The sequence below is a fragment of the Niabella aurantiaca DSM 17617 genome (genome assembly GCF_000374125.1).
Lineage (GTDB): Bacteria > Bacteroidota > Bacteroidia > Chitinophagales > Chitinophagaceae > Niabella > Niabella aurantiaca.
Genome location: NZ_KB893630.1, coordinates 1 through 57671 on the forward strand (window position 1 = coordinate 1; position 57671 = coordinate 57671).

General features: G+C 49.6%; 46 protein-coding genes, 1 tRNA gene and 1 pseudogene (1 of these 48 running past the window's edge). 32 read left to right on the top strand and 16 right to left on the bottom strand.

All coding sequences use genetic code 11. The features are described 5' to 3' along the window. The coding region (locus B160_RS0110730; RefSeq protein ID WP_018627911.1) for a transposase at positions 1 to 219 on the bottom strand (219 nt) is incomplete at its 3' end. Between the two features lie 235 nt (positions 220 to 454). Here B160_RS0110730 and B160_RS0110735 point away from each other — a divergent pair. From B160_RS0110735 to B160_RS0110745, 3 genes and pseudogenes are all read left to right on the top strand, one after another. Beyond that, positions 455 to 808, top strand: a pseudogene (locus B160_RS0110735) (TlpA family protein disulfide reductase); the annotation flags it as partial. A 34-nt stretch (positions 809 to 842) separates the two neighbouring features. Then, the gene (locus B160_RS0110740; RefSeq protein ID WP_018627913.1) at positions 843 to 1454 is read left to right on the top strand and encodes a phosphatase PAP2 family protein; all 612 of its coding nucleotides are present in this window, start codon (positions 843 to 845) and stop codon (positions 1452 to 1454) included. A 4-nt stretch (positions 1455 to 1458) separates the two neighbouring features. After that, positions 1459 to 2754 (top strand): hemolysin family protein, encoded by a 1296-nt coding sequence (locus B160_RS0110745; protein ID WP_026309692.1) that lies wholly within the window; start codon positions 1459 to 1461, stop codon positions 2752 to 2754. 76 nt (positions 2755 to 2830) lie between these two features. Here the strand turns inward: B160_RS0110745 and uvrC are convergent, their stop codons facing one another. The 3 genes from uvrC to gpmI form a co-directional block, all read right to left on the bottom strand. Then, the gene (gene uvrC, locus B160_RS0110750; protein ID WP_018627915.1) at positions 2831 to 4630 is read right to left on the bottom strand and encodes an excinuclease ABC subunit UvrC; all 1800 of its coding nucleotides are present in this window, start codon (positions 4628 to 4630) and stop codon (positions 2831 to 2833) included. Between the two features lie 234 nt (positions 4631 to 4864). Beyond that, a complete protein-coding gene (locus tag B160_RS0110755) occupies positions 4865 to 5359 on the bottom strand; it encodes a heme-binding domain-containing protein (protein ID WP_018627916.1) in 495 nt (164 codons plus the stop codon). A 12-nt stretch (positions 5360 to 5371) separates the two neighbouring features. Then, the gene (gpmI, locus tag B160_RS0110760; RefSeq protein WP_040679757.1) at positions 5372 to 6916 is read right to left on the bottom strand and encodes a 2,3-bisphosphoglycerate-independent phosphoglycerate mutase; all 1545 of its coding nucleotides are present in this window, start codon (positions 6914 to 6916) and stop codon (positions 5372 to 5374) included. Positions 6917 to 7143: 227 nt separating this feature from the next. Between gpmI and B160_RS0110765 the strand changes: the two genes are divergently transcribed. The 3 genes from B160_RS0110765 (at position 7144) to B160_RS0110775 (ending at position 8924) form a co-directional block, all read left to right on the top strand. After that, positions 7144 to 7536 carry a DUF4783 domain-containing protein gene (locus tag B160_RS0110765; RefSeq protein WP_083927692.1) on the top strand — a complete coding sequence of 131 codons (393 nt, stop codon included), beginning with the start codon at positions 7144 to 7146 and terminating at the stop codon, positions 7534 to 7536. A 65-nt stretch (positions 7537 to 7601) separates the two neighbouring features. Next, positions 7602 to 8459, top strand: a complete 858-nt coding sequence (nadC, locus tag B160_RS0110770; RefSeq protein WP_018627919.1) for a carboxylating nicotinate-nucleotide diphosphorylase — start codon at positions 7602 to 7604, stop codon at positions 8457 to 8459. A 120-nt stretch (positions 8460 to 8579) separates the two neighbouring features. Continuing rightward, positions 8580 to 8924 (top strand): translation initiation factor, encoded by a 345-nt coding sequence (locus B160_RS0110775; RefSeq protein WP_018627920.1) that lies wholly within the window; start codon positions 8580 to 8582, stop codon positions 8922 to 8924. A 214-nt stretch (positions 8925 to 9138) separates the two neighbouring features. Here the strand turns inward: B160_RS0110775 and B160_RS0110780 are convergent, their stop codons facing one another. The 3 genes from B160_RS0110780 to B160_RS0110790 form a co-directional block, all read right to left on the bottom strand. Continuing rightward, the gene (locus tag B160_RS0110780; RefSeq protein ID WP_018627921.1) at positions 9139 to 9582 is read right to left on the bottom strand and encodes a GNAT family N-acetyltransferase; all 444 of its coding nucleotides are present in this window, start codon (positions 9580 to 9582) and stop codon (positions 9139 to 9141) included. Positions 9583 to 9643: 61 nt separating this feature from the next. Then, positions 9644 to 10216 carry a GNAT family N-acetyltransferase gene (locus B160_RS0110785; RefSeq protein WP_018627922.1) on the bottom strand — a complete coding sequence of 191 codons (573 nt, stop codon included), beginning with the start codon at positions 10214 to 10216 and terminating at the stop codon, positions 9644 to 9646. 184 nt (positions 10217 to 10400) lie between these two features. Continuing rightward, a tRNA-Arg gene (locus tag B160_RS0110790) sits at positions 10401 to 10474 on the bottom strand. A gap of 407 nt (positions 10475 to 10881) precedes the next feature. On the opposite strand from B160_RS0110790, the gene B160_RS0110800 reads away from it, so the two are divergent. From B160_RS0110800 to B160_RS0110835, 8 genes are all read left to right on the top strand, one after another. Next, complete coding sequence (locus B160_RS0110800; protein ID WP_018627924.1) at positions 10882 to 12300, top strand: anthranilate synthase component I family protein; 1419 nt, start codon at positions 10882 to 10884, stop codon at positions 12298 to 12300. Positions 12301 to 12386: 86 nt separating this feature from the next. After that, on the top strand, positions 12387 to 12956 hold the full coding sequence (locus tag B160_RS0110805; protein ID WP_018627925.1) for an anthranilate synthase component II: 570 nt from the start codon (positions 12387 to 12389) through the stop codon (positions 12954 to 12956). 108 nt (positions 12957 to 13064) lie between these two features. After that, complete coding sequence (gene trpD / locus B160_RS0110810; protein WP_018627926.1) at positions 13065 to 14057, top strand: anthranilate phosphoribosyltransferase; 993 nt, start codon at positions 13065 to 13067, stop codon at positions 14055 to 14057. Between the two features lie 108 nt (positions 14058 to 14165). Further along, on the top strand, positions 14166 to 14954 hold the full coding sequence (gene trpC / locus B160_RS0110815; RefSeq protein WP_018627927.1) for an indole-3-glycerol phosphate synthase TrpC: 789 nt from the start codon (positions 14166 to 14168) through the stop codon (positions 14952 to 14954). Continuing rightward, entirely contained in the window at positions 14951 to 15586 is a 636-nt protein-coding gene (locus B160_RS0110820; protein ID WP_018627928.1) for a phosphoribosylanthranilate isomerase, read from the top strand. The genes trpC and B160_RS0110820 overlap by 4 nt, the downstream gene beginning before the upstream one ends. Positions 15587 to 16057: 471 nt before the next feature. After that, positions 16058 to 17890, top strand: coding sequence for an OmpA family protein (locus B160_RS0110825; protein WP_018627929.1), 1833 nt, complete (start codon positions 16058 to 16060; stop codon positions 17888 to 17890). Between the two features lie 59 nt (positions 17891 to 17949). After that, a complete protein-coding gene (locus tag B160_RS0110830; protein WP_018627930.1) occupies positions 17950 to 18828 on the top strand; it encodes a vWA domain-containing protein in 879 nt (292 codons plus the stop codon). 188 nt (positions 18829 to 19016) lie between these two features. Further along, on the top strand, positions 19017 to 19802 hold the full coding sequence (locus B160_RS0110835) for a lysophospholipid acyltransferase family protein (RefSeq protein WP_018627931.1): 786 nt from the start codon (positions 19017 to 19019) through the stop codon (positions 19800 to 19802). On the opposite strand, the gene B160_RS0110840 is transcribed toward B160_RS0110835, so the two are convergent. Then, positions 19799 to 22477, bottom strand: coding sequence for a 4-alpha-glucanotransferase (locus tag B160_RS0110840; protein WP_018627932.1), 2679 nt, complete (start codon positions 22475 to 22477; stop codon positions 19799 to 19801). The two genes, B160_RS0110835 and B160_RS0110840, sit on opposite strands and share 4 nt — an antisense overlap. Positions 22478 to 23324: 847 nt before the next feature. Here B160_RS0110840 and B160_RS0110860 point away from each other — a divergent pair. Further along, positions 23325 to 23519 carry a hypothetical protein gene (locus B160_RS0110860; protein WP_018627936.1) on the top strand — a complete coding sequence of 65 codons (195 nt, stop codon included), beginning with the start codon at positions 23325 to 23327 and terminating at the stop codon, positions 23517 to 23519. 5 nt (positions 23520 to 23524) lie between these two features. Here B160_RS0110860 and B160_RS0110865 read toward each other — a convergent pair whose 3' ends face one another. Continuing rightward, positions 23525 to 24169, bottom strand: a complete 645-nt coding sequence (locus B160_RS0110865; protein WP_018627937.1) for a hypothetical protein — start codon at positions 24167 to 24169, stop codon at positions 23525 to 23527. A gap of 93 nt (positions 24170 to 24262) precedes the next feature. Here B160_RS0110865 and B160_RS0110870 point away from each other — a divergent pair, with 93 nt between their 5' ends. Genes B160_RS0110870 through B160_RS0110880 form a run of 3 tightly spaced genes read left to right on the top strand, consistent with a single transcriptional unit; the run spans position 24263 to position 25513 of the window. Next, the gene (locus B160_RS0110870; protein WP_026309694.1) at positions 24263 to 24673 is read left to right on the top strand and encodes a DoxX family protein; all 411 of its coding nucleotides are present in this window, start codon (positions 24263 to 24265) and stop codon (positions 24671 to 24673) included. 6 nt (positions 24674 to 24679) lie between these two features. After that, on the top strand, positions 24680 to 25102 hold the full coding sequence (locus tag B160_RS0110875) for an acyl-CoA thioesterase (protein ID WP_018627939.1): 423 nt from the start codon (positions 24680 to 24682) through the stop codon (positions 25100 to 25102). Between the two features lie 33 nt (positions 25103 to 25135). Next, positions 25136 to 25513: a VOC family protein gene (locus B160_RS0110880; protein WP_018627940.1), complete on the top strand. Its 378-nt coding sequence runs from the start codon at positions 25136 to 25138 to the stop codon at positions 25511 to 25513. Between the two features lie 207 nt (positions 25514 to 25720). On the opposite strand, the gene B160_RS0110885 is transcribed toward B160_RS0110880, so the two are convergent. The 3 genes from B160_RS0110885 to B160_RS0110895 are packed head-to-tail and all read right to left on the bottom strand — an operon-like array spanning position 25721 to position 27891. Next, a complete protein-coding gene (locus B160_RS0110885; RefSeq protein ID WP_018627941.1) occupies positions 25721 to 26122 on the bottom strand; it encodes a thiol-disulfide oxidoreductase DCC family protein in 402 nt (133 codons plus the stop codon). 1 nt (position 26123) lies between these two features. After that, positions 26124 to 26543, bottom strand: a complete 420-nt coding sequence (locus tag B160_RS30590; RefSeq protein ID WP_018627942.1) for a hypothetical protein — start codon at positions 26541 to 26543, stop codon at positions 26124 to 26126. Between the two features lie 28 nt (positions 26544 to 26571). Further along, positions 26572 to 27891, bottom strand: a complete 1320-nt coding sequence (locus tag B160_RS0110895) for a Gfo/Idh/MocA family protein (RefSeq protein ID WP_018627943.1) — start codon at positions 27889 to 27891, stop codon at positions 26572 to 26574. Between the two features lie 142 nt (positions 27892 to 28033). Between B160_RS0110895 and B160_RS0110900 the strand changes: the two genes are divergently transcribed. Further along, positions 28034 to 29389, top strand: a complete 1356-nt coding sequence (locus B160_RS0110900; RefSeq protein WP_018627944.1) for a 3-keto-disaccharide hydrolase — start codon at positions 28034 to 28036, stop codon at positions 29387 to 29389. A gap of 415 nt (positions 29390 to 29804) precedes the next feature. After that, on the top strand, positions 29805 to 32075 hold the full coding sequence (locus B160_RS0110915) for a monovalent cation:proton antiporter family protein (protein ID WP_026309695.1): 2271 nt from the start codon (positions 29805 to 29807) through the stop codon (positions 32073 to 32075). A gap of 142 nt (positions 32076 to 32217) precedes the next feature. Here the strand turns inward: B160_RS0110915 and B160_RS0110920 are convergent, their stop codons facing one another. The 4 genes from B160_RS0110920 to B160_RS0110935 form a co-directional block, all read right to left on the bottom strand. After that, entirely contained in the window at positions 32218 to 32841 is a 624-nt protein-coding gene (locus B160_RS0110920; protein ID WP_018627949.1) for a SprT-like domain-containing protein, read from the bottom strand. Then, positions 32834 to 33253 carry a hypothetical protein gene (locus B160_RS0110925; RefSeq protein ID WP_018627950.1) on the bottom strand — a complete coding sequence of 140 codons (420 nt, stop codon included), beginning with the start codon at positions 33251 to 33253 and terminating at the stop codon, positions 32834 to 32836. The genes B160_RS0110920 and B160_RS0110925 overlap by 8 nt, the downstream gene beginning before the upstream one ends. Next, positions 33253 to 33456, bottom strand: a complete 204-nt coding sequence (locus B160_RS28910; protein ID WP_018627951.1) for an AtpZ/AtpI family protein — start codon at positions 33454 to 33456, stop codon at positions 33253 to 33255. The genes B160_RS0110925 and B160_RS28910 overlap by 1 nt, the downstream gene beginning before the upstream one ends. A 222-nt stretch (positions 33457 to 33678) precedes the next feature. Next, complete coding sequence (locus B160_RS0110935; protein WP_026309696.1) at positions 33679 to 37740, bottom strand: two-component regulator propeller domain-containing protein; 4062 nt, start codon at positions 37738 to 37740, stop codon at positions 33679 to 33681. 456 nt (positions 37741 to 38196) lie between these two features. On the opposite strand from B160_RS0110935, the gene B160_RS0110945 reads away from it, so the two are divergent. The 12 genes from B160_RS0110945 to B160_RS0111005 all read left to right on the top strand — a co-directional run. Continuing rightward, positions 38197 to 41163 (top strand): SusC/RagA family TonB-linked outer membrane protein, encoded by a 2967-nt coding sequence (locus B160_RS0110945; RefSeq protein WP_018627954.1) that lies wholly within the window; start codon positions 38197 to 38199, stop codon positions 41161 to 41163. A gap of 47 nt (positions 41164 to 41210) precedes the next feature. After that, positions 41211 to 42740 carry a RagB/SusD family nutrient uptake outer membrane protein gene (locus tag B160_RS0110950; protein WP_169540036.1) on the top strand — a complete coding sequence of 510 codons (1530 nt, stop codon included), beginning with the start codon at positions 41211 to 41213 and terminating at the stop codon, positions 42738 to 42740. A 37-nt stretch (positions 42741 to 42777) separates the two neighbouring features. Then, positions 42778 to 43446 carry a fasciclin domain-containing protein gene (locus B160_RS0110955; protein WP_018627956.1) on the top strand — a complete coding sequence of 223 codons (669 nt, stop codon included), beginning with the start codon at positions 42778 to 42780 and terminating at the stop codon, positions 43444 to 43446. 9 nt (positions 43447 to 43455) lie between these two features. After that, positions 43456 to 44478, top strand: a complete 1023-nt coding sequence (locus tag B160_RS0110960; RefSeq protein WP_018627957.1) for a DUF5007 domain-containing protein — start codon at positions 43456 to 43458, stop codon at positions 44476 to 44478. A 33-nt stretch (positions 44479 to 44511) separates the two neighbouring features. After that, positions 44512 to 47655 (top strand): SusC/RagA family TonB-linked outer membrane protein, encoded by a 3144-nt coding sequence (locus tag B160_RS0110965; protein WP_169540038.1) that lies wholly within the window; start codon positions 44512 to 44514, stop codon positions 47653 to 47655. Between the two features lie 13 nt (positions 47656 to 47668). After that, positions 47669 to 49204, top strand: a complete 1536-nt coding sequence (locus B160_RS0110970; protein ID WP_018627959.1) for a RagB/SusD family nutrient uptake outer membrane protein — start codon at positions 47669 to 47671, stop codon at positions 49202 to 49204. A gap of 6 nt (positions 49205 to 49210) precedes the next feature. Then, positions 49211 to 49951, top strand: a complete 741-nt coding sequence (locus B160_RS0110975) for a fasciclin domain-containing protein (RefSeq protein WP_018627960.1) — start codon at positions 49211 to 49213, stop codon at positions 49949 to 49951. Between the two features lie 15 nt (positions 49952 to 49966). Continuing rightward, on the top strand, positions 49967 to 51568 hold the full coding sequence (locus B160_RS0110980; protein WP_083927693.1) for a DUF5008 domain-containing protein: 1602 nt from the start codon (positions 49967 to 49969) through the stop codon (positions 51566 to 51568). Positions 51569 to 51617: 49 nt separating this feature from the next. Continuing rightward, on the top strand, positions 51618 to 53399 hold the full coding sequence (locus tag B160_RS0110985; protein WP_026309697.1) for a LamG-like jellyroll fold domain-containing protein: 1782 nt from the start codon (positions 51618 to 51620) through the stop codon (positions 53397 to 53399). A gap of 13 nt (positions 53400 to 53412) precedes the next feature. Beyond that, positions 53413 to 55434 (top strand): M60 family metallopeptidase, encoded by a 2022-nt coding sequence (locus B160_RS28915; RefSeq protein WP_169540040.1) that lies wholly within the window; start codon positions 53413 to 53415, stop codon positions 55432 to 55434. Positions 55435 to 55454: 20 nt separating this feature from the next. Continuing rightward, a complete protein-coding gene (locus B160_RS0110995; protein ID WP_018627964.1) occupies positions 55455 to 57206 on the top strand; it encodes a LamG-like jellyroll fold domain-containing protein in 1752 nt (583 codons plus the stop codon). A 315-nt stretch (positions 57207 to 57521) separates the two neighbouring features. Continuing rightward, positions 57522 to 57671 carry the 5' end (the start) of a glycoside hydrolase family 2 protein gene (locus B160_RS0111005; protein ID WP_018627966.1) on the top strand. Its footprint extends 1938 nt past the window's final position, so the window shows 150 of its 2088 coding nt (coding positions 1-150); it begins with the start codon at positions 57522 to 57524; its stop codon lies off the right edge, out of view.

Sequence of the window (57671 nt, forward strand, 5' to 3'; positions counted from 1 at the left end):
TTCCTGAAATCGGCGGTGGCAGGTTTGATAGGGAGGATAGCGGCCCGGGAGGTCTTTCCAGGGTGCTCCCGTCCGACAGATCCAAAGTATTCCATTCAGGATTTTCCGATCATCCTGACGTGGACGACCACTAACTATTTTGACTGGGGCTGCCTTTTTAATTACAGGCAAAACCTCTTCCCATTGCGTTACTGTTAAATCCATAACCGCAAGTTTCATACTCTTGACCCCTAATTCAAAGAACTATTTATTAACTATTCACATTATTCCTGACTTTTGAGATGACTTCTAGTCATGTTTAAGTGTGGTAACTCAAACTTAACTAATATGGGTGGTTCTTCATGAACTACCCTTTTTTTATCCCTCTTTTTCGACTACTTTAGTCGGACAATAGTGAAAAACAATACAGAAAGCCGCATTCATAAGCTGAGTAATGTAGAGGTTAGGAAAGTTCAAAGGAAAAGTGGTCTATCTTGATTTTTGGGCCACCTGGTGCGGCCTCTGTCGTAGCGGCATTAAGGAGATTGCATTGCTTAAAGATGAATTAAAGGGCAGGGATGTTGTGTTTGTTTATATAACGGATCCATCTTCGCCGGAAGCTACCTGGAAAAACATGATTCCTTCCATTAACGGGGAACATTTCCGGCTTAAAACGGATGAATGGAACTATCTTTCCTGCTTTTTTAATATCAGCGGCATACCCCATTATGCGCTTGTAAATAAGGAAGGGGAGATCGTGAGCCGCGACCTGGGGTATAAATCGAACGGAGAGCTGAGAACGCTGTTTGAAAAAATGATGAAACAGTAGGTGCATTTATCGTTTTGCAGTCTAAATTTGCTCCATGACCCGTTTTTTGTACATCCCGTTTCCCGACTGGCTGGTAAAGGCCGACCGCTGGTTATTTGAGCTTATCAATATTAAAAGCGCCGGCCCGGCCCCGGATATCGTGTTCCCGCTGTTCCGCAATCCCTATGTGTGGGGACCGCTGTACCTGTTTGTTGTGACTTTTGTGCTCATTAATTTCAAAAAACAGGGTGGGCTCTGGTTGTTGTTGTTTATTTGTACGGCCGCCAGCACGGACCTTGTAGGCGTGCACCTGTTTAAGAATGTTTTTGAGCGGCTGCGCCCGTGTAATGATCCGGAAATGGCCGGGCATGTACGCATGGTACTGGGTCGCTGCTCCGGCGGCTTTAGTTTTGTTTCCAACCATGCCATCAATCATTTCGGTATCAGCATGTTCTTCTTTGTTACTTTCCGCGGTTTTTTCAGATATGCCTGGGCACCATTGATCTGGGCCGGCATGGTCGGGCTTGCGCAGATATATGTAGGCGTGCATTACCCGGTGGATGTTTTGGCCGGAACCGGGCTGGGAATATTAATTGGCCTGTTTTGGGGCAACTTATTTAATAAAAGGATCGGATTTCATATCTTCGATAAGGAATCAACCAAATAGATTAATGGAAGTACTCATAATAGCCTTATTGATTTTACTCAATGGACTATTTTCAATGGCAGAAATAGCTCTTGTATCTGCCAGAAAAGCAAGATTGGAAGCTCAGGCGAACAAAGGGGACAAGCGCGCGGAAGCTGCACTTAAACTTGCAAATCATCCTGATGTTTTCTTATCTACTGTTCAAATAGGCATTACCCTTATCGGCATCTTAACCGGTATTTATTCAGGAAATAAAATTACAGGGCATATTGCGTCCTTCCTGGAGCAGTTTCCCGCAGTTGCTCCCTACAGCAAGGGCATTGCGACTACCACCGTAGTGATCATCATTACCTATTTTACCCTCATTTTCGGCGAGTTGGTGCCCAAGCGCATTGGCTTGTCGAGCCCGGAACGGATCGCAAAATTTGCAGCACAGCCCATGCGGTGGGTTTCTCTTATCACCTACCCCTTCATCTGGCTGCTTACAAAGTCGAGCGGGCTGATCGGAAAGGTCTTTAACATCAAAAGCGAGAACAGCCAGGTAACGGAGGAAGAGATCAAAGCGATCATCAGTGAAGGAACGGAACAGGGAACCCTGGAGGAAACGGAACAGGAGATCATTGAACGGGTCTTTCATCTGAGCGACCGGAATATTACCTCGCTGATGACCCACCGCAGCGATATTGTATGGTTCAAGGTGAATGATACGGAAGAAATGATCCGGGAGAAGATCCTGAAAGAGCCCCATTCCATTTACCCGATCTGTGAAGATGAGATTGACAATATCAAAGGCGTGATCTCCCTGAAAGATCTTTATACCAACAAAGATACCGTTCCTTTTAAAGACCTGATGCGCCCGGCGCTTTTTGTGCCGGAGAACAATACCGCCTTCCGGGTAATGGAAAAGTTTAAAGAATCACAGCTGCACTCCTGTTTTATTGTGGATGAATATGGAAGTGTTCTTGGTATGATCACACTGAATGATATCCTGGAGGCGATCATCGGCGATATGCCGGAGGAGAACGAGGACGACTACGAGATCACCCGGAGGGACGATCATTCATTCCTGATAGACGCACAGATCCCGTTCTATGATTTTCTTTCGTATTTTGATAAGGCGGAATGGATGAACGAGGGAGAGCAGGAGTTTGATACCCTGGCAGGGTTTATCCTGCACCGGCTGAAACAGATACCGGCTACCGGTGATACGCTCGACTGGAATGGGTTTGACTTTGAGATCGTTGACATGGACGGCCACCGGATCGATAAGGTGCTGGTCTATATCAGTGATGAATTGAAGGAAGAAATGGATGAGGATTAGAGAGATGAAGTTAACAAGCAGTATCTTCATTCGATATTTTAAATTCCCGGCGGAGAGTTCCCACATTAAAGATCATTTAAGACGCAAAATGATCAATCACCAGTTGTGCCTTTGACCTGCCGATAATGGCCGCCAGCTCATCCAGCGACCGCTCCCTGACATTTTTTACCGACCGGAATTGTTTGAGTAATTCATCTGCTGTGCTTTTTCCGATTCCCCTGATATCTTCCAGCTCGTTTTTGAAGGTACCCTTGCTCCTTTTCTGGCGGTGAAAGGTAATGCCAAAGCGATGCACCTGATCGCGGATGAACCGGATCAGCTTTAAACTGGGGCTGTTGTAGGGAAGCTTCAGTGCATCCTTGTCACCGGCAAAAAAGATCTCTTCTACATTTTTGGCAAGGCCCACCAGGGTAATGCTGCCCTGTAGTTCCAGCGCCTCTGTGGCCTCCAGGGCAGCGCTCAGTTGTCCCTTTCCGCCATCGATGATCACCAGTTGGGGCAGTGGGGCGCCTTCTTCGGTGAGGCGCTTATAACGGCGGTAAACCGCTTCCTTCATGCTGGCAAAGTCGTTGATGCCCTGCACGGTCTTTACATTAAAATGGCGGTAATCTTTTTTACTGGGAACACCATTCTTAAAACAGACCATGGCCGATACGGGGTAGCTGCCCTGGAAGTTGGAGTTATCAAAGCATTCGATATGAACAGGCAGCTCCTGCAGTTGCAGATCCATCTGCAATTGTTCCAGCACTTTTACGTGGTCCACATTCCGGTTGATCTTGATGCGTTCTTTGTTCCGGAGCTCCTCGATAAAGTAACCCGCATTCTTTTCAGAAAGTTCCAGCAGTTTCTTCCGGTCGCCTGCTTTTGGCACGATGACCGCTACACCGGCTTCGGGGTATTCGATCTCAAAAGGCACAATGATCTCCGGTACCTGGCTGTTGAAAGTCATGCGCAGCTGGCTGATGGCATATACCAATATCTCCTCCACCGGTTCGTCAAGATGGGTTTCGAGCTTATTGGTTTGGGTTTGTACCACCGTTCCGTTCCGGATCATAAGATAGTTCACGTATGCGACCGATTTATCCTTGATAATGGAAAAGACGTCCTTGTCGCCCCCTTTGATACCAGTGATCACCGACCTGGATTGGTAGTATTCTTCGAGGTATTCTATTTTCTTACGCACCTGGTCGGCCTTTTCAAATTCCAGCGCGCCGGCATATTGTTTCATCGCCTCTTTAAAATGGCGGATCACAGGCCCCAGGTTCCCCTTCAGCAGATCGCGGATCTGCCCGATATTGGCGTCGTAATCTTCTTTAGTCTGCAGCCCCTCGCAAGGGCCCTTGCAATTTCCCAGGTGATACTCCAGGCATACTTTGAACTTTCCCTTTTCGATGTTCCTGGCTGTCAGGTTCAGGCTGCAGGTACGCATGGGAATGGTGCGTTTAATGAACTCCAGCAATTCCCGTACTTTGAAAACCGAGGTATAAGGCCCCAGGTATTCCGACCCGTCGTCAACGGGTTGCCGCGTCAGATAAATGCGGGGAAAGGGCTCATTTTTGATAACAATATAAGGGTATGACTTACTGTCTTTAAGATTGATGTTGTATTTAGGCTGGAATTGTTTGATCAGCGAATTTTCCAGGAAGAATGCGTCGGGTTCGCTGTTGACAATGGTGAACTCCAGGTGATGGATGCGTTGGACCAGCTCATGCGTTTTATAATTGGTGAAGGTCTTATTGAAATAAGAGCTTACCCGCTTGCGCAGATCCTTTGCTTTTCCGACATACAGGATCTTCCCGGTTTCATCAAAGTATTTGTAGATGCCCGGCTGGTGCGGGACGGTAGCGGCGATATTTGAAAATTCTTCCTGTGTCAATGTGGGTGATCTCTTTTAAAAACAGAAGCGTTATCAGCATTCTATTTCGTTGCGAAGTGCACGAAGAAAGATTGCTTTTGCATCAAAAGGGTGCAACAGCTTCAAGCTGTAAATGTACTAAGTAAAAAATATGCGGAAAAAATCAATTGAAACGGGTACAAAAACAGCCCTGTCTTTGTACCCGGAGGCTTTTGATGCCGCACCCGCAACGCGACAACCATTTTTGACCCAGGTTTATTTTTTCCTGGGAGGGCGCACTAAGCTATCTTTAGGATATTGGCGCTGCATATCGGCTTTTGCGGTCTTTACCCAGGTCAGCAGCTGTTCTTTTTCAGCCTGGGTCAGCACTGCATCTTTATGGATCCAGGTATAGGAGGCCAGCGGCATTTCATTTTTGTCGATCATTTCCTGTATCTCTTCAAGTTTATGGTATTGGCTCCATGCAGGCCTGTTGGTGAATGCATCGAAATTCAAATGCCGTTTACCATCTTTGATATGCCCGTTCAGCCACCAGTAAACCGGCTGTATTTTGCTGTACCAGGGATAGTTTGTATGATTGCTGTGACAATCGTTACATGCTTTCTGAAGGATCCGCCTGACCGCAGTATCTGCCGGATACTTCGTGTTGATGCTCAATGCAGCGATAACCGGCTGTTCATTTTTTGCGGGGCGTATAAACTGGATCACTACCAGGATCGTCAACAGGGCCCAGCCTATTTTTTTAAACATAAGCAGTGTCAATTATTGGATGGTCGATTTATCCACCAGCAGCTCACCGGTCATTTCCGCGGGGACGGGTAACTTCATGAACGCAAGAATGGTGGGAGCAATATCTCCAAGCTTTCCTTCCTTTACGGTACCCTTCCAGTTGTTATCGATAATGAACAGGGGTACGGGATTCATACTGTGCGCTGTGTTGGGGCTGCCATCCTCGTTGATCAGGAAATCGGAGTTGCCGTGATCGGCAGTGAGGAAGATCACGTAGTCTTGTTTTAGCGCCTCGGTCACGATCTGCTCCACGCATTGGTCTACTGTTTCCACTGCTTTGATGGCGGCGGAAAAAACACCGGTATGCCCCACCATATCGGCATTTGCGAAGTTCAGGCAAATGAAGTCGGCCGTTTTGTTCCGGATCTCCGGCAAGATGGCTTCGGTAAGCTCACGGGCGCTCATTTCCGGTTGCAGGTCATACGTGGCCACTTTGGGGGAGGGTTTTAAAATACGGCTCTCCCCTTCAAACGGCTTTTCGCGTCCGCCGCTGAAGAAGAAGGTTACGTGCGGGTACTTTTCTGTTTCTGCTATGCGGATCTGCTTCAGATGATTGGCTTCGATCACCTCGCCGATGGTTTGGGTAAGATCCTCGTTATGAAACAAAACATGCACGTTTTTAAATGTATGATCATAAACGGTCATCGTTGTATAATCCAGGTCCAGGGTATGCATGTTTTGTTCCGGATGATCCTGCTGCGTCAGCACCTCGGTAATTTCCCGGCAACGGTCTGTGCGGAAATTGAAGCAAAGCACGGCATCGCCGTTTTGAATAGTTGCCACCGGCTGGTTGCTGGCATCCACGATCACGGCCGGTTTGATGAATTCATCGGTAATCCCCTGCGCATAACTGTTCTTTACTGCTTCAATGGCAGAGGTGGCGGTTGCTCCTTTTCCGTTTACCAGCGCATCATAGGCCAGTGCCACACGCTCCCAGCGTTTGTCCCGGTCCATGGCGTAGTACCGGCCATCCACGGTTGCAATTTTGCCCACGCCCGTCTGCTCGAGGTGCTGTTGCAGGTCTTCGATAAAACCGAGTCCGCTTTTTGGATCCGTATCCCGCCCATCGGTAAAAGCATGGATAAAAACATTCTGCAATCCGTTTTCCTTACAAATGTTTATTAGTGCTTTAAGATGGTTGATATGGGAATGCACGCCGCCATTGCTCACCAGGCCTAACAGGTGTAAGGGTTTCTTATTTTCTTTTACATAGGCAATTGTCCGCAGCAGTGCCTTATTGGCAGCCAGCTCGCCTATTTTGACGGCTACATTAATACGCTGAAGTTCCTGATACACAATACGCCCGGCGCCAAGGTTCAAGTGTCCCACCTCAGAATTCCCCATCTGCCCTTCCGGCAGCCCGACCAATTCTCCAAAAGTGGTAAGGGTAGTATGCGGATAGCGGTCATATAAAGACCTGGTAAAAGGCACATTAGCATTTTGGATGGCGTCTGCTGATGCAACTTTCCCGAGTCCCCAACCGTCCATTATTAGTAAAATCGCTCTTTTCTGTGACATGAACTATGTTATTTTAGTTAAAAATAAAAACGGCTTTGGCAACCATCGGGTAGAGCCGTTCTCTTGCCGAAGCGGTAAAATTAAAAATATTGTTTAAGAATAAATGACTTCAGCGGGTGCTATTTTCACACATTTTGATCTGATGATGAATATCCGTAGCAATCAGCACGATTTTTTAATATATTCGTGATACCCAATGAAAGAGTTATAACAAAAACGACGACACAATGAAACATTTATTACGATTGTCCTTAATTGCTTTTGCAACCAGCTTATTGGTCACCGGTCTGCATGCCCAAAGTGTGGATGGCGTGATCACCAGTCTTAAAACCGGAAATGCTGCGCAGCTTGTAGGAAATGTTGGTGAAAGTATGCAGTTAACGATCGCTGATAAAAGCAATAACTACAATAAGGCCCAGGCAGAAAAGGCTTTAAAGGACTTTTTTGGAAAGATTACGGTAAAAGGATTTGAGCTGAAACACAAGGGGAGCGCTCCCAATGGAAATTATGCGATCGGAACGCTGCAGGCGGCAGACGGCAATTACCGGGTGAATATCTTTATGCGGAAACAGAAGGGCGGGGAGGTGATCAAGGAATTGCGTTTTCAGCTGATCGAGTAAGAATTCTGTGAAAATTTAGTGATAAAACAGCCTCTCCTAATGGGAGGCTGTTTATTTTTACAATTATGGAATCATTTCAGGAAAAACTCGGACAACTGATCCGGGAGGCCCTCCGGGAAGACATCGGGCCGGGCGACCATTCTACTTTATGCTGTATAGAACCCACAACCCGGGGCCGGGCGGTATTAAAAGTGAAGCAGGAAGGCGTACTTGCCGGGGTAGCTGTGGCGCAGCAGATCCTGAAGTTTAAGGAGCCGGACAGTTCCGTTACGGTTCTGATGGAAGATGGAAGTCCCATGCAGAGCGGCGATGTGGCTTTTGAGGTAGCGGCGCTGGAACATACGATCCTGCAATGCGAGCGTTTGGTGCTGAACTGTATGCAGCGCATGAGCGGTATTGCAACGCTGACCAGGAAATATACCGACAAATTAAAGGGGTACCGGACTCGGTTGCTGGATACCCGCAAGACCACTCCTAATTTCCGGCTGCTGGAAAAAGAAGCCGTACGCATCGGTGGTGGCGTCAATCACCGGTTTGGCCTGTATGATATGATCATGTTAAAGGACAATCATATTGATTATGCCGGAGGGATCGAAAACGCCATTCATAAGGCCCATGACTATGTGCAGCGTAACCGCCTCCCGATACAGATTGAAATAGAAACGAGAACCCTCGAGGACGTGCGGAAAGTAATGACCGTGGGGAAGGGAAAAGTATTTCGGGTGATGCTGGATAATTTTATCCCGGAGCAGATCACTGAAGCCTTGCGGATCATCGGCGGCAGTTTTGAAACGGAGGCCAGCGGAGGCATCAACCTGGATACGATCGAGTCTTATGCAGCTACCGGAGTTGATTTTGTGAGTGTGGGTGGCCTCATCCACCAGGCGCAAAGCCTTGACCTGAGCCTGAAGGCAAAGATATAAGTTTAACGCTCCCGATTACCATCGCGGATAAAGCGTAAGGTTAGCCCCGGTTTGTTGATGCGGGTTGCCTGCACACCGGATGAACTTTAAACCTGGGATTTCATACATTAAACAAAAAACGTGGCAAAGAATAAATCAGATCAGCACGGATATGTGTACAGCACCAACCCGGAATTTAAGTTTGAAGCGGATGCCAGCCATCTGGCAACCCTGCCGCCCGCACAACAACGGCTGCGCATACAACTGGAAACCAAACACCGGGGCGGAAAAACAGCCAGTGTGATCCTGGGATTTACAGGAAGTGATGATGACCTGCAGGATCTGGCAAAAAAGCTGAAATCATTTTGTGGAACGGGAGGCAATGCCAAAGACGGGGAGATCATCATCCAGGGAGACCACCGCGATAAACTGCTGCAATGGTTTCAAAAGAACGGGTATATACAGGCAAAAAAAAGCGGGGGATAAAGGCTGGAATGTAAAACCGGAAATGCAAGCCCGTGGATGAACGCTACACCAACGGAGGAATAGTACAGGTCCTTTTTTGTCTTTTCAACGCATTATGGTCTGAAACTGTGTTGCAACAGCCTTTTTGAGCAAAATCCTTATGTTATAAATGGTCCGGGCAAAACAGGATACAGGGCGCCGGTTTCGTTGTTGCTGTTTAAGAGAATGAGGGTACCTAATTTTCGGTTGCATAAGAAAAATGTGTAACGGACTCCGGGTGGCCTCCGGTTGCGCGATAGAATGCCATTGCGTGAGCATCTGCATTGTCTGCCTGCACGAAGAACTCCTTAACGGAATGCTCTTTGCACCAATGCCCCAGCACGTTCAGCAATTGCTTGCCGATGCCCTGCCGCTGGAAATCTTTTTTTACGGCGAGGTCGTATAAGTATACTTCGCTGGCTTCAGAATACACGGAAGGAAGTACATGGGCTGTAAGTCCGCCGATGATGGTTCCGTTTGTTGCGATAAAGAAAAGTATATTTTCCTGCTGAAGCAGGTTGCTGAAATGGACGATCCCCGGTGGGGTGTATGGGGCTTCAAACACCTCAACGTAAAGATGAAAAAGGTCCTGCAGCAGCGCCTCATCCTCCTGCCGGAGTTGTCTGTACCGGATATTCATCCGTAAAAGATACAAAAAAGCCGGAACTGCAATAGATTGTTCTATTGGAAGCAGCTGTTATTCAGTGTACGGGTGGTTCCAGTGAGTGTTCCGGATCGGAGAGGAGCACCTCCTCCTGGTGCTGCAATTCAAAAAGACAGCATTCCATTTCGTCTCCAGGAAGATGGATCATGCCGGTTTGCTTCAGGCCCAGTTTTTTCAGGAGCCGCTGAGAGGAGGTATTGTCGGTTGTAGTGATCGCAAAGATCTGATCCAGGTTGCAGGTCTTCAGCCCCATCTCCAGCACTTTCCGGGCGGCTTCAAAAGCATAGCCTTTTTGTTCGAATCTTGGCAAAAAGGCAAAGCCGATATCCGGTGCCGGCAATCCCTCCCGGCGGTAGAGTCCGCAGGTTCCTATCTTTTTTTGATCCGCCTTACGGATCACGGTGAAGCTTCCCAAACCCTGCTGCCCCTGCTGTGGTTTGATCCTTTGCAGGATATAATTCCGCGCCTTTTCAAAAGAAGTGATTTCCCTGTTGCCGATGTATTTTAACCATTTGGGTGAATTCATCAAATAGAAAAGAAAGGGAGCATCCTCCTCCGATGTGGGTTTCAGAAGCAGTCTTTCCGTTTCCAATGAAATGCCGTTGCTCATACAGCTGTCTTTAATTGCCTGTCAAACCTACATAAAAAATTTCATCCGCGGAGGGTTCTTCTGGGCGGATGTATCGCATTTCCTGATTCGTGAGAATGGGAGCTATGTGTAGAACCGATATAGAATTTATTGATAGCCTGCGAATAAAGGTTGTATAAAATGCAGGACATAGGCAGCGTGTTTGTGACCCGGATTGGATTCGAACCAATGACCTACTGCTTAGAAGGCAGTTGCTCTATCCAGCTGAGCTACCGGGCCAATTATATTTTATAGTTTCGTCATTGATTATTGGCCGAACCAATGACCTTCCCGCCCAGAACGGGATGTTCTATCCAGATGAGCCGCCAACCCTCAAAAAATGCTCCTTTTTAATGCTTATGGGCTACTGCCTTCTAAGCAGTTGCTCCATTTCCGGAGCAAAGAATGGGCGCAAATATAGACTAAAATTACCTGTTTTTGAAAAACATTGGATGCAAATCCGGAAAAAATTTGCTGATATTGTTTTTCAAATTTATATTTGTCCCTCATGAATTATTTAAACAACAACAATTGGTGGTGGCACAGAAACTCTTCAGGGGCACGCTGATGCTATTGTCTTATTGTAAACAATATAAAAGTGAACCCCGGTACAGCCGGGGTTTTTCTTTGACAGAATCGAAAAAAATATGCAAAAAGTAAAGATCCAAACAGAAGTACAGTCGTTGTTGGCGGATATTTTTACGCCGGTTGGGATTTATCTGCGCCTGCGCGATCGCTTCCGGGATACGATCCTCCTGGAGAGTGGAGATAACAATGCCACCAATAACAGCTGGTCTTTTATTGGTGTAAATGCGATTGCCGGCATCGAGATGATCTCAGATGATACGATTGAGCTGAAACTGCCGGGGCAAACCGCTGAAAAAGTACCACGCTCCGGCGGACAGAAGATCACCGATGTCCTTGCCGGTTTCATGAGCCGGTTTGAGGCGGTGCCCGGTCCGGTGAAGGAAGCGCGCTATGCGCAGGGGCTTTATGGCTATACCTGCTATGATGCCATACAGTTTTTTGAAACCATACCCGGCAGCCGGTTTAAGAACAGCAGCAGTGATATCCCGCTGATGCGTTACCGCCTGTATCAATACATTATTGCCATCAACCATTTCAGGGACGAACTACTGATCCTTGAAAATAAAATAGACGGGATCCAAAGCGAGCTGGAAGCGTTGCGATCCCTGATCACGGGCAGGGATGTTCCGGTGTATCCTTTTCGCAAAGAAGGAGCCGAAGCGTCGAATATGTCGGATGAAGACCATCGCAATATGGTCCGCTCCGGTATCGCCCACTGCCACCGGGGCGATGTATTCCAGATCGTATTGAGCCGCCGTTTTACACAAAAGTTTACAGGGGATGAGTTTAACGTGTACCGGAGCCTGAGGAACATCAATCCCTCGCCCTACCTGTTCTTTTTTGATTATGGCGACTATAAGCTGATGGGCTCGTCGCCGGAATCGCAGCTGATCATCAACAAAGGCAAAGCCACGATACACCCCATTGCCGGGACCATCAGGCGTACAGGCGATGACAAAACGGACGCGGAACAGACCCGGATCCTGCAAGCCGATCCGAAAGAAAATGCCGAGCATGTAATGCTGGTAGATCTTGCACGGAATGATCTGAGCCGTGGTTGCGGTGATGTGCACGTGAGTCATTTTAAAGAACCGCATTATTACTCTCATGTCATACACCTGGTAAGCGAGGTCAACGGAACGGTATACCCGCAAACCAGCCCTTTTGACCTGTTTGGCAAAACCTTCCCCGCGGGCACATTGAGCGGTGCGCCCAAAATCAAAGCAATGGAGCTGATCAGCCTGCTGGAGCCAACAGCCCGTAGTTTTTATGGCGGGGCCATCGGTTTTATGGGTTTTGACGGAAGCTGTAACCAGGCCATCATGATCCGTAGCTTCCTGAGCCGGAACAATACCCTTACCTGCCAGGCCGGAGGTGGCATCGTTGCCGCCAGCAACCCGGAAGGAGAGCTGCAGGAAGTGAACAATAAACTGGGGGCGTTAAAAAAGGCCATCGTTGAGGCAGAAAAAATATTGTAACATGTATTGTTTTTAGTTTGTGGTTTCCTGTTGTAAAGAAGATCAGCAACATCGGGCCATAAACCATAAACACGAAACTATAAATAATGAAATTACTCGTTTTCGATAATTACGATTCATTTACCTATAACCTGGTGCATATGGTGGAAAAGATCCTGCATCAGAAAGTGGATGTGTTCCGGAATGACCAGCTTCCGCTTGAGGACGTAAAACAGTATGACAAGATCATTCTGTCGCCCGGACCGGGCATACCGGTTGAATCGGGACTGCTGCTGCCGTTGATCCGTGAATATGCTGCCTCCAAATCCATACTGGGCGTATGTTTGGGCCAGCAGGCCATCGGTGAGGTGTTTGGCGGCACCCTGTATAATCTTCCGAAAGTATATCATGGCGTGGCCACCAATTGCCACATCATCCGGCGCAACGGAAACCTGTTCAGGGGAATGCCGGATGTGTTTGAGATCGGTCGTTATCATTCCTGGGTGGTGTCGCATGAACAGTTCCCGGATGAGCTGGAGATCACAGCCGTGGATGATCAGGATATGATCATGGGGCTGCGGCATAAGAACTATGATGTGCAGGGCGTGCAATTCCATCCGGAAAGTGTGCTGACGCCATTGGGGGAAACGATCATACGAAACTGGCTGGGGAATTAATTTGAAGATCTGGGAATTTGAAGATTTGGAAATGGACCCAAAGCAAAGCTGTCTGGCAGCAGCGATTATTGAACGTATAAAGCCCGGTAAGGGTGTCATATTTATAAAATGAAAAAAACATTATCCCTTTTATTTGAGCACAAGACCCTGGACCGGGCTGCTGCAAAAGAAGTATTGGTAAACATCGGCAAAGGGGTTTACAATGAGCATGAAGTCACCGCTTTTATGACAGTGTATCTTATGCGCAGCATTAGCCTGCAGGAGCTTCAGGGCTTTCAGGATGCTTTGCTGGAGCTTTGTTTGCCCATGGATTTCGATGGCATGGACACTATTGACATTGTTGGCACCGGGGGCGATGGTAAGAACACCTTCAATATCTCCACCTTATCCTGTTTTATTGTGGCAGGTGCCGGTCATAAGGTAACCAAGCACGGTAATTATGGAGCTTCTACCATCAGCGGATCCTCCAATGTTGTGGAGGCCCTGGGATATAAATTTAAGAACGACAACGCAGCGCTCCGCCGCGAGCTGGAGGAAGCCCATATTTGTTTTTTACATGCTCCCCAGTTTCACCCCGCACTGAAAAATGTAGGACCTATACGAAAGAACCTGGGGATGCGAACGTTCTTTAATATGCTGGGACCACTGGTGAATCCTGCATTTCCGGCATTCAGCATCATTGGCGTATATAGCCTGGAGATGGCGCGCTTATACAATTACCTGATGCAGCGGCAGTCCCGGAATTTTGCGATCGTGCATGGCCTTGACGGATATGACGAGATCTCGCTTACGGGCGACTCCAAGATCATCCGGTTCGACGGAGAGCAAATCGTATCTGCCACGGCATTGGGTGGAATGGAGGTGAAACCCGAGTCTATCCGCGGGGGCGACTCGGTAGAAGCTGCAGCGAAGATCTTTTCCGACATCATTCAGGGAAGGGGAACCCCCGAACAGGAAGCCGTTGTGCTGGCCAATTCCGCGGTTGCCCTGCAGGTAACCGGCGCGCACCGCGGCTATGCAGATGCCTTTGAGGCGGCAAAGGAAAGCCTGCATTCCGGCAAAGCCTATCAAAGCCTGCAAAAACTGATCGCCCTGCAATAAGCTGTTAGCGGTCAGCCATCAGCAGTTCCGAAGCAATTTGAGAGACTAAGCCGTCGCATCGAGTATAAAACAGGACCAAACCTGAAATTTCAAACCTGAAACAATAATATGAACATCCTGGATACGATCATTGAACATAAAAGAGTCGAAGTTGCTGAACGGAAGGCACAGACCTCCATCGAAGCACTGGAGCGCACAGAGGCATTTGGCTACCCGGTACGTTCACTGGCTGCATCATTGCAGCAGCCGGGTGGTACAGGGATCATTGCAGAGTTTAAACGGAAATCGCCTTCAAAGGGCTTTATTAATAAGGACGCAGATGTAACGGCGATCACAGAAGCCTATACAAATTATGGTGCAGCCGCTTTATCGGTGCTCACCGATGAGCACTTCTTTGGCGGTTCCTCCGCAGATCTGATCGCTGCACGAAGGAACGGGATCCCCATCCTGCGAAAGGATTTTATCGTTGATGAATACCAGATCCTGGAAGCAAAAGCCATGGGGGCGGATATCATCCTGTTGATCGCAGCCTGCCTCACACCCGCAGATGTGGAGCGGCTGGCACTGTTTGCGGCTTCCCTCGGACTGGAAACGATCCTGGAGCTGCATGCTGAAACAGAGCTGGAGCATGTATGTGACGCCACGAAGATCGTGGGGATCAACAACCGGGATCTGAAAACGTTTGCTGTTGACCTGGAGCGGAGCCTGAAAATGGCGGCAAAGATCCCTGGTGATAAGATAAAGATCGCGGAAAGCGGGATCGATAAAGTGGAAGACATCCTGTTATTCCGGCGGAACGGCTTCCGGGGCTTCCTGATCGGCGAATACTTTATGCGCCAGGAAGATCCGCCGAAAGCATTTGAGGCTTTTGTGAACCGTTTAAACAAAGAGGCATGAGCCGGCCCTTCGTTAAAGTATGCGGCATGACACAACTGCAGCAGGTAGAGCAGCTGGCTGCCCTGGGGGTGGATTATGCCGGTTTTATTTTCCATCCGCCCTCACCGAGGTATGTAGGAAAGCAGATCGATCCTGCGGTATTGAAACAACTGAAGGGCATAAAAAAGGCAGGGGTTTTTGTGAACACGCCGGTTGAAGAAATACCGCGCGTTGCAGCAGCTTGGGGATTGGATATGATCCAGCTGCATGGTGATGAACCGCCGGAGTTTTGCAGCCGGCTGAAAGGTGTTGCTGAGCTTGTAAAAGTATTCCGTGTAACCGGAGACGAAGATCTTGCGCAGCTGACCGCACCCTATGCCGCTGTTGCGGATGCTTTTTTGTTTGATACAAGAGCAAAAGATTATGGCGGTACCGGGAAGAAGTTCGACTGGCGGGGGCTGCAGCGCCCCGGACTGGCAAAGCCGTATTTTTTAAGCGGGGGTATCGGACCGGATGACCGGGATGAACTGACGGCCTTTTTGTCAGTGAACAACGTGTATGCCCTGGATGTGAACAGTAAGTTTGAAACGGCGCCGGGAGTGAAGGATCTGAAATTACTTGAAGGATTTCTAAAAAGTCTGGGGAATAAATAATTGCGGGAGGCGATAGGGTAGGAGACTGGAAGTCTCCTGCGGCTATATGGTGGAGTGGAACCTGCTGAATGATGTCCGTTTAAAGATGGGGGAATTTGTTTTTCCAAAGATTGAAGCCAACCGGCAATAATAAAGTAAGACTAACTTGCTGTCATCAAACAAGCGGTGTTTAGATCTTTCAAGTGCCCAATTTGACGGCAGCCATACTCCGGCCAAACGAGGCGGAGAAGCGGTAGGTTATCAGGGCAGAAAGGCTATGAAAACCAGCCAATGCCTGGCTGGATGCCTACAAAGGATCCCTGGTGCGATATGATAAGAAAATCTTCACATGGATGGGATTGCATTGGCTTGCTTTTATCACCAGGTTCCCGCAAAAATTAAAAGTTTAAACAACTTCAATATGGGGTAACAAAAGAATCCCTTCGTGGATATAGTATAAAACTGCAATGATCATTTTTTAAATTTTATACTATGCAAACGAAAAATCTATCCATCGCATATGGGCATTTGCCAGTACGGAGAAAGCAGGTCTTCTGCCTTTTTTTTGCAGCCTTGTTGCTGCTGGTCTCCCTGGGATCCCGAGCCCAATCCGGTACAGAGGTGAACGGGCCCGGACGGGGGTTCCGGTTTGGACTGAATGCCGGATACGACCTGTTTCCCAACTATAAGAACAATACACCCTATATCCGTTATAAAGGCGGTATCAGCGCCGGTCTTACAGCAGGGTATTACTGGAAATGGTTCAGCCTGGGGGCCGATGTGGATTACCTGAAGAACAGCCCGGAGAACACCTATCCCACGGACTCCGTTTTTGATCCGGTGAACAACGTGCTGATCAAAGACTTTGCATTGACAAAACAGGATATTACCCGCATCTTTTATGGCATTGGCCCTGGTATGCATTATACAGACCGCCAGGGACGGTTTGCCGCGGAGCTTAACGGAAGAGTGGGCCTGGCGTCCATTAAGGGCGGCAGTCTCGCGCTTACCGGCAGGAACGGGTCTGCAGAACAGGTGCTCAATTATCATGGAGGATACAACCTTAACAACGTATTGAGTTTGAAAGGCTCGCTGACAGCCCGTTACTTTTTTAACGACTTTCTGGGCATGCATATCGGTGCCTACTATATACGTCATCTGAACACAAAAGATGCCATTGGCCCCACCGGTTATTCGGCCGCATACCGGGCCTTTGAACCCAACGGCGACCAGGTCCGTGCCTTTACGGAAAAAGACCTGCGGAAAATCGGGAACAGTTGTGCCTGCGATATTTCGTCTATAGGAGCTTATGCGGGTGTCACGCTGCGCCTGCCCTCCCGGAAAAATACCCGGACCCCGGTTCCCGCGCCTGTAGTTGTACCCGTGCCCACGGAAACCTGCAATACCTGCGCGGTATATGCCCTTGCTGTTACCGCCCGCGACCAATATACCAAAGAAGTGCTTCCCCATACCGATATAGCGGTAAAGGATGCTTCCGGAAATATAGTGAAATCGGGTGTCACGAACTCGTTCGGAGTAGCGGTGTTCAGCAATATGACCCCGGGAAATTATGCGATCAATGGGAAGCTGTATGGAGTGGATCTTAGTGCGGCAAAAACCGCAGGCAATGAGTTTATTGCCAACGGTACCCTGCAGAAAGAGCTTTTATACACCGATCAGCATTTTATCCTCAAAGGAAACGCCGTGGTGTGCAATACGGCAACAGCATTGCCCGGTGCTACCGTAGTGTTGAGAGACCGGGTCAGTGCCGTAGAGAAAAACACACAGACTGATGGTGCGGGTGCGTTTATTTTTCATTTGAAACAAAAATCGGAAATGACCGTATTCGGCCGGAAGGAAAAATATTTTTCGCAAATGGTCAATATCTCTGCGGCCGATTATGACCGCCGTACCACGCTGTTCGTAAAACTGGAAATGTGTATGGAAGAAGCCGATTGCGACAAGGCCATCCGGCTGGAGAACATTCACTACGACCTGGATAAATATTTTATCCGTGAAGATGCCAAACCCGAGCTGAACCGGCTGGTACAGTTCATGTCCGATAACCCCGGTGTGCGGGTAGAGCTTTCGTCCCATACGGATTCCAGGGCGTCGCATGCCTATAATCAGAAGCTTTCACAGAACAGGGCTGATGCGGCCAGGGCATATCTCGTGGCTAAGGGCATTGCAGGCGACCGTATCGTGGCAAAGGGCTATGGCGAAACCCGGTTGCTGAACCGCTGTGCTGATGGGGTAAACTGTCCGGAAGCCGAACACCAGTTTAACAGGCGCACCGAAATGAAAGTGATCTGTCCCGGCAGATAATTCGGCAGCCCCTGCTGTTGTCCTGTAATGAATCATTCATCCAATAAAAAATGTCAACAATGAAAAAATATATCATAAAATCGCTATGGATCGTTTGTTTTTGCTCCCTGGTCTTGCTGGCACCTTCATCCTGCAGCAAGAATGACGCCTGCGATTATACGGAGCCCGAGGTGGCAGCACAGGGATGCGAGGCGGGTATGGACGTGGCCTTCCTGATAGACTATACCGGAAGTATGGGCGGTGCGATCGATTCGGTTAAAAAAGAGGTGAACAGCATTGCCAATGCCATTGTAACAGAATCCGGCGGTGATTACCGGCTATCTCTTTCCATCTTTGATGAATATACGAAACCGGGAAAAGAAATTCCGCTGCCTCAATACATCAATGCCCCGGATTATGTGGGATTACCGGCCAGCCAGAAGCTGGTGATCAGTTCCGGACCTACCACCAATCAATACCTGACCATGATAGAGAAATTTGCCCCGGCAAATAAGACCTCGTTTAGCACCCAGCTTGCAAAATTGAATAATCCTGCTGCCATGAAGCTGGGCGCAGGGATCGGAGGACCGGAGCCGGGCGACCTTTTGCTGCATGAAATCCTCAGCAACCAGTTTGCGGGCACCTGGCGTGGCGGTAATATTACAAAGCTGGCGGTGATCATAACGGATGCTCCTGCAAGCGGGGATGACGACAATGCCACCGCTGCCGATGACACTTACCTGGACGCGCTGGCGGCAACGGCCAACAGTATGGGCATCCAGTGCATCCTGCTGACCACCTTTAAAGGGAATATCACCTATCCGGCGAATTATAAACTGCGCCTGATCGCTAATAACACCGGGGGAGCGGCTTATGAGTTCAATAATTTCAATAACATTTCAAAGGACCTGATCTCCATTATTCAAAACGTCTGCAACCAGGATGAAGCACGGAAATAGGCCGTAGTTCAAATACAGCTTCAAAAAGCAGTATGCCGGTGAGCAGCCGGGAAGGCGGGAAGTCGGAGTGATCTTATCTTTATTGCTCCTGGCTTGCCGTTTTTCCGGCTTCCCTGCTAAGTACTATTGTTGATCATCTCTTTACAAAAGCAAAACGGGCTCTGCGGCAACGATAAAAACCGCTATTTTTGAACCCTCATAACTACCGGATCATGCGTATTGTAAAAGAGATAGCGGGCAGGATTTGTGCAGCCTGGGCACTGGTTACGTTTATCATAACCTTTATTTTGGTGTTGCCCTTTGCATTTGTTTCCTATTTATTTCCGGAGCCGGCGTCCACAGCATACTTCATCAGGGTATCAAAAGTATGGATGCATATATGGTTTTTTCTGATCGGTTGCCCCATACGCATACGGGGCACAGAGCATTTCAAAAAGGGGATGGGCTATATTGTAACCTGCAACCACAATTCATTGCTGGATATACCTCTTTCTTCCGCCTTTATTCCCGGTCCCAATAAAACGATCGCCAAAAGCAGTTTCGCAAAGATCCCCGTTTTTGGCTGGTATTATACAAAGGGATCAGTGCTGGTGGATCGTAAAAGCGAAATAAGCCGGAAAAAGAGCATAGAAAAAATGAGGGCAGTCCTGAAACAGGGAATGCATATGTGCATCTATCCCGAAGGGACCCGTAACCGGACCAGTGAATTATTAAAACCGTTTTATAACGGAGCTTTTAAGCTGGCGGCCGATACCGGGCATGCCATTATCCCTGCGGTGATCGTAGGCACCAGAAAAGCGGTGCCGCTGAACAAGTCTTTTTTCTTTCTGCCGCGTACACTGGAGATCCATTTTCTAAAACCCGTGGATGTGAACGGGAGAGGCACCGCGGCACTGAAGGAAGAAGTGTTCTCCATCATGAAGCATTATCTGGCCGCAACCGGAACCCCGGAGCCTGAATTCCCCGCTGCTTAACGGCCGCTGCCGGTGATCATTGCTTTAAGCGCTTCCGAAAAAGGCCGGTTCCCGATCAGTTCCGTAAGGGTCAGGTGCATCCGGTACCGCCAGTAATGATGCGGGTCTGCGGGGATATTGATGCGCTCTTCCGACGGATCTTTTCTCCGGATATGATCATCCATACCCAGCAGGTCCTGCAGTTGGCAGATGCACCACATGGCAGGCGACTTAAGGTGTTGTCTGATGACCTCCCTGTTGATCCAGCCCTCGCAATAAGCGGGAGCTTCGTCCTGCAGGTGCAGCTGCTCGTTGTAGAAAAGCTGCGTAAGCTCCCTGTTCTCCTCCCACCAGCCGCGGATGGTGCTCATATCATGAGTAGAAGGCGAAACCACCGAGAGATAGGGAGCTTTTGCCGGATCGAAAAAGCGGAGTCCGGGTAACTTGGGCATTCGCTGGATCTCCAGGCTGAGAATGCCAAGATCCTTCATGACTTCCGGAACGCTTGAAGGTACCAGCCCGAGGTCCTCACCGCAGATCAGCATTTGCGTAGTGGCTTTTAGCTCCGGCAATTTTTTCAGCGATTCTTTTTTCCAGAACTGATCCTGCTGCCTGAAAAAATAATCATTATACAGCTCCTTCAATTTTACCTGCTGTTCGTGTGGCAGCGAGAGGAAGGAGATGGTCTTTTCTAACCCAAACCGCGGGTGGTAGCGTATTTGCCCGTCTGTTTTTTGTTTGAGCACCAGCACATTGGCGAGCAACTGGAAAAGCCCCGGTTTCAGGTCGCAGGGCACAACACCGTCGTTGATCGCAAACCATTGTTCGAGCTTCCGCTGACTGTCGAATTCAGACAGAAAACAGTAGTCGAACCCGTTTTCCGAGTGGAGAAACTGTTTTTTAACAAGACCTGCCTGGTCGTCAAACACCTGGTTCAGTACAACTTCGTTGATAAACGGATCACAGAACCGGTCTTCGCTGAATTGAATGCCTCTTTCATAAAAGGTTTCTGTGGTTAGCGGGATGCTTGGATCAAAATAGCCCATAATGCCCTGCACACCGTCCAGGGGAATGCTCCAGATCCTGAAAAATCCCAGGATATGATCGATCCGGAAGGCATCAAAATAGTGGCTCATCTGTTCAAAACGGCTTCTCCACCAGCTAAAATGATCTTCCTGCATACGGGGCCAGTTATAGGTGGGAAATCCCCAGTTTTGGCCATATACTGCAAAATCATCCGGGGGGGCGCCTGCCTGCAGCTCCATATGATAGAGCCCCGGAGCCACCCAGGTATCGCAGCCATAACGATAAACGCCAATAGGAATATCGCCTTTGATGGCGATGCCTTTTTTGTGCGCATAGGATACCGCCGCCGATAGCTGAAGATGCAAATGGTATTGCAAAAAGCAATAGAAATCAACCACAGGATTGTCTTTGAAAAGCGCAGCAACTGCTGCCTTGTTATATGCCTTGTGTTCGGTCCACCTGGAATAGTCTACTGTTCTGTATTTGTCCCGCAGATAGCAAAAAACCGCGTAAGGCTGGAGCCAGTGCCGGTTGATCCTGAAGAACGCTTTGTAATCTTTTGAATGGAGCTGTTCCCTGCCCTGTAGCTCAAACAGCTTTTTGAGCGCCCGGATCTTCAGTTTGAGCACTGCCTCATAATCAATGCGGGGCAGGGCATTCAGTTGCTCTCTTTCCGCCCGGAGTTCCCGGGTCAGTTCCGGTGCTTCGTTTCCGGCAATGGTCTCTATATTCAGATAAACAGGATGCAGCGCAAAAGCAGAAATAGCCGCATAAGGATAAGAGTCGCGCCAGGTAAAAGTGGCCGTGGTATCGTTTATGGGCAGGATCTGGATCAGCCGGAGCCCTGTTTGCTGCGCCCAGTCGGCCAGTTGCTTCAGGTCGTTGAATTCGCCGATGCCCAGGCCGCTTTCGCTCCTGAGACTGAATACCGGGATGGCGAGCCCCGTTCCGCGCCAGGTATCGTTCCGGCGTCTGATAAAGCCGTCCTGCAGAAGGATGGTTCCTTCCCTGCCGACCGCCGGACCAAAAACCCGGTTTTCTTTTTCTTCATAAACAACAAAGCATTGTCTTTTTGTATCGTATACGCCGTATTTATATTCCAGGGGAAAAGACTGCGGTTTAATGGACAGGTGCGTCACCCAGTCGTTTCCGGACCGCTGCAGCAGCACCGGAGCGGCTGTATTCCAGTTCGAAAGCTCCTCCGTATTGCCCAGCAGGCAAACCACTTCATGTGCTTCCAGCAGCGGGGCCTTTACCATAAAGATATAGTTGGCATCTTCAGGGAAGGGCTGGTGAGTATTTTCTTCTGCCGGCAGCAACACTTCCTGGAACGGCGCCGTGTAAAATACGTTTTCGATAGCGCCGGTTGCGATCCAGGTATCGTAGATGACCAGGGGAGGATGGGGTGGGGAGGGGAGCAGGAGCTGTCGTGCTGTTTTATATTCCTGCACGCTTTCCCCCTGGGCGGTCTGCAATGTATAAAAATAGGAAAGCGGCTGTTTATACGTATCCGGATCAAGCTCAAGCTCCAGCGTCCAATAGTCGTAGTTGAGGTATTTCATCGGGAAGCCAATGGCTGTATGCTCTTTTTCTCCGGCGGCATCCACTCCGCATAACCACAAGCTGTCCCCATATTTTGTGTGGAACCTGATATTAAACTGCACTTTCATTTATAAAAAGTTTTCTAAGAACCGGCAAGTAAGAGGGTTTTATTCAATAATCGTTAATCTTTTTTTATAAAGATAATGTGTATTTGATACACATTCAAAAAAATGTGTTTATTTTTTAATGGAGAAATGGCCTTTTTGGGGCCGGGTCAGCCATTTTTACTACACAAAATGGCGGGTGTACCGGGGAGGGAGGATCAAAGAACGATTGCCGCAGGCCGCCATTTTTCCCTGCTTTAAAGTTCTCTCTTGGTTTTGGGCGGTGTTTTCCGGAAGAGCGGGCCGGTTAGAGATTCGTTTTTTAATATAGCCGGGTTCCCTTATTTTTGTGCAAAATTTTAAGAATGGCAGCAGCATCAAAAAATAAAGGGTTAATGTGGATCTTGTTTTTCCTGTCCACCGCTTTTTTTCTGTTTTTAATTTTTAGCCATAACCCCTGGCTTACGCTGGCGCTTCCTTTTGTTACTACTTTTTTTGTAAAAGCAATGGATATTATTTAAGCTTTTTAACCAGATTGAAAGAAGGTTGTTCTGTAAAAGAGCAGCCTTTTTTTGTGGCCATTGCGAAATTGATGACTTCCTTTATGGCTGCCTGCATCAATATCTGGGAAAAAGTACGCTGCGCATCTCCTCTATTTCATTTTCTGAGAATGGCCGGGAAGCATAAGCCCGCGCTACACGTTAAGTGGCCGGTTCTATATCGGGAACCGAATTCGCCTGGGGAAGCAGGATAAAACCCGAAAGGAAAACGGGTATTCCCTCCGGGTAACAGGTATTTACGGAGCGAAGCCTGGCATTGGCTGTCTTTTTTAAAATCCGTTATATTACCTTTAAGGACTTTAAAAAAACAGATGAGCCTGGCAGGGATCGTTATATTGATTATTATTTATGTGCTCGTGGTATCTTTTGGGATCCGGGCGCTTCTTTTGAATAAGGTATTGCCGCCTCATTTAAAGGTGCTGGGTGTGATCCTCGTCCTCATTTTTAATATCATCCCGGTAGGTATCTACGTTCTTTTGACATCCGTAAAAGCCCGCAATCCGTAGACAGGTTATTTCAGTTTGTAAGTTTCCGGAGTCTTTTGGATGGATGCCTTTTGCTGGTTTGCCGCCGACCGGATATTGCACCCGTTTTTGAAAAAGAAGGCTGCAGCGATCAGGGCAACAGCCGCCAGGACGATCCAGGTCATTTTTTGTACATTATTTTTTTTTGCCTTTAATTCCTGTAGTTGTTCTTTTACCACATCGGAGCTGGTTTCTTTTTCTCCGACCAGCACCTGGTGGCGGGCATGTTCCCGGATCACTTTTTGTGCAGCAATACCGGTAAACGGGGAGAGGGTGTGGGCCGCGGGGGTAAATACAATATGAGAACCGGGTTTTTCCAGGTTGCCCACGTCTACCCATTCCACGGTTTCCCGGTCGTTCAATTTTACCAGGATATTCCTTGCCAGCTCCTCAAATTGCTGCCGGGCATCCTCTTTATTGATGGTTTCCTGTGCCCCAAGGAAGTCATAAAGACCGTCAGGATTTTCGCTGGCCGTTACTGCGGGATTTTCCGTGAACCGGATCTCCCAGCCGGGGGCCGCCACCGCTTCAAAACTGGTAGACGCATTGACGGGATGCAGCTCGAACTGGCCGACCCCGGGGATGCTGATCTTTTTTTCCTGGTACAAATAGGCGGACAATAAAGGGTACATGATCGGTTGTTTTACAGGAACGAATATACAATTCCCGGCTTTATACGCGAAAAAGAAAATAATTCCTATGTTTGTTTTCTAATACTTTTGAACATGAAATTGTTAAGCGCGAAATACAAAGAACCGGGTGTGTCGCTGGCGTTGCTGTTGCTGAGGGTGGCCGCAGGCAGCGCAATGGCCCTGAATCATGGGTATAAAAAACTGACCGGTTTTACCGAAATGGCGGCCAAAGGTTTTGCCGACCCTTTTCATATAGGAGCAAAGGCCTCTTTAGGTCTTGCTGTGTTTGCCGAATTCTTTTGTGCGCTCCTGATCGTGCTGGGATTGCTTACCCGGTTGGCCGTTATTCCGCTGATCATTACCATGTGCATAGCGTTGTTTATTGCGCACAGCGGTGATTTCTTCGGGAAGGGCGAACTGGCCGGGGTCTTTCTTGCCGTATTCCTGGTACTTCTGCTGGTAGGCCCCGGGAAGTACAGTTTGGATAAAGCAATGGGTAAATAAGTACGTATGTTTATTTCAGAAACGCAGCTCCGGGTGCGGTATGCTGATACCGATAAAATGGGCGTGGTGTACCATAGCAATTATATCGATTATTTTGAAGTGGCGCGCACCGAATCGATCCGCGGTCTTGGCATTACCTATGCTGCAATGGAGGCTATGGGGATCATCATGCCTGTAATTGAAGTACATTGCAAATACATCCGGCCGGCCACTTACGATGATCTGATAACGGTTACGGCCAATTTGCAGGAACTTCCGGAAGGCCACCGGATCATCTTTTACCAAGAAGCCTACAATGCGCAAAAAGAGCTGCTGGCAAGGGGGCATGTTGTGCTTTATTTTATGGAGGCACAAACCATGAAGAGGACCACCATGCCGGCACCGCTGCGTGCGGCCCTGCTGCCTTATTTTACCGGAACAACAAAGTAGCCGGTCCGGTTGTTGTTCTAAAAAACTGTTCATATGAAAGTAGCAAAAGGCCACCAGCCGCTGATGCCCTACCTGATCCTGGTGCATGCAGAGGATTTTATTGGTTTTACACAGCGGGTATTCAATGCTAAGGAAATTTTTAAGAGTTACCGCGACACAGACAGCAGAGAGATCATGCACGCAGAAGTGCAGATCAATGGCTGCAACATTCTTTTTGCCGATGTGACTGAAGGGTATGATGCAGCACCGGCCAATCTGTTCGTTTATGTGGATGATGCCGGTGAAACCCTGCGCAAGGCGGTCAATAACGGATGTGAGGTGATTGATGAATTGGCGCAGCGGGACTATGGCTATAGCGGGGGCGTGCGCGACCCTTTTGGAAATGTATGGTGGCTGACCTCAATGAAATAGGGCACTTTCCAACAGATCGGTTTGAACAATTGCCTTTCTCCCCCTGCGGTTTTAGTTGAACCGCAAAGAATAATAAGCAACGGATACCCTAAGGGCGCGGGCACAAACCATGCAACTACTTGCGCTCTCTGCGTTTTAAATGAACCACGGAGAACGCCGGGAGATCCCGCAAGCCCTTTGTATCAGCAAAAGAACGTGGTGCTCAATTTACCCGATAAATTTTTCCTGCAGCCCGGGTGTCGGGCGTAGGCAATGATCTGCCCGGCCAAACCAGCGGTAGCGGTTACGGGCAACAAAATCATAAATGCGGTCTCGGATGGGTGCCGGTACCGCTATGAACACGTAGAGCAGCGGCCAGAGACCGCCTAGCCGTCTTGCGATCCGCAATGCAGCGGCGGATTTCAGGAAAGCGCGCCCGCTACTGATCAGTACAACGGAATTGTATGCCGGGGGGATGCCGTATTGCTGCGCGAACCGTTCCCCTGCAGGCGATTGCAGGGCGGCGAACCGGAACATTCCTTTTTTGTCGTGCTTGATAACAAACCGGACCGCGCTGTTGCATAAATTACATACGCCATCAAATAATATGACGGGTTTGCCGGTGTACATCTTAGTTTGATCTCCGGATGACGAATACCACTTTCTGAGTGCCTTTTTCCAATGTTTTTGTCGGGTCGGGCAGTATATTTACAAGGCTCAACAGGTATCGACGGCTGCCCGGCTCTGCTGTAGCCTGTGCGCCCAGCTTTTGCCGCGCACAGTCCGCACCGGTGCACAATGAAACAGTGGTGCTGTTTTTTTTATCGCTGATGACCAGATCGGCAATGGCCTCTCCCGCCCGGATGCAGCGGGCATTCATGGGGCACCTGCTTTCCTGTATGCGGGACGCCGTGATAGCGATGTCGCCATATGATTTTGTTTCATGAAGCGCAAGGCTGATGGTGGTTCCGTTCGGATCGATCGCAGGAGCCGTTTTTTTGGCACAGCCGGCAACTATGGTAAGGATCAGTACCCAGATAAAATGTTTCACAAAATGGCTCTTTTTGCAAAGATACGACCTAAATCTGGGGCAGCCTCCACCCGTTCTGATATACCGGTTTTATCAGTTTCGTAGCCGCTGCTGCGTCGAACTGGTTTTTTGCCGGATCCCAGTAGATCCGCTGCCCGGTACGTACGGCAATATTGCCCATATGGCTGACAATGGCCACGGCCGCCGCTGCTTCTACAGGGCAGTGCAGATCCTCTTTCCGGCGCGATTTTACTACATCGATGAAGTTAGTGGTATGCAGGTTCAGCCCGCTGTCTACGGATTTGGTCCAGGCCACCGGCTCGATCTTCTTTTTTTCCGGCCGCACTTCCCAGCCGCCACGGTTTAAAAGCAAGGTGCCGTTCTCGCCGATAAAGGCAATGCCATGCTGCATGTTGTACAAACCAACCCCCGTGGCCATATTATGCTCCCAGCTCATCTGGAAGGTTCCGAAGTCGTAGAGTGTGGTCTGAAGATCCGGTGTTTCACGGGCATCGTCAGGAAACACGAATTTGCCTCCCGTGGCCATTACCGATTTGGGTATACCTGTTTTCATACCCATCAGGACCATATCGATCAGGTGCACCCCCCAGTCCGTCATCAGCCCCCCGGCATAATCCCAGAACCAGCGAAATTCATAGTGAAAACGGTTTTTATTAAAGGGCCGTTTCTTTGCCGGTCCCAGCCACATATTGTAGTCTACCCCCGCCGGAACAGGTGCGTTGGGCACCACCGGCAAGGCAGTGGATCCGCCCCGGTACATCCAGGTCTTGGTTGAGGAAATGCGCCCCAGCTTCCCGGATTGTGCGTAGGCAATGGCATCTTTAAAATGCCGCTGGCTGCGCTGCCATTGCCCGGCCTGTACCATACGGTTGTATTTTGCCGCAGCTTTGACCATCAGTTGTACTTCAAAGATGGAATTGGCGAGCGGCTTTTCGCAATAAACATCTTTGCCGGCAGCGCAGGCATCGATCATCTGCAGGCAATGCCAGTGATCCGGAGTGCCGATGATCACTACATCCACATCTTTATTTTGCAGGAGCTTCCGGTAATCTTTATATACTGTGGGTTTCAGCGGACTGATCTTTGCAAGATCCGCAAGGCGCTGCTGGATAATATGATCGTCGATGTCACAGAGGGCAACGCACTGTGTTTCCGGAACCTTTAACATGGAAGAAAGGTCGGACCACCCCATTCCTTTGACACCGATAACACCGATGCCGATCTTGTCATTGGGCGACACGGCTTTTTTGATCCCGGCTAAAAGATCCAGCGGAACCATTGTTCCCAATCCTGCGGCTACTGCAGCCAACCCTGTATTTCTGATAAAAACTCTTCTGTTTGTACTCATCTGGCAATAATTGTATGAAGGTAATGAGAACGAATATAGGGCATTTATTAAAATGGAATTTACGAAAACGTTTGAATAGTTAATTTCTGCTGTTTAGCGGAAAGCAGCTAATTTAGCCGGTATTCTTTTTAAAAAATAAGCAATGAAAAAGTTAATGATGCTTGCAGGCTGCTCGGTTCTGATGCTTGCTGCGGCCGCCCAGGGCTCCGGGTGGAAGAGTCTTTTTAACGGTAAGGACTTTACCGGCTGGAAACAGCTCAATGGAAAAGCAAAGTACTCCGTGGAGAACGGAGAGATCGTAGGAACAACCGTATACGGACAGCCCAATTCCTTTATGGTGACCGAACAGGAGTACGGCGATTTTGTACTGGAGCTGGAGTTTAAAGTGGATAGTACCATGAACTCCGGTGTGCAATTCCGCAGCGAAAGCAAACCGGAATATAACAATGGACGTGTGCATGGCTATCAGTTCGAGATCGATCCTTCTCCCAGGGCGTGGTCCGGTGGTATTTATGATGAAGCGCGGCGCGACTGGCTGTATCCGCTTGACCTGAATCCCTCTGCAAAAAAGGCGTTCCGGCAGGGCCGGTGGAACAAAATAAAACTGCAATGCATCGGAAATACGATGCGTACCTGGCTCAATGATATTCCCTGTGCCTACCTTGTTGATGACCTGACCCCCAAAGGTTTTATAGCACTGCAGGTGCACGGCATCGGCAATAAAAAAGATGAAGGACGGCAGATCAGATGGCGGAATATACGCATCCGCACAACAGGACTTAAACCGGCACCGCTCGATGGCATTTTTGTGGTGAATATGATCCCCAACAACCTGTCGGAAGCGGAAAAAAAGAATGGCTTCCGGTTGTTATTTGACGGCAAGAACACAACCGATTGGAGAGGTGCTTATAAAAAAGACTTCCCCGGCAAGGGTTGGGAAGTGAAGGATGGGGTACTGACCGTATTGTCTTCCGGGGGAAAAGAGTCTGCGAACGGAGGCGATATTGTTACCCGGAAACAATACAGCGCGTTTATTTTTGAATTTGATTTTAAGCTGACAAGAGGCGCAAACAGTGGTGTGAAATATTTTGTAACGGAAAGCGAAAAGAATAAAGGTTCTGCCATCGGGCTGGAATACCAGATCCTGGATGATGCGGTACATCCGGATGCAAAACTGGGCCGCGATGGTAACCGTACATTGTCTTCTTTATATGACCTCATTACTTCCAAACGGGAAAAAAGGGCGCGCAAACCGATCGGGCAATGGAACAAGGGAATGGTCATCGTATATCCCGATAACAAAGTGGAGCATTGGCTGAATGGCTGGAAAGTGATTGAATACGAGCGCGGCTCCCCTGAATTCCTGAAACTGGTGGCCATCAGTAAATATAAGAACTGGCCCAATTTCGGCATGGCTCCCGAAGGCCACCTGCTGCTGCAGGATCATGGCAATGAAGTGTCGTACCGTTCTTTAAAGATCAAAGAGCTGAAAAAATAAAGGAGAAAGAGCAATTTGGAAAAAGAGCGCAATCATCCGGTTGCTCTCTTTTTTTTGTTAAAGCGGTCTTTCGAAGTTGCAGAGCAGCTTCCGTATGGCTTTCCGGGGCGGCGGCGGAAGCTTTAAATGCTGCCGGTGCGCGCGCAGGCGGTTTATTTGAGCCGTTCAAATCCGATGATCCGGGGAGGGAAACATACTGCAAAACGGCTTTTGATACAACTGCTTTCGGAGGCCCGGATCCTGAAGTGCCATGGCAGGGCCTGCTGAATATACCGTTGTTGATGCGGTTTATGTGCAAAAGCGGCTCAGGTCCGTGGGATCGTTTGAATATTGATATTTTTAAAAATTCCTTTCCTTTTTTCGCCAAAAAAGCTTAAATTTTGCGCAAACAGAAGGAGCGTAACATTTAAAATATATGGGGCATTTACCAAAATTGATCGAGGACCTGGCACTGATATTAATGGCGGGAGCCATTGTAACCTTATTATTCCGGAAGATCAAACAGCCCCTGGTGCTTGGTTACATTATCGCCGGTTTTTTAGTAAGCCCGCATTTTATCTTTACCCCCAATGTAGTGGACCAGGAGAATGTAAAAACGCTGGCAGAGATCGGTGTGATCTTCCTGCTGTTCAGCCTGGGATTGGAATTTAGTTTTAAAAAGCTGGTACGGGTAGGTGGTACTGCCTCGATCACGGCGTTTACCGAAATTATTTTTATAACGGTAGGTGGGTATTTTGCGGGCAAGCTGATGGGCTGGAGCACTATGGACAGCCTGTTCCTCGGTGGTATGCTGGCGAGCTCTTCCACTACGATCATTTTAAGGGCCTTTGATGAGCTGGGGGTAAAAACAAAGCAGTTTGCACGGATCGTTTTTGGGGTACTGGTGGTGGAAGATATCGTGGTGATCCTGCTGATGGTATTGTTGTCGACGGTTGCGGTTACTAAAAATTTTGAGGGAGCGCAGATCCTTTTTACCGTTTTGAAACTGCTGTTCTTTCTGGGTATGTGGTTTATTGTAGGGATCTTCCTGTTGCCCACATTTTTGCGGGTGGCACGGAAAATGCTGGATGAAGAAACACTGCTGATCCTGGCACTGGGGCTTTGCCTGGGGATGGTGGTATTGGCTACGCAGGTGGGTTTCTCCGCCGAGCTGGGCGCCTTTGTAATGGGATCCATTATTGCGGAAACAACGCTGGCGGAAAAAGTGGAGCACCTGATAAAACCGGTGAAAGACCTGTTTGGTGCCGTATTCTTTGTTTCGGTGGGAATGATGATCGATCCCAAGGCGATGGCGACCTATGCGGGGCCCATCTGCTGGATCACGTTACTGACGCTGTTTGGAAAAATGATCAGTACCACCATTGGGGCGCTGATCTCGGGTCAGCCTTTAAAGCAGTCGGTGCAGGTGGGAATGAGTATGGCGCAGATCGGTGAGTTTGCCTTTATCGTGGCCACATTGGGACTTTCGCTGGGGGTGATCTCGGAGTTCCTCTTCCCGATTGCGGTGGGTGCTTCCGCCGTTACAACCTTTACCACTCCCTACCTGATCAAATTTTCGGAACCGATCTATAATTTCCTGGTAAGACAGCTGCCGGATAAATGGGTGACCCGGATCAATAAATACGCATCCAGCACCCAGCAGATACAGGCAGAAAGCGACTGGAAGATCGTATTGAAGACCTATATGCGGATCCTGCTCACCAATACCATCATCCTGGTGGCGCTGTTGCTGGTAAGTAAGAATTTTCTGCTTCCCTTCGTAGACGAGCGGGTACAGAGCAGCTACCTGCGCAACAGCATTATACTGGTGGTTTCACTGGCCGCCGCAGCTCCTTTCTTTTGGGCCTTTATGGCCGGTAAGCCCAAGAACCAGGCATATAAAGAACTATGGGTAGATAAGAAATATAACCGCGGCCCGTTGTTTATTGTAGAGCTCCTGCGGATGGCCATGGGCATCCTCTTTATGGCGATATTTGTGAATACACTGGTGCCGGCCCGGATCGCGCTGCTGGTGGGCATTCCCTTTACCATACTGGTGCTGGTGCTGTTCTCCAGCCGCATCCAGAAGTTCTACCAGCGTATGGAAAAACGGTTTATGCGCAACCTGAACGAGCGGGAGACCGTGGAAGCCGAAGCCAATGCCGTAGAGAATAACCTGCAGGAAAAGAATAACGAAATGCGCTCCAACCTGGAAGCCTGGGACGCCCACATTGTGGAAATGGAAGTGAATCCCCAGGCAACAGCGATCGGCATTGCATTGAAAGACCTGCAATGGCGCGAAAAATACGGGATCAATATCGTGTATATAAAAAGAGGGGAAAAGATCATCCACACCCCGGGAAGGAATAACCGGTTGCTTCCCTTTGACCGGGTGGGTATCCTGACAACAGATGACCAGCTGGCTGCCTTTAAGCCCGTCTTTGATGCCCGGGAGGTGGTGGAAGATGAAGAGATGAGCATCGAGGATATAGTGCTTCAAAAGATACTGGTAGATGAGCATACGAAACTGAGGGGGCAAACCATACACGGTTCGGAGCTCCGGGAACGGACCAACGGACTGGTGGTAGGTATCGAAAAAGAAAAAGGCCGCATCCTGAACCCCGAATCATCAACGGTGCTGGAATGGGGGGATATCGTTTGGATCGTGGGCGACCGGAAAAGATTGCAGAAGCTGATCGTGGAGTAAGGGAGCTGCCAGCCGTCAGCTATCAGTTTTTTTAGCTATTGTGCCTTCATGTTAACGAACCAGCCGGTGGAACGATAGATGTTAGACTTTAGACCCGGGAGCTGAATTTGAAAATGTGAGAATGTGGGTGGAACCTGGAACCTCAATCCTGCGGCGCATATACTTCATACACCGGGCTGAAAAGATAGAGTTTGCCGGTTTTCATTTCAATGCACTCAAACCGCTTGGTGCGTTTTTTGCCCTTTTTAAAAACCCGCCCGTCAGGCAGTGCGAATAGCGCGCCGGCAGGTAATTCTTCCACCAGGTAATAGTGGGGCTTCCGGTCGTCATAGCGGTACAGGATCCGCTGAAGGCCTTCCTCGGAGCAGGTAGATGCACCTGGGTTATCCAGGGAGCGCTTTAGCTCGGCCGCGATATCTGCAGGAAATATTTTTTTTTCGAGGAACTGTGCCAGCAGCTGTCCGTAATTGGTTTTCCATTCACGGCCATGGGAAGATACGTTTCCGCCATATTGTTCAAAGGTAACGAGGTGTGCCAGTTCGTGCAGCAGGGTGATGAGGAAGGCATATTTATTTAAATTACCGTTTACACTGATGCGATGATGTGCGGTGGCCACCCGGTGCCGGTAATCTCCCAGAACAGACGAGCGGCTTTTGGCAATGGTAAGGTGTACCTTATATTGATCCAGGTAGGCCAGCACGCCTTCATAGGTGTCATCCGGCAGGTAGGCGGCCAGTTGTCCCATGGGAACCTGTTTCTTAGGCATGGTTCTTTTTGTTGTTGAATATTTTTTTCAGCGTGGTCGTTTCGATCAGCGAGTAGATGATATAAATGCCTAGGCAGATGAACAGTGCGGGTTTATTGATGCGCCCCTGCTGTGTGTAAATGTAAATAAAAGCAGCTATGGCACAGGCAAATAGACGGATGATGAACCCGCTGTAAAAAACCCGTACAAAAACGTGGGGGTTGGGTTTGTCGATGGCGTTTGCAGAGCGTACCATGTTCAAAAGGCTGATCAGGAACAGCAGCAGGTTCCCTGCCAGCACTACCGCCGTATCTACCTGGTATTCCTGCAATGCGTTCTTCCCAACTAAAAAGAAGCAGCTGATGATCGCGAATACGATGATCATGATCCGTACAGGGGTCTTTATTGCAGCCTTTGCGCTAAACTGGGTCATTATTTTTTTTTAAGAGTTTCTTTATAAAGTTGATAGAATGTTGTGCCTAAAACCAGCAAAGGTAACAGGATTAAAAATAATGGAGCGACGCCCAATTTTTTATCCAGCCAGAGGGCAGCGTAAACAGCCAGGCAGATCATCACCAGCAGCTGGGCGGTTAGCCCGAGGTATTTGAACCAGGAGTTGGGACTTTGCTTGTTCATGGCTGATAGTTGCTTTTTTTGAACGCTGGTTGATTATTTTCTATGCAAATATAGCGCGCAGGACGCTCTTATGATGCGGTTTTGGTGAAGACCACTGAAGCATTGGAGGACCGATCTTTTTATATTGTACCGTGTTCCTGTCGTTCCCGCAAACAATTCTAAAAAAAAGCAGTGTTTCAGCGTCTCTGTGGCAGATACCTGAATATCAGCAAGAGGATGGTCTTAAATTGCCCCGGGGTCCTTTGCATATTCCCGCGGTGTGGTACCAAATTGTTTTTTAAACTCCTTGCTGAAATACTTCCGGTCGTAAAAGCCTACCATCAGGCTTATTTCATTGATCGAGTAGGTTTTTAGCTGCAGCAGCTGTGCCGCTTTTTTGAGGCGGATGGATTTGATAAAGTCGTTCACGGACATATCCGTCAGTGCGCGCAGCTTTTTGTAAAGCACCGACTGGCTCATAGCGATTTTCACCGACAGGGCATCCACACCGAATTCCGGATCGTCGAGGTGCTCTTCAATGATCGCTACCAGGCGGTCGATGAAATCTTTGTCGGCCGATTGAATGACGGTGTTCACCGGGGCGATCACGAATTCATTGCTGAATTTCTGTCGCATTTTTTCGCGCGCTGAGAGTAGGTTGTGAACGGTGAGCTGCAGCACCTGGATGCTGAAGGGTTTGGTGAGATATACATCGGCACCCTTACTAAGCCCGGTGATCTGGTCGGCCTGGGCGCTTTTTGCCGTGAGCAACACCACCGGTATATGGCTGGTTCGCTCATCTTTTTTTAACCGGTCGCAAAGGGTAATGCCATCCATTTCCGGCATCATCACGTCGCTGATGACCAGGTCGGGGATCTGTTGCACAGCCGCTTCCCAGCCTTCAACGCCATTTTTGCAAAGCTGTATATTGTATCGATCATGGAGGGACTCCTGGATAAGATGGCGCAGCGATTCATTGTCTTCCACCACGGTAATGGCCGGGCGGTGTGCATCGGCACCGGGCCCGGGGCGGGAGTGGGTATCGGGGGCAACGGGAATGCCGGTCCCCGGCGGGGCTTTATATTGTCCGTGGAGCGTTTCCGTTCCGAGCTCGTTAAAATGGGCATGCCCTTTTTGCATGCTGATGGTAAAACGTGTATGGCCGTCCGTGTTTTTATCAGACGGGGTGCTGGTTACGGTTATAGAGCCTCCGTGGAGGGCAACGATCGATTTTGAAAGTGCCAGGCCGATGCCGTACCCCGTATTTTGATCGGGATCGTCTTCAACCTGGAAATAGTTGGTGAAAATTTTATGGAGGTATTCCGGAGCGATGCCTTTTCCATTATCGCTGATATGTATCAGCACCTGCTCCGGAGTATCCTGTGCATAGATCTCGATACGGCCTGCCTGCGGAGTGAATTTAAAAGCATTGTTCAGGAGGTTGAACAGCACCTTTTCCATTTGTGCCTTGTCAAAGTACAGCAACATCTCCGGCCGGTCGTGTACAAATTGCAGCTGGATGTTTTTTTTGAGCGACAGGTCTTCAAAAGATTCATAGATGGTGGTTAAGAACCCGATCAGATCATGGTGGCCGATGTGCAGGGCCATCTCCGCGGTTTCTGCCTTACGGAAATCCATCAGCTCATTCACCAGCTGCAGCAGGCGATGCGTGCTTGTTTTCAGGTGCAGGAGCTGGCGTATGAGCCCCGGGTATTGGCGGCTTTCCTGCTCCATTTGCTCTATGGGCGCCTGTATGAGGGTAAGGTGTGTCCGGATCTCGTGCGAGATATTGGTAAAGAAATTCAATTTCATCTCATGCAGGGCATGGTCTTTCCGGAGCAATGCGCGCAGGTAAAAAAAGCGAACGATAAAGAACAGTACCGTAAGCACCAGGGCTGCATACAGGAGATAGGCCCACCAGGTGGCCCAGAACGGTGGCAACACCTGTATGCTTAAAAACCGTGGCTGGCTCCATATACCGTCGTTATTGGCACCTTTTATGGCAAGGGTGTAGTTGCCTGGTGCCAGGTTGGTGAAGGTAGCAACCGGTATGTCGGTATTGATCCAGTTCTTATGTACTTCCTGCAATTTATAGGCATACTCGTTCTTGCCGGGCTTTATAAAATTAAGCAGGGCAAACGCTACGGAGAACGTGTTGTCGCCATATGGAAGCGTAAGCCGCCGGATATGGTTGATGTCGTTCGGCAGGATCCCCGACGGATCGTCTACCGTTATAGGATTGTTCAGTACGTTCAGCCCTGTAAAAACCACGGGGGATGCCACTGCATTTTCCGGAATACGCTCCGGGTGAAAGGCGATCAGTCCCTTCATGCCTCCAAAGAATAGCCCCCCGGAAGGTGTGCCCAGGCTGGCGTTCCGGTTAAATTCGTTGCCTGGCAGTCCGTCGCTTACCGTATAGGTCCTGATGGCGTTTTTGCCCTGGCTGTATTTTACCAGTCCATTGCCCGTACTGAGCCAGAGGTTGTTTTCCTTATCGGAAAGGATACCGGTTACATTGCTGTTGGGCAGGCTCCGGGTAATGTCATGAACGCTGAATTGATCCCGGGTTTCGTCGTATTTTGCCAATCCACCGTAGTACAGTCCCAGCCATATAGCGCCGTTGGCATCCCGGGCGATGCAATTGATCATGGCCTGTTCCCGGAGATTTGTAAAAAAGACCTGTTCAACAGACTGTGTTTTGCGGTTGAACCGCCAGATGCCTTTTAATGTGCCGATCCAGATATTCTGATGCGGGTCTTCCAGCAGAGCCGTAATATAGTTACCCCGCAGGGAAGCAAGAACGGGCTGGGAAGGGGAGGGCGTCAGCCGGGTACCGTTGCGGTGGAACAGGTACAGGCCGCTGCTGGTGCCTACCCAAAAAAGTCCCTGCTGGTCTTCGAGCAGCGAAGGGATCTCCGCCTGCCGGTAATTCAATACGCTGATCTCATCCAGGTATTGCAGGAAGCGGCCGCTCTCCGGGTCGAACCGGTTCAGTTTGCTCCCGTGTGTGCCGATCCACAAATGCTGGTCGCGGTCAATGTACACGGTCTTGATCAGGTTGGAGCCCAGGCTTCCGGCAACTCCGGACTGCTTTTGATAGCGCCGGATCTCGTGGGTCTTGCCGTTGATAAAATTTAAGCCGCCGCCTTCCGTTGCTACCCACAGGTTGCGGGATTGATCCATGGCAATCGAGCTGACGATGTTGCTGCTGATATGCGGGAAGGTGTAGAGCTGCTGCCAGGCCGATGCGTTCAGGGCCGGGTTATAAGAAATATTTACCCCGCCATAAAAGGTACCGGCCCACATAGAGCCTTTTGCATCCCGGAAAAGACTTTGGATGGAGTTTTGGCTCAGGCTGCCCGGATCCTCTGCGTCATACCGGTAGGAGGTGCAGCGGTAGGTAAAGGGCTGCATAATGCTGATGCCATCCTGGGTACCGATCCATAAATTGCCCCGGGGGTCGCTTTCCAGCGCGCGGATGCTGTTGTGCGCAATGGCATAGGGATTGGCGGGGTCCGCAAAAAAGCGGGTGAACCGCTCAGTAACGGGGTCAAAGCGGTTCAGGCCGTTCAGGGTGCCGATCCATAGAGCGCCCCTCGCATCCTCATAAAAGGCGGTTACAAAATTGTCGCTGAGGCTGCCCGGGTCCGATTCGCTGGCCTCAAATACTTTTTTTTCGTACCGCCCGGCGTTTCTGCGGATCCGTACCAGGCTGGGACCGGCTTCCCGGGTTACCCAGATATCGCCCCTGGAATCCTTAAAGATCCGGCGGGCCCGTTTATTCTCGTCCCTGGTTAAAATGCCCAGCTGGTCGGCGCGGGTAAACCGGTTGCTGCGGGGATCGGTGAGCACATATAAACCGCTGAAGCTGGCCACCCATATTTTGTCCTTATCATTAATGATCCAGTCAATAATTGGGTGCAGGGCGGAGGTATCGTTTCCCAGGGGGATCCTTTCAAACCGGTTTTTTTTGGGGTTGAACTTATTGAGCCCTTTTTCGGTACCGATCCAAAGGCCCGAAGAGGGGTTGTAGCAGATCGTATTGATATAATTATTGGAAATAGATGTGCTGTCAGCCGGGCTGTATGCATAGGTGGTGAGGCGGTAGCCGTCGTACCGGTTGAGCCCGTACCGTGTTCCCAGCCAGATGAATCCCGTTTGATCCTGGGCGATCGTCAGCACCGTATTTTGCGAAAGTCCCTGCTCCGAGTTCAGGCTCGTAAATGCAACCGGCTGTCCCAGCGCCGTTGTGTAACAGAATAGCAGTGCTATGACCCACCTACAATATTTGTATTGGCAATGCATGAATGAATATACCCGTAACCACTGATCCCTCCGGTTTTCTTTTGGGCAGCAGGCGTTTTGTTGATCCGCAATCATTTGAATCCGTCAGACAACTTTAGAAAAACAAGGGCAGGGCCACAAATGTAAGGGTATTTTGGGTGCAAAATGTATGAAGAACCCGTTTGTATTAAAATATCACTTCTTTTAAACTATTGATAATAAGATGGTTGCGAAATGGTGAAAAAGGAAACAGGTTTTTCCCCCTTTTTAAGCAGGATTATCGCCCATATCCGTCATAAAACCGCTGGATCTTTAGCGAAGCAGAACAGGGAATGGTTGCATACATAAAAAACTGCAAAAAGGGAAGATAGAAATACTATTTTGATTGCCCCAAAAATGACGGTTGCATCTGTTTGTTCTGAAAGGATCATACCATAATACTGGTTGTTATTTAAAGCAAAAACGATCTATTTAATAATGAGAAAATTGTTATTGGCCGCCCTGGTCTTTTGGGGAGCATGCGTACATTACGCCAGCGCGGAAGGGCACGTACGATTGAATATTGTGGCTGCCTGCCTGTTTCAGGACACCATTCCGGCAACCGACACCGCTGCTCCGGACATCCGTCTGGCAATTGACGATTATATAAAACCGGTGAGTACAGAGCTGGCTGGTAAAGGAGACTCCGTTCCGCTGGTGCTGCAGCGGCAGATGCCGCTGATAACGGTTCCCCAGTATATAAAGGGCGCCGCTGCGGGGCTTTATGTACAGGAGAACACCGGCGAGCCGGGTACGGTGCGTCAGTTTATGTACCTGCGGGGCCTGCCCAAGCCGGTGCGTTCCATCAAGGATATGTATGATGTGCAGCCGGCGGTTTATGTAAACGGGATTCCCCTGATACAGGATAACCCCTTTATTTACAATATTCAGACCTATACGGTAAACCCCGCGGGGCCGGCTACCAGCCTTTTGGCCACATTAAGCACGGATAATATTGAGCAGATCCGGGTGGTAAAAGACTATAAGGATGCTGCTTTTCTGGGGCCATACGCTGCCAACGGAGCCATTTACATCACCACCAAAGCAGCAGCAGCGGGCGAGAACCGGATCAGCGTCAACAGCTATATGGGCTATGCGCAAACGCCCAAGATCACCACCATCAATGCAGCGTATGAAAAAGATTTCCGCCTGCCTTTTTATTATAAATACGGTACGGCAGCCGACCTGGTCTCCATGCCGGCCTACCTCAGCGATTCGTCAAATGTAAGCTATTACGGCCCCTCCAACTGGTCGGACCGTTATTATAAGAATACACCGCAGTACTCCGTAAATGCCAGCCTGACCGGCGGATCCGAAAGGGCGAATTTCCGTTTTTTCGGAGATTACACACGCTCGGTAGCTGGTGCGGATCAAACAAAATTTGACCGTTACAGCGGGTCTTTTTACATCAACATGATGCCTACCCGGTGGCTGACCATTTCCAGCATGATCAACGGAAGCGTGCTCCAGCGCGACCGGAACAAGAACTTTATAGACCGGTTTGCAGAAATGCGCTTCCTGCCCAACTCAAAGAACCCGCTGGCGCCGAATCTTATGAACTATAATGCGTTCCTGGATTTTTATGACAATACGATAGACGACAATGCAACCTCCTCCATACAGGGCTTCTGGGATCTGAACGTGCGCTTATTGCGCAACCTGAATTATGATGCCCGCGTTGCCTTTGATTACAACGAGGGGCGCCGGAATGTATTCTGGAACAGTTCGCTTTTTGATGGCAGTAACTATGCCTCCAATTTCTTTGGCTTTAACCAGCGCCTGTTGCTTGAAAATACCCTCAACTATAAACGGGATATGGCAAACGGAGATGTGCTGAAATTCAAAGGCGGCATCTCTTATACCGGGGATATCCAACGTTACAACTATGGTATCGGATATAACGGCCCCAATGATTATATAAAGGTGAATGTGGTGAAGGGAAATAAAAAAGAGCCCGGAACCTACCTCGTTTCCAAAGGATTTGACGTGTATAGCTTTACCGACAAGATGCAGCAGCGCCTGATGGCTTTTTACGGGAAGGCCGGCTACAGCTTTACTAACGGGCTGGAGCTGGGTGCGCTGGTGCGGAGCGACGGCTCTTCTGCCATGCAGCCCGGCAACCGCTGGTTTGTTTCCTACGCTTTTGACGGAACCTACCACCTGGCACCAAAGATCGGCGCCGGCTTACTGTCGCAGCTGGATCTGTTTGCCTCCTGGGGCCGGATCGGTAACCTGAGGGCCGATCAGAATATTGGCGCCGGCCCGCAGTACCAGTCGCAGCTGGGATGGGCCAGCTATCCCATTCTCGGATCTTATAATTCGTTTGGGACCTACTCCCGTCCTTATAACTATGGCTGGGTAGGATACGATATACCCTGGGCATACAGCAGCCAGCTCAATGCGGGAACTGAGATAGCGCTCTTCAAAGACCAGCTGTCCCTGCGGTTGGAATGGTACAACAAGGACAACAAGAACGTGGTATTTCCCTCGCCGGTCACCGCCGAATCGGGCTACCGGTATGAATGGAAATCCGGCATGGTGGTCAATAATACCGGACTGGACCTGACCATTGGCGCCGGTCTGGGCGATAAAGATGGGGGGCTTTCCTGGAACGGCGATCTGAACATCGGGTTCAATAAAAATAAGCTGAAAGCTCTGCCGGATGGATCTGCCTCCGTAGTTGCCGACGGCCGCAAGCTGGCAGTAGACAAAGCGATCGACCAGTTCTGGCTGCTGCAGAACAAGGGAATTTATAATGCAGACAGCGAGGTACCGGTGAACCCGTCTACCCACGAGGTGATGACCTACAAGGGGATCGCCTTAAAAGCGGGGGATCCCAAATGGGTGGATGTGAACGGGGATTATAATATTGATGACAAAGACCGTGTGCTGACCGGCAATTACCTGCCCCGGATCAGTGGCGGATTTACGAACCAGTTTGTCTATAAAAAATTTGACCTCAGTTTTCAGATGGTGTTTGCACTGAAAAAGTATGCGATGAACCAGGTGGCCTCCGGTTACTATGGGTTTATCGACCGCGACAATGCCAATACGCTGGAAGCCGTAAAAGAGATCACTTACTGGGAAAAAACGGTAAACGCCGGCGCCTACGACCTGTACAATCCCTGGAGCCAGGTGCATCCGTACCAGGTAGATCAGGATATTTTTATGGAGAATGCCTCTTTCGTCAAGCTGCGCTCCCTGAGCCTGGGGTATGAAATATCCAATAATACGATTGCCCGTAAAATGCGGAGGGTGTACCTGTATGTTACCGGAACCAACCTGGTCAGCCTGAGCAACTACTCCGGCAAAGATCCCGAGCTGATCGAATACAACGGATATGATACCGGCTATGGCATGCGCCTACCCAAAAGCTTTATCCTCGGTGTAAAAGTGGACCTGTAAATTCTTATTAAAGTATAACGTCTTTTACTATGCGTATAAAAAACAGATTGTTACAGTTAATAACCGTGCTCCCGCTCCTGTGGATACTGGGCAGCGGCTGTAACAAGATCTTAGATGTAAAGTCTTCCAATCTGATCAATGAAAGCAATGCCTGGAGCTCGATCAATGATGCACGGTCGGCCCTGCTGGGCACTTACGGCCTGCTGAGGACTGCCCTGGCAGAGAATGAGGCCAACTGGTTGTATGGAGAGCTCAGGAGCGGACCCTTTGTGGCAATGAACCGTCCGGATCTGGATGCCATTATCAACAATAAGCTGAATCAGTCGCATGATCTTTTGGCGGAAGTATCCAACTGGAGAAAATTCTATGCAGTGATCAACAGTGCCAACCTGTTTATTGAGCGCTCCGGTGAGATCATGCAGAAGGATCCCCAATACACAAAACTCAACAACAGTGTGGACATTGCCCAAATGAAGGCGATTATCGGTATCACCTATTTTTATATGGTACGCATCTGGGGAGATGTGCCCTTGCTTACAAAATCCTATGACGGAACCTTTCCGCAGATCCCGCGCTCAGAGGCCAAAGCCGTTTTGAAATTTGCAGAGGATCAGCTTAAAGAAGCTGCTCCGGTATTGCCTTATGTATACGGTGACCCGAATGCGAGCTATTTTCCCGGGTTCTATTACGGAGCAGACATTTTTACCTGGGCATCGGCGCTGGTCACCCGGAACGCGGCCTACGCATACCTGGCACATATCGCCGCCTGGGACAACCGTTACCTGGATGCTTCGGTGTATGCCGACTTTGTATTGAACAACGGCGGGCGGTCCGGAATCGTGGCATCCACCACTTTTGATCTTACACGCTCCGATGGATTTTTCCTGGGCCAGAGCAGCTACCAGGTCTTTTCCCTGGGCTTTTCATGGGTGGATGGAGAAGCGACGCCTACGGGACATATCGAAAACCTGACCCTGGCCAGTCCCCTGATTCCGCGGGCCAACCCGGCGATTTATATACCCGATAACCGGATCGTTCAGATATTTACCGAGCCGGGTGACGAGCGCTTTTATATCGATCCTGTAACCGGAACGGCTTACTCCTCTTATTTTTCCAATGCGTCTTCAGATCTGATCATTTTCAGCAAGATAAAAGTAGTGGGCTCCGGTGGCGTTCAGCAGAACACGGCCGGACAGACCACCAATGTACTCACCAAATACAGTTCCCCGGTGATCTTTACCCGCCTGGAAGAGATAAAGCTGTTAAAAGCGGAGGCGCTAACCGTACTGGGCCAGCGTCAGGATGCCCTGGATATCCTCAACGGGCTGCGGGCCAACAGGGGCATCAAAACGGAGATCATTACCACGGACAACCTGCTGGAAGACATCTTCCGGGAGCGGCAGCGCGAGCTGTTGGGAGAAGCCTGGGGCTGGTATGACCAGGTGCGCTACAAACAAATAAAGAATGACGATGCCGCGTTTAATGCGCTGCGCAGCAAAGGCGGTATTTACTGGCCGGTAGCGCAGGAGGTTATGGACAATAATCCCCAGATCCGGCAAACGGAGTACTGGAAATAAAACAAGAGCACAGCAAGAAGCCAAATCAGCAAATAAAATGAAAAAATATATTCTACCGGTCCTTATCTGTTTACTGAGTACAGGCCTCCTGTATTCCTGTAAGCAGCAGCCAGATGGCTATTATGATTTCAGCAATAAGGAAAATGTATTTGACGGTACCATTTACCAGTACCTGCAATCCAAAAAAGGGGTATATGATTCCCTGCTAAAAGTGCTGGACCGGGTACCCTGGTTAAAGGACAGCCTTCAGAAAGATGATGGCGCCTTTACCTTGTTTGCACCCGTGAACAACAACTTTAAACAGGCCCTGCAAAATCTGAATATCGTGCAGCAGGGCAGGGGGTTACCCCCGCTGGAGCTGAATACGGTTGATTCAGCGGAACTGGACACCCTGGCCGACTTCTATGTGATCAGAGGCAACTACACCACAGACAGCATGCTGTTTGTGGACGGATTGTACATGAGATCGGTAAGGAACCAGGATTCCCTCCACGCGCAGCGGGTGATCGACGGCGCACAGGGCGTAAAAGACGGAGGGCCTACCAGCGTGTATTTCAGCTACACCAACCGCTCGCAGTTTATCAAGGACTGGGTGCGGGCGCTTACACAGGTGGTCAATATCAAAACAAAGAACGGCACAGTGCACGTATTGGCATTTGCCAATGAATTTGGGTTTAACCAGTTTACTAACAGGATGAATAAATAGTGAAACAGTATGAAAATGAACTTTTATATAGCCGTGTTCATTGTATTGGTCAGTGCCGGGATATCAGGTTGTCAGAAAAAGTACCTGCCAACGGACCGGGATGCTTTTGACCTCGGGTCTTCTTTTTCCACAACGGTTTATCATCCTGTATTGGGAAGAACCACCTTGTTTACGGATAACTTCAAAGACATCAGCTCTTCAAAACCACTCAACTTCCGTATGTTGAACCTACGGGCCTTTGACGGCTCCGCGGCACCGGAATTGCTCAAGCCCTTTCCAACATTGGTATGGATCAAAAAATATACCGGCCTGGAAACCTCGCTTGCAGAGATCGAGGCAAAGCGTAAAACAGAGGACCATCCCTTGTTTGAGATCAGACAGCATTCCGGCGAATTCATCATGTGGTCCAGCGCCCGCTCTTCCATATTGCGCCCGATGCCGGATTCGGGGTATGTCTTTGATGTGGAAGTAAGCAATAACGGCGGCCGTAAAATCATCGAAGGGCTGAAGCTCCAGCCTTACCGGGAGCGGGATTATGAGCCCAATAACGCAGATCTGATCACCGGGAATGTGACCAACGATGTGGTGCATCCGCTTTCCGTTTCCAATATCATCGGAGACTCATCGGGTATTGCTTTAACGGCGCAGGATGTGGAGATCTCTTTCCATCAGGCATCCTTTACGGGGTCTTCGCTCACCTTTAAGTTTCTTGATGATCAGAACCGGCTGATCGACCCGGCGAAATTTAATCTGACGGACTGGGCAAAGCTGGTGCATGGTTTCAATATGCAAAAGACCGGCACCTATGTAAAATACGATGTAGCCTACCCCATTCCTTTGGTGGAGCTGCCAACGGCTTATACCAATAGTACCGGTACCCTGGCGCATCTGGATTTTGGCTATGAGCGGCTGGGTTTTGGCGGCGTCCGGCAGGTTTCGGGGTTGTTGTTTGACTTTTCCATATTCGCCAAAGGCGATTGGGAGATCGTTATTGCCTTTACTAAAGAAACACCCCGATTCGACAACGATTAATTTTTTTAAGTAGTAGCTATGAATACTAACAATATGAGATATTTTCTTTCGTTCATACTCGTGGTATGCTCCGGGGTCCTGTTGCATGCGCAGACCACAAAGCGGATTACGGGTACGGTGCTGGATGGCTCCAACAAAGCGCCGCTGGTGGGGGTAACCATCAGCCTCAGGGACACCGCCAACGCGATAACGGCAACAGATGGCAACGGAAACTTTTCGGTAACGGTACCTGTATCCACCACTGCGCTTTATTTTTCCAACATCGGATTTAAAACGAAATCGGCATCTGTAAGAGGAAAAAATATGCTCGAAGTGTACATGGAGGCCAGCAATGATGCCATGCAGGGAGTAGTGGTACAGGGATTTCAAAAACGTGCAAAGTCAACCGCAACGGGCTCTACCGTTAGTTTAAGCGGGGAGGATATCCAGAACGTGCCGGTGTCCAATTTTACCGAATTGCTGCAGGGGCGGGTTGCCGGCGTCAATGTTCAGAACACAACCGGTATGCCCGGTGCGCGTACTTCGATGACCTTCCGGGGAATGACCTCTGGGTCCATATCCGGGTCGGGCAACGATGCTTTTCTTACGCCCACGTCCCCGCTGTTTGTCATTGACGGGGTTCCTGTAGATATCAACTCCGGTTATGAGTACGGCTTTGACCAGAGCGGCCCCGGTATGAGCCCCTTGTCCATGATCCCGCCGGAAGATATTGAAACCATCGACTTCCTGAAAAGTGGCGGTGCAACTGCCCTGTACGGCTCGCGTGGAACTTACGGCGTGGTGCTGGTGACCACCAAACGCGGGAAAACGAAAGTGCCCATCATCCGCTATTCCGGTAAATTTTACATCAACGCCGTTCCCAAATTAAAACCGGTGATCGGGGGGCAGCTGGAGCGGGAACTTCGCATCCGCCAGATAATGGAAAACGATTCCAGCCTGTATTCCGGCCGGGACAAGATCGATATGGCGCCGGGGCTGTCGGACTATCTCAATCCCTACTATAATAACTCCACGGACTGGCAATCGATCTTTTATGGCCCCACCTTTAATATGAGTCATAACATACAGGCTTCCGGCGGTGATCAGAAATTTAACTATAAAGTGAATGCCGGCTATTCAAAGGACCAGGGCATCATTAAAAATACAGGATTTACCCGGTATGCGCTTTCGATGAACACGGATTACAGGCCCTCAGAACGATTTAATCTTGCTACATCATTCAGCGCCAGCATGGGTGAGCAGCAAAAGGGAAACGGGAACGGGGTGTCGCAAACCGGAGTGGCTTCGGCGGTTTCCGCTTCATCCCTGCTGCCCAGGCCCTCCTTCTTCGGGGGGAATGCTACCGCGCTGGGAAATTTTTCCACCCGCAATGAAAATAAATCCAGCAACCTGCTGGGAAATGTGCAGCTCCGGTATGAGTTTATCAAGGGCTTTACGCTTTCGGATAATTTCAGCTACACCTACTCGGCGGGACGGGAGACCAATTTTACACCTTCGCTGATCAATAACAATACGGCAACGGCCTATGCTTATGATGATAAAAAGCAGGAGCTGAACAACCGGGTGATGCTGGCGCTGAACAAAGAATACGGCCGCCACCTCATTAACGCCTATGTTTTTAATGAGGTGACCTCAAGGACCTTTTATCCCAAGGCCATCATGCACTATGGCTCACCGAACGACCAGTATGAAGGCCCGCTGGGTTATGATCCGGCAACCGGCCTGTGGGGTATTGTCGACAACTATACCCCGGGTTACCGCATTATGGGGAACGGTGGAAATGTCACCTATAACTATGACGGGCGGTATATACTGGATCTTACATACCGGCTGGACGGTACTTCTTCAAACGGGCCCAATCAGCCCTTTATCAAAAACCCATCCATATCCGGACGATGGAACTTCTACCGGGAAAAATTCCTGGAAAGCGCTTCCTGGCTCAGTGATGGCGCCATCCGGGCGGACTGGGCAAAGAACATTACCCCCCAGGGAAGTATTTTTGATGCCAATGGTAAATACCTGTTTACCGGCCGGTTTAACAACAACCCTACCATCGGCCTCGATTGGGAATTCATTCCCAACCCCAACCTCCTGCCCATTACGGCGCAAAAATACAATGCAGGATTAGAGCTCGGGTTCCTGCAGAACCGTTTCAATCTTACCTTAGAAACCTACTATGAGCAAAAGGACAATGAGCTGTATGACTATGCCATTGCAGACCACAATGCGTTTTCAAAAAAGAAGACCAATGCGCTGAGTTCGGTGAACTATGGATATGAATTTTCGGTAGGGATCATGCCCTTTCCAAGAACCAGCAAAGTAACATGGAATATCAATTTTAACGGGTCTATCAACCGCAATGTGGTCACGCACCTGCCGGATGATGCACGCCTCATCCTCAAATATGATACGGATAACAAGCAGGACATCGTATACCGGTTGGGAAGAAGCAACCTCAGCTATATCCTGTATCATTACCGCGGCGTGTTCCAATCGGACGACGAGGTGCCGGTCGATCCGGCTACCGGCAAACCTTACAGGGCACAAACCGATAAAGGGACCTATTATTTTGGTGCCGGTGATCCTTACTGGACGGACCTCGACGGAAACTATATCATTGATGGCAATGACCGGGTAATTGCCGGGAGCGCTGCCACAAAAGTGTTCGGGGGGATCCAGTCGATGTTACGGTATGAAGGCTGGGCTTTAAATATCAATATGTCCTATCTGTATGGCCGTGATATCCTGAATAATGCACTGGCGCAAAGGCTGCAGTCTTACAGCAATCCCTTTGCCCTTCAGAAAGATGCCAGCCTGATCCCTATCAGTGATATCGATTTCTGGTCGCCTGAAAAAGCCGATGCAAGATATCCGAATCCGTATAACTACCTGTACAATGGTATCTACAGCCCTTTCCGGTTTGATCAGACCTTGTTTATGGAAGATGGTTCCTACTTTAAGATCAATACGATCTCACTGACCTATATGCTGCCCAAATCGCTGATCTCCCGGTTCAATATGACCACCTTTCAGCTGTTTGGTACCATCAATAATGTGCATACGTTCTCCAATTACAGCGGTCCCGATCCGGAGCTCGTTACCGACCTGGGTAAGGACCGGTCGGACGGGTACCCCAACCGGAGAAGTTATACGCTGGGTTTAAATATCCAATTTTAAATCAATTGAAACAATGAAGAAGCTTTTATTCCTGTCAACTTTAATAATCATTTTCTGCGGAGGATGCCGGAAGTTCCTGAATGTAGACCCGCTGGACAGCCTGTCGGGAAACAATTTCTGGAAGACCCGGCAGGATGCGGAAACCTATACCCGGGAAGTGTACCGTTTGTTCCGGGAGGGCGTGGCCATCCGTACCGGTATGATCCTGCTGGGGGATCTGCGTTGTGCGCCGGTTGCGCATGCTGCGTATCCGGACCGGGGCGACTTTGATCTGCTGGCCAATAACGATATCCGGAAGCTGGTCAATACACCGAGGATCCAGGGCGATATCAACACTTACTGGCAGGTGCACGGCGCCTGGGATGTGATCAGCGACTGGACGCCCATTTACAAAGTGGTGCAGGCGGCAAACATCCTGTATGAAAAAGCACCGGACGTGGCCGAGGCCGATAAATCCATATCGCAGGAGCTGGTTAAAAGATACCAGGCAGAAGCGGTGTTCCTGCGTTGCGTCAGCTATTTCTTCATGATCCGTTTATTTGGCGATGTGCCTTATTATACCAATGCGTATAATGATGCCCCCCTGCCCAGGACCGACGCCGCGGAAGTGGCCAAAGCCTGTATTGCCGAGCTGGAGGCCCACAAGAAGGATCTGCCCTGGACCTATGAAGATCCTGCCAACCGGGCCATCCGCGCAATGCGGGGCAGTGCTATAGCGCTGGAAATGAACCTGAATATGTGGCTGGCAGGTATCGATGAAGCCAACAAGACCGCGTATTACGAGGAAACGGACCGCCTGGGCGATGAGCTGGCTTCCGGAAATACGTATAAGCTCCTGCCCATAGAAAACATCGCACAGGTATTTGCGGGAAGATCGGAGGAAGGGCTGTTTGAAGTGCCCCAGAATGTGAACTATGGGGATGTGCTCGGAAATATCCGGCGTACCTTTACCGGTGCAGTTTTGCATTATCCCTACATCCAGCTCAACCAGAACAGCACAAAGTCTGAGCTGACCTATACCAACGGGTATCTGAAGAAGCTGTACCCCGAGGAAACAAGCGATCTCCGCAAAACCAGCTGGTTCGACGACAAGATATACAATGAGGACGGCTCCATGCAGTGCTTCAAATTTTTTAACCTGGCCCTGGGCGAAAACAATACCACCGCATCGCTCAGTAACTATTTTATTATTTTTCGCTATGCCGGAGCCCTGCTGCTGCAGGCAGAAGCGCTGGCCAATCTTCAAGAAGACAGTCCCAAGGCAAAAGAGCTGTTAAACAGGGTAAGAGCACGCGCATCTGCCGAGCCCTATCCCGCGGTCAATGATGAGAACCTGCCGGATGCCATTTTTTACGAGCGCTCCAAGGAGCTTATGGGAGAAGGGCATTATTACTACGACCTGGTGCGCTCCAAAAAGATCTACAACCCGGACTATTGCTATCATCCCATTTCCTACGGAAATTTTGTACAGGGCGCCTGGTTATGGCCCATCAGTGAAAAGGCCCTGATCAACAACCCCTATATGACATTAAATAACTACTGGAGGTAATAACACATGAAAAGAATAATCTTACTGGCGCTCACTGCTACCATACTCACAGGCGCCTGTAATAAAAAGAGCACATTCGAGGACTCAGGGATCAATGACCCCAAATTTGATGGCACCGTCATGGAGTACCTGGAATCGGATCCGCTTTATTTTGATACCCTGGTGCGGGTGGTGAAATACGCCGGCCTGGAGGGAACATTAAATAAAGACAACCTTACCTTTTTTGCCCCTCCCGATCCCTGTTTTAAAAAGCTGCTGGATGTGGTAAATGACTACCAGCTGTCGCTGGGCGCAGACAGTGTCACGCGCTTTGAACAGATCAAACCAGAGGTTTGGAAACAATTTCTTGATATGTACCTGTTTCCGGGCAACCGCGGGCTGAAGGACTATACACAGGTGGATACGCTGGCGCTGGACACATATAAAGGAGCACTCTTTGAATCGGTGAACACCGTGCCGATGAATATTGGGGTGATCTATAACGATGCCATCAGCGGGGATCCCAGTGTAGTAGGAGGAAGCACCATTATCAAATATAAGGGATACCGCCAGCTGATGCTTTCGTATGTGCCCGACGAGGCCTTTCCTTACTCCAACTGGATCAACGCGGTGGTTTCTGCTTCGGATATTGCACCCACCAATGGCCGGGTGCACCGCCTGCGGTACATGACGCATACCTTCGGGTTTGATCCGCTTAAGTTCATACAGGCGGCCCGTGAAAGAGGAATCGACGAACCAAACCAGTAACCCAGAATAACGATCATGATGAATAAATATTTTTCCATTGTTTTAATGACCGCCGTGATCCTTGCGGGGACCGTGGTATCCTGCAAAAAGACGGCTGATGTTTATGAGGATCCCTATGAGGGGGGGCAGGAGGTGATACAGATCGACTTTCTAAGTACGCCCCCGACCCCGGAAAATGGAACGGCCGGGCAGGAAATGACCTTTTCTGTAAAGGGATTGAAGCCGGAAATGAAGGACCAGATCACTTTTCTGGCAAATGGCATGGCTGCTGAAATTTCAGGATATACGGACAGTACCATCACCATTTTGTTGCCGGAGAACGTAAGTTCCGGCGGGGCCTCATTAAGGGTGGGCGGACAGATCTTTCCGGGTCCCTCTTTTACCATCCGCGGAAAGCTGCTCAAAGATCCCTCTTTTAATGCCGGAACGGGTGCAAGAGGCGTCATTACACAGATCCTGCCGGTTCCCAACGGCAACTTTGTATTGGCCGGTCCTATTTTTTCCTTCCAGGGCAAAGATCAGAACGGGCTGGTGCAGATTGATCCTACCGGGAAAACAGCCGGTAATTTTAACCCTGGTAAAGGGCCTGCAGGAACGATCGCCAGTATCCTCCGCCTGCCTTCCGGCGAATACCTTGCCGGGGGTATTATGAGCTCCTATAACGAAGTAGACGGGCTGAACGGGCTGGTGCTGCTGAACTCCAATGCCTCCATAAAAACAAGAGTGGTGGATCTGTATGTGAGTCCCAATGTATCGGATCCCAGCATGGCCACCGATACCGTTTCCTGGTTTAACGGCAACCTCACAACAGGGGGAGTTTCCAAACTCTTTTACCGCAACGACCAGATCACGGCGGTAGGCACTTTCAGCCGGTATGGCACCTATTTTTATGAGCGTTCTACCAAAGACAATAAATTGTTTGATCATATTCCGGTAGAGCAGGTGGTGCGCATGGACCTGGCGGGTAACCTGGACTCTTCTTACTCCTATGATCGCACGACCCGGCAGGCCCTGCCTGGTGGGAACGGGAGTGTTACGGATGCGTTCCTGCAGCCGGATGGCAAGCTGGTGCTGGTGGGCGATTTTACCACCTACCGCGGAAAACCCGCCAACAGGATCGTACGGTTAAATGCAGACGGAACCCCCGATGAGGATTTTAAAGCCGGCACGGGCGCCGACGATGTGATCTACTCGATCCGCTACAACGCTGTTACCAAAAAGTACCTCATCAGCGGCAACTTCAGCAAGTTTGATGGCCAGCCTTCCGAAAAGATGGCCTTGCTCGATGAGCAGGGCGGACTGGACCCCTCCTTTAAGAGCGCCGGCTTTAGTGGCGGATTGCCCACCCTGGGCCTGCAGCTGAACAACGGGCTCATCGTGGTTACGGGTTCCTTTGATTCCTATAACGGCATTGTAAGAGGCGGGTTGGCGGTGCTGGGTTCCAATGGTTCGCTGGCGCCAGGGTACAATGCTACCGGTAAGTTAAATGGGTTCGTATTCGATATGATCGAAACAAAATCCGGTATCGGCGGACTGCCCGCGATCCTTTTGGCAGGGCAGATCGATACGTTTGAAGGAGAACCTGCCGGAGGTATTTTAAAGCTGGTATTCAATTAGCCCGTCATCAATGAGCAACAGCAGATCAATAACAATAAACAATATGCAGATGAGTACAATATATAAGAGGATCAAATGGGGGACGGCGCTGGCATGCGGCGCGGGCCTGCTGTTTTTTTCCTGTAACCGCGATTTTGAGAATAAACTGCAGTTTCCGCCGGATGCCGATACATCCATACACCAGTTGCGCAACGGCAATAAAGTGCTGTATGTAATTGTAGACGGTGGAGTAGGAGCCGTGATCGAAAATGAGGCGCAAAAGGATGACATCAATCCCAATTTATATGCCTTAACCAAGAACGCCCTGTACACGGGAGGCAGTGTTTCAGACTCGCTTACCTATACGCCAGCCACCTATGCCGATATGCTTACGGGCGTGGACTACAAAAAACATAAAGTAACTCCGGCAGGTACAGACCAGCTGGCGGCGCATCCCGCCCTCATGACCGTATTAAAAAACAGCAATCCTGCACTGCGCACAGCGGCCTTTGTACGGGCATCCTTTATTTTCGATCACCTGCTTGCCGGCGCCGGTCAAAGACAATTGCTGGGGTCTGATGCAGAAGTGCAGCAGGCGGCGGTAAATGAGATCGGGAAACCGGAAGCCACCGTAGTGGTGGCGCAATACCAGGGACTGGAGGATGCGGGACAACAGTTTGGCTACGGCCCCCGTTCTCCGCAGTATGTGGCAGCAGTAAAATCGCTGGACAATTTTATAGGAGCCTTACGGACTGCTGTGCACAACCGGCCCGGTTACGGAAGCGAGAACTGGCTCATTGTGATCGCATCCAACAAAGGAGGAGCATATGCTTTGTATCCGGAGGAAGATGATGAGAGCCCGTTTACCGATACCGAGCGCAACGCATTTGTGCTGATGGCCAATGACAATTTTGCAGCCCGCTATATTGCCAGGCCCAATACCCTGAACTACCAGCAGGAAGGATATCTTATTGGAGATGCCACTTCTGAGGTAGCACCCAATACAATGGGAAGCACCACTGCCAGCCTGGGTTCCATTGAATCCGGTGAAGCAGGTGTCTTTAACCTGGGCACAACAGGAGGATATACGATCCAGCTAAAAGTAAATATGGTGGACCGGGGAAGCAACCTGCCCGCCATCTTTTCGAAATCCAGCACGGCTGCCGGCAACAGCCCCAACGCCGGCTGGGCTTTTGTGCTGCATTCTGACGGAAGGGACAACTGGGATTTCCGCATTGGAGGAACCTCCAGCACGGCACCGGAATTTGAGCTCAATACCTGGAACACTTTTACCGTAAGGATCTACGATAGCGCTGCTAAAAGATGGCTGCGCACCTATACCAATGGCGTGCCCGGGGGACGTTCGGATATTACGGGGAAAAGCGGTACCACTGTTTCCCCGCTGCGCCTGGGAGGTGTACCTTCTTACGGCCAGGGAAATATCGGGTTTAATGCGGTGGATGTAAGGATCTATGACGTTGCCCTGCCGGAAACATATATTATGGCCAATTATTGCAGTACGCTGGTAAATCCCGGTGATCCTTATTATACCGATCTTATCGGCTACTGGCCGGGTATGGGTTTGCAGACCAAAGAGCGGTCGGGGAATATATTTGAAGACATGGGGCCGAACAAAAAGGATATTGTATTTCCGGCCACGTTCTCCTGGACCAGCTTTTCATTGGGGAAAAGCAGTGACGTCTGCCCTACCATTCCCTGGAACATTACAGAGTCCGTACCGCTGCCGGTAGATATTCCACTGTTCATTTACAGCTGGATGGGGGTTTCCGATATCACCGGCCTGGATCTCGACAGCAAATCCTGGATGCCCTCCTTTGCAAATGCCCAATAACAATCTTTTGAATATGAAGCATAAAAAATTTTACATATTGCCGGTGATCCTCATTTTGATAGGGATCGTTGTTGCCTGTAACAAAAAATACGGGTTCGATTTTGAGAACGGTTATACTTCTACTGATTTTCCGGATACCGTAAATTACGAGGTGGACACATCCGTAACGATCGACAAATCGAAATACATACAGGCCAATGTATTTCCCGGGCTCATCAGCCCGGACGAGCCGCGGCTGCAGCAGTATAAAGTAGATATCGACCTGGATTATATAAATGTGCCTGCCTCCGATCTGAGGATCAGCGTAGCCCCCCAAAACTGGATCAGCACCGGTCTGTGGGCCCCTGCGGGAGAGCTGGTGACGGTTGAAGTACCGGAGGGTGTGTATGGCCTGGAAGCGCAGATCGGGTCGCATACGGACAATACGAGCTCCATGCCTGATTCAAAAAGAGACCCTGTGATCTACAACCGGAAGCAGATCTTTCCGGGAAAAAATTACTTGCGCAACTTATATGGCGGGTTGATCTATATCATTCCCTCAAAGCCCACCGGCAGCATCGTACCCGTTACCTTTAGCGGTGTGGCAAAGTCGGCCAGCTTCTTCCTGGGAAAAACAACCGACGGCGAGTGGCAGGAAATGGTGCGCAAGACCTCGGTTCCCTTCTTTGAGCTGGTAGGCCGCCGCATTGTATTTACACTGGAAACGGCAAAGCTCAAAATAAAGCCGGTCAGCAGTCCGGAAGCGTTAATGACCTTGTGGGATAAGACGATAAAAGAAGTGTACTGGGACTGGTATGGCCTTACCGAAGACAATCCTGACGTAAAGAACCGGGCACCGGTAAACCAATGGCGCGTGGTGCATGAGATACAGCTGAAGGAAGGGGTGGCCCAGCATTCCGGCTTTCCGGTGGTGGCCATGAATACCATGAACTACTTTTCCCAGGCAGTAGATCCGGAGCTGGTGCGAACCTCCAACTGGGGCACTTTTCATGAACAGGGACATAATATGCAGATGAATTCCACCTGGAATTTTGCAGGTAACGGAGAAGTGTCCAATAACCTGTTCAGCTTTAAGAATGCACAGATCAATAACGTGCGGCATCCCAATGAACTACGCTCCTGGAATGCAGCACTGCCTTACGTGTCCCTTGACTCGAGCCGGAAAATGTGGATAGGGACCGGTACGAATATCTCGAATCCGACAGATGATGCAAAGATGAGCCTCTACACCCAGATCTTTGAAAAATACGGCTATGCGTTCATGACCTACCTCTGCACTGCTGCGCGGAATGCCCGCTTTACCGCCATCGACGACCAGTCCAAGATAGACTTCTTTTACGAGCGGCTCTGCGAATACACCCAAACGGATATGTACCGGTTTATGCGGGAGTGGGGTTTAAAGATCAGCGCCACATCGCGGAAGGCCATTGCCGATAAAGGGTATCCGAAACTAAAGACCAATTTGTGGATGTATAACCCCTACACCCGGGAAGGAGGCGATGAATCCCTCAGAAATGAATTTGGCAAGGGAAAACCCGGCCCCAATCTTGGATGGACGATTGACAGCATTACCAATGTACGAGGAAACAGCAATGGCACGGTGAACACCAAATACCTGGCGAGCAATTTGCTGGATGGCGATATCAACACGATCTGGCATAGCTGTTTTAACGGTTGTGTAACCGGATATGATCCGAACACAAAGACCCTTTATCCGTTTAAAGCAGCGGTTAAAACCGGTGACGCGCCGGTAACAGCAGATGGCTTTTATATTGTGCAGCGGCAGGACGGGACCAGCAATCACATGGACGAGATTACGATACAGGTTAGCATGAACGGAACAAATTGGACAACGCTGGGCCTGTTCCCGCTTAAGACCGCAGCCAACAGTTCCACAGCCGAGGCGCTGGCTCGGCAGTACATTGATCTGCCGGCTCCCGTAACGTTCCAGTATTTCCGGTATGTATGGGATGCACCGCCTGCGGATGCGAACAAGAACTCTGCGTTTGCCGAAATGGGCGCCTTCTATTATTAAACAAGAAAGAACGAATGACTATGCGAACTCTACATAAATCCTTAGGTTATTTTAAGCGTGCTTTTTTTATAGCAGGAGTACTGGTTCTGGTAAATGCCTGTTCCAAGTACTACGACCCGCCCCCGGTTTTTGAAAATGCAGTGGACAAGCCGTTCACCAAAAAGAGAAAAATATTACTGATCGTGGTGGATGGCGCTGCGGGGCCGGAAGTAAAAAAGATAGCGCCGCCTACGCTCATGGGCCTTACGGAACATGCCAAGTACAGCTGGGGCGCTTTTGGCGATGCCCGGTCGGGCGATGGTCCTTCCTGGATCAATATCCTAACAGGTAAATCCGCAGCGGCTTCCGCTATTTCCGACAGTACGCTGGCGCCGGTTGAAGAGGAAGAAGAAGGCCATGAGCACGAAGAGCTGCCGGTGTACAGTAATTTCTTTCAGCGCCTGCTGGTTTCCGGCTACCTGTCGCAAACCGTGGCCATTACGCCCTGGAATACCCTGGCGGAGCTGGGGCTTACCTACGCCGGCAATACTATCGCCGCTGCCAACGACCAGGCTGTAAAAGACAGCGCCGTTCGGGCGCTTACCAATGAGAAGCTGGGCGTAATGCTGGTGAATTTTAACGGGGTGAACCTGGCCGGCCGGGCCGCTGCTTTTTCTGCAGATGAGCCGGCATACAAAAGCGCCGTGCTCCAGGTAGATGCTTACATAAAAGAGATCATGGACGCCCTTGCAAAAAGACCCAATGCTGCACAGGAAGATTGGCTCACGATTGTAACCTCCAATCATGGGGGAGACGGGGATAGTTATGGAGGAGCAACAGTTCCGGAACGGAAGATCTTCATGATCTATAATAATCCAAACTTTATAAAAAGGGAGCTGCTTACTCCTGCCCTAATGCCACTGACGACACTGAGTGGCCCTATTGCCACTCCGGTTAATGCTACATTGGATGAAGCAGATGCCTCGCTGTATAATTTTGGTACTACAGGAGAATATACGGTCCAGTTAAAAGTGAAATTTGCCAGTCGCGGAAGCACCTGGCCTGCGTTCTTTGGGAAAAAGGGAACCAGTTATAATGATGCTAATAACCCCGGATGGCTCTTTATGTTGTATGATCCGGCAGGAGCACCTAAATGGCGTCCCTTTGTAGGCGGTTCCAAATCGGGTCAGGCGCCGGTGTCTCAGTTGAGTGACGATGGCCTTGTACTCAATGTATGGAATACACTGACCATGAAAATTTATGATGAAGGAAGCAAACGTTTAGTGGCAGGCTATACCAACGGTGCACGGCATAAGGGCACATTTGAGATAACCGGACGAAATTTAAGCAACAACCTTCCGCTTACCATTGGAGCAATGCCCGGCTGGATATCTACAGGGCCTACCTTTAACGTAGCAGACATAAGGATATACAATACTGCCTTGCCCGACAATGTAATTGCAGACGAATATTGCAATTCGGGGATCACTTCAAATGATCCTTATTATAATAATCTGATAGGCTATTGGCCGGGCAGTGAAGGCGATGGAACCGTATTGAAAAATAAAGCGCCGGGTGCTTCGGGGAAGGATTTTGTGTTTGCCAGAACCAATTCCTGGAATTTGATTGTCTCCAATTTTTGCGGAAATGCGTCGGCTCCGGATGAACAACTGTTGCAAAACACAGAAATCGCGCCCAATCTTTTCTATTGGCTCAACCTGAACCCGCTTACCGCCTGGGGATTTGAAAGCAAGGAATGGTTGTCGACGTACGAAACAGAATTTATTAAATAGCCTTTTAAGATGAAGCTGAAACATTACGAAAATATAGCTACAGTGCTGCTGATTACAGTAATGGTTGTATTTATCTTCCTGAAGGCAAATCACATTCTATAAAATACAGCCTGCTGATGAAGCAAACAGGGATGAAAAATAAAACGATTTTCGACAAACAATCTATCTCAGGTCGCGCCATTTCTATGGGGCGACCTTTTTATGTATGCAGGTGCCATTTCCTTTAGGGAATATCCGTGCTGGAAAACGGCATCGAATTTGAATCTTCAGGCAGGATTGGTTATCCCAAAAAGTATAAAATTCTTAAAATTGAAAATGAGTAAAGTGATCCTGGTTTTTGAAAAACATCTGTTGCTATTGATAACATTGTGTACGCTTTTTATAAACAGCCTGTCCGGGCAAAGCACGGGACGGCAAACGCTGCCGTTCAACAGCGGCTGGGAGTTTAAAAAAGGCCCTGGCGAT

Coding starts and splice junctions, on each gene's coding strand:
- B160_RS0110840 (WP_018627932.1), bottom strand. CDS start 22,477: ATGAAAGTGCAGTTTAATATCAGGTTCCACACAAAATATGGGGACAGC.
- B160_RS0110755 (WP_018627916.1), bottom strand. CDS start 5,359: ATGTTTAAAAAAATAGGCTGGGCCCTGTTGACGATCCTGGTAGTGATC.
- B160_RS0110870 (WP_026309694.1), top strand. CDS start 24,263: ATGAAATTGTTAAGCGCGAAATACAAAGAACCGGGTGTGTCGCTGGCG.
- B160_RS0110765 (WP_083927692.1), top strand. CDS start 7,144: ATGAAACATTTATTACGATTGTCCTTAATTGCTTTTGCAACCAGCTTA.
- B160_RS0110805 (WP_018627925.1), top strand. CDS start 12,387: ATGAAATTACTCGTTTTCGATAATTACGATTCATTTACCTATAACCTG.
- B160_RS0110865 (WP_018627937.1), bottom strand. CDS start 24,169: ATGTACCCTTTATTGTCCGCCTATTTGTACCAGGAAAAAAAGATCAGC.
- B160_RS0110965 (WP_169540038.1), top strand. CDS start 44,512: ATGAGATATTTTCTTTCGTTCATACTCGTGGTATGCTCCGGGGTCCTG.
- B160_RS0110915 (WP_026309695.1), top strand. CDS start 29,805: ATGGGGCATTTACCAAAATTGATCGAGGACCTGGCACTGATATTAATG.
- B160_RS0110895 (WP_018627943.1), bottom strand. CDS start 27,891: ATGAGTACAAACAGAAGAGTTTTTATCAGAAATACAGGGTTGGCTGCA.
- B160_RS0110745 (WP_026309692.1), top strand. CDS start 1,459: ATGGAAGTACTCATAATAGCCTTATTGATTTTACTCAATGGACTATTT.
- B160_RS0110780 (WP_018627921.1), bottom strand. CDS start 9,582: ATGAATATCCGGTACAGACAACTCCGGCAGGAGGATGAGGCGCTGCTG.
- B160_RS0110975 (WP_018627960.1), top strand. CDS start 49,211: ATGAAAAGAATAATCTTACTGGCGCTCACTGCTACCATACTCACAGGC.
- gpmI (WP_040679757.1), bottom strand. CDS start 6,916: ATGTCACAGAAAAGAGCGATTTTACTAATAATGGACGGTTGGGGACTC.
- trpD (WP_018627926.1), top strand. CDS start 13,065: ATGAAAAAAACATTATCCCTTTTATTTGAGCACAAGACCCTGGACCGG.
- B160_RS0110820 (WP_018627928.1), top strand. CDS start 14,951: ATGAGCCGGCCCTTCGTTAAAGTATGCGGCATGACACAACTGCAGCAG.
- B160_RS0110900 (WP_018627944.1), top strand. CDS start 28,034: ATGAAAAAGTTAATGATGCTTGCAGGCTGCTCGGTTCTGATGCTTGCT.
- B160_RS0110945 (WP_018627954.1), top strand. CDS start 38,197: ATGAGAAAATTGTTATTGGCCGCCCTGGTCTTTTGGGGAGCATGCGTA.
- B160_RS0110875 (WP_018627939.1), top strand. CDS start 24,680: ATGTTTATTTCAGAAACGCAGCTCCGGGTGCGGTATGCTGATACCGAT.
- B160_RS0110935 (WP_026309696.1), bottom strand. CDS start 37,740: ATGCATTGCCAATACAAATATTGTAGGTGGGTCATAGCACTGCTATTC.
- B160_RS0110740 (WP_018627913.1), top strand. CDS start 843: ATGACCCGTTTTTTGTACATCCCGTTTCCCGACTGGCTGGTAAAGGCC.
- B160_RS0110920 (WP_018627949.1), bottom strand. CDS start 32,841: ATGCCTAAGAAACAGGTTCCCATGGGACAACTGGCCGCCTACCTGCCG.
- B160_RS0110885 (WP_018627941.1), bottom strand. CDS start 26,122: ATGTACACCGGCAAACCCGTCATATTATTTGATGGCGTATGTAATTTA.
- B160_RS0110825 (WP_018627929.1), top strand. CDS start 16,058: ATGCAAACGAAAAATCTATCCATCGCATATGGGCATTTGCCAGTACGG.
- B160_RS0110980 (WP_083927693.1), top strand. CDS start 49,967: ATGATGAATAAATATTTTTCCATTGTTTTAATGACCGCCGTGATCCTT.
- B160_RS0110985 (WP_026309697.1), top strand. CDS start 51,618: ATGAGTACAATATATAAGAGGATCAAATGGGGGACGGCGCTGGCATGC.
- B160_RS0110995 (WP_018627964.1), top strand. CDS start 55,455: ATGCGAACTCTACATAAATCCTTAGGTTATTTTAAGCGTGCTTTTTTT.
- nadC (WP_018627919.1), top strand. CDS start 7,602: ATGGAATCATTTCAGGAAAAACTCGGACAACTGATCCGGGAGGCCCTC.
- B160_RS28910 (WP_018627951.1), bottom strand. CDS start 33,456: ATGAACAAGCAAAGTCCCAACTCCTGGTTCAAATACCTCGGGCTAACC.
- B160_RS0110860 (WP_018627936.1), top strand. CDS start 23,325: ATGAGCCTGGCAGGGATCGTTATATTGATTATTATTTATGTGCTCGTG.
- B160_RS0110880 (WP_018627940.1), top strand. CDS start 25,136: ATGAAAGTAGCAAAAGGCCACCAGCCGCTGATGCCCTACCTGATCCTG.
- trpC (WP_018627927.1), top strand. CDS start 14,166: ATGAACATCCTGGATACGATCATTGAACATAAAAGAGTCGAAGTTGCT.
- B160_RS0110925 (WP_018627950.1), bottom strand. CDS start 33,253: ATGACCCAGTTTAGCGCAAAGGCTGCAATAAAGACCCCTGTACGGATC.
- B160_RS0110785 (WP_018627922.1), bottom strand. CDS start 10,216: ATGAGCAACGGCATTTCATTGGAAACGGAAAGACTGCTTCTGAAACCC.
- B160_RS0110800 (WP_018627924.1), top strand. CDS start 10,882: ATGCAAAAAGTAAAGATCCAAACAGAAGTACAGTCGTTGTTGGCGGAT.
- B160_RS28915 (WP_169540040.1), top strand. CDS start 53,413: ATGAAGCATAAAAAATTTTACATATTGCCGGTGATCCTCATTTTGATA.
- B160_RS0110970 (WP_018627959.1), top strand. CDS start 47,669: ATGAAGAAGCTTTTATTCCTGTCAACTTTAATAATCATTTTCTGCGGA.
- B160_RS0110960 (WP_018627957.1), top strand. CDS start 43,456: ATGAAAATGAACTTTTATATAGCCGTGTTCATTGTATTGGTCAGTGCC.
- B160_RS0110955 (WP_018627956.1), top strand. CDS start 42,778: ATGAAAAAATATATTCTACCGGTCCTTATCTGTTTACTGAGTACAGGC.
- B160_RS0110830 (WP_018627930.1), top strand. CDS start 17,950: ATGAAAAAATATATCATAAAATCGCTATGGATCGTTTGTTTTTGCTCC.